The 57,267-nt window shown below is 40.6% G+C and carries 56 protein-coding genes (2 of these 56 running past the window's edge); 31 read left to right on the plus strand and 25 right to left on the minus strand.

Going from position 1 to position 57,267, the window contains the following annotated elements:
* The 5 genes from pyrF to ACPUEN_RS16470 all read left to right on the plus strand — a co-directional run.
* Positions 1–198 carry the end of an orotidine-5'-phosphate decarboxylase gene (gene pyrF, locus ACPUEN_RS16450; RefSeq protein WP_425636990.1) on the plus strand. Its footprint begins 618 nt before the window's first position, so the window shows 198 of its 816 coding nt (coding positions 619–816); the start codon falls outside the window, past its left edge; its stop codon occupies positions 196–198.
* A gap of 99 nt (positions 199–297) precedes the next feature.
* Complete coding sequence (locus ACPUEN_RS16455) at positions 298–1,593, plus strand: DUF2851 family protein (RefSeq protein WP_425636991.1); 1,296 nt, start codon at positions 298–300, stop codon at positions 1,591–1,593.
* 55 nt (positions 1,594–1,648) lie between these two features.
* On the plus strand, positions 1,649–2,284 hold the full coding sequence (locus tag ACPUEN_RS16460; protein ID WP_425636992.1) for an acetyltransferase: 636 nt from the start codon (positions 1,649–1,651) through the stop codon (positions 2,282–2,284).
* A 91-nt stretch (positions 2,285–2,375) separates the two neighbouring features.
* Complete coding sequence (locus ACPUEN_RS16465; protein ID WP_425636994.1) at positions 2,376–3,344, plus strand: rhodanese-related sulfurtransferase; 969 nt, start codon at positions 2,376–2,378, stop codon at positions 3,342–3,344.
* Positions 3,345–3,352: 8 nt separating this feature from the next.
* On the plus strand, positions 3,353–4,210 hold the full coding sequence (locus ACPUEN_RS16470) for a nucleoside phosphorylase (protein WP_425636995.1): 858 nt from the start codon (positions 3,353–3,355) through the stop codon (positions 4,208–4,210).
* Between the two features lie 12 nt (positions 4,211–4,222).
* On the opposite strand, the gene ACPUEN_RS16475 is transcribed toward ACPUEN_RS16470, so the two are convergent.
* From ACPUEN_RS16475 to ACPUEN_RS16485, 3 genes are all read right to left on the minus strand, one after another.
* Entirely contained in the window at positions 4,223–4,498 is a 276-nt protein-coding gene (locus tag ACPUEN_RS16475; RefSeq protein WP_425636996.1) for a hypothetical protein, read from the minus strand.
* A gap of 111 nt (positions 4,499–4,609) precedes the next feature.
* Positions 4,610–5,245 carry a response regulator gene (locus ACPUEN_RS16480; RefSeq protein WP_425636997.1) on the minus strand — a complete coding sequence of 212 codons (636 nt, stop codon included), beginning with the start codon at positions 5,243–5,245 and terminating at the stop codon, positions 4,610–4,612.
* Positions 5,238–7,229 carry a tetratricopeptide repeat-containing sensor histidine kinase gene (locus ACPUEN_RS16485; RefSeq protein ID WP_425636998.1) on the minus strand — a complete coding sequence of 664 codons (1,992 nt, stop codon included), beginning with the start codon at positions 7,227–7,229 and terminating at the stop codon, positions 5,238–5,240. The genes ACPUEN_RS16480 and ACPUEN_RS16485 overlap by 8 nt, the downstream gene beginning before the upstream one ends.
* A gap of 252 nt (positions 7,230–7,481) precedes the next feature.
* Here ACPUEN_RS16485 and ACPUEN_RS16490 point away from each other — a divergent pair, with 252 nt between their 5' ends.
* From ACPUEN_RS16490 to ACPUEN_RS16500, 3 genes are all read left to right on the plus strand, one after another.
* Positions 7,482–9,923 (plus strand): TonB-dependent receptor domain-containing protein, encoded by a 2,442-nt coding sequence (locus ACPUEN_RS16490; protein WP_425636999.1) that lies wholly within the window; start codon positions 7,482–7,484, stop codon positions 9,921–9,923.
* A 28-nt stretch (positions 9,924–9,951) separates the two neighbouring features.
* Positions 9,952–10,671 (plus strand): DNA alkylation repair protein, encoded by a 720-nt coding sequence (locus tag ACPUEN_RS16495; RefSeq protein WP_425637000.1) that lies wholly within the window; start codon positions 9,952–9,954, stop codon positions 10,669–10,671.
* Positions 10,672–10,776: 105 nt separating this feature from the next.
* Entirely contained in the window at positions 10,777–11,379 is a 603-nt protein-coding gene (locus ACPUEN_RS16500; protein WP_425637001.1) for a nitroreductase family protein, read from the plus strand.
* Positions 11,380–11,446: 67 nt separating this feature from the next.
* Here the strand turns inward: ACPUEN_RS16500 and ACPUEN_RS16505 are convergent, their stop codons facing one another.
* Positions 11,447–11,977, minus strand: a complete 531-nt coding sequence (locus ACPUEN_RS16505; protein WP_425637002.1) for a DinB family protein — start codon at positions 11,975–11,977, stop codon at positions 11,447–11,449.
* A 75-nt stretch (positions 11,978–12,052) separates the two neighbouring features.
* On the opposite strand from ACPUEN_RS16505, the gene ACPUEN_RS16510 reads away from it, so the two are divergent.
* Positions 12,053–12,628 (plus strand): gliding motility lipoprotein GldD, encoded by a 576-nt coding sequence (locus ACPUEN_RS16510; protein ID WP_425637003.1) that lies wholly within the window; start codon positions 12,053–12,055, stop codon positions 12,626–12,628.
* Here ACPUEN_RS16510 and ACPUEN_RS16515 read toward each other — a convergent pair.
* The gene (locus ACPUEN_RS16515; protein ID WP_425637004.1) at positions 12,625–14,400 is read right to left on the minus strand and encodes a sodium:solute symporter family protein; all 1,776 of its coding nucleotides are present in this window, start codon (positions 14,398–14,400) and stop codon (positions 12,625–12,627) included. The two genes, ACPUEN_RS16510 and ACPUEN_RS16515, sit on opposite strands and share 4 nt — an antisense overlap.
* 288 nt (positions 14,401–14,688) lie before the next feature.
* Between ACPUEN_RS16515 and ACPUEN_RS16520 the strand changes: the two genes are divergently transcribed.
* Together ACPUEN_RS16520 and recG are read left to right on the plus strand one after the other, a co-directional pair.
* Positions 14,689–15,753 carry a phosphotransferase enzyme family protein gene (locus ACPUEN_RS16520; protein ID WP_425637005.1) on the plus strand — a complete coding sequence of 355 codons (1,065 nt, stop codon included), beginning with the start codon at positions 14,689–14,691 and terminating at the stop codon, positions 15,751–15,753.
* A gap of 85 nt (positions 15,754–15,838) precedes the next feature.
* Positions 15,839–17,932: an ATP-dependent DNA helicase RecG gene (gene recG / locus ACPUEN_RS16525; protein ID WP_425637006.1), complete on the plus strand. Its 2,094-nt coding sequence runs from the start codon at positions 15,839–15,841 to the stop codon at positions 17,930–17,932.
* A 4-nt stretch (positions 17,933–17,936) separates the two neighbouring features.
* On the opposite strand, the gene ACPUEN_RS16530 is transcribed toward recG, so the two are convergent.
* The 7 genes from ACPUEN_RS16530 to pdhA form a co-directional block, all read right to left on the minus strand.
* Positions 17,937–18,323: a hypothetical protein gene (locus ACPUEN_RS16530; RefSeq protein WP_425637007.1), complete on the minus strand. Its 387-nt coding sequence runs from the start codon at positions 18,321–18,323 to the stop codon at positions 17,937–17,939.
* A gap of 6 nt (positions 18,324–18,329) precedes the next feature.
* Positions 18,330–18,650 (minus strand): type II toxin-antitoxin system HicA family toxin, encoded by a 321-nt coding sequence (locus tag ACPUEN_RS16535; RefSeq protein ID WP_425637009.1) that lies wholly within the window; start codon positions 18,648–18,650, stop codon positions 18,330–18,332.
* On the minus strand, positions 18,556–18,885 hold the full coding sequence (locus ACPUEN_RS16540) for a DUF6787 family protein (RefSeq protein WP_425637010.1): 330 nt from the start codon (positions 18,883–18,885) through the stop codon (positions 18,556–18,558). Before ACPUEN_RS16540 ends, ACPUEN_RS16535 begins: the two co-directional genes overlap by 95 nt.
* A 61-nt stretch (positions 18,886–18,946) precedes the next feature.
* Positions 18,947–20,266 (minus strand): aspartate kinase, encoded by a 1,320-nt coding sequence (locus ACPUEN_RS16545; RefSeq protein WP_425637011.1) that lies wholly within the window; start codon positions 20,264–20,266, stop codon positions 18,947–18,949.
* A gap of 28 nt (positions 20,267–20,294) precedes the next feature.
* On the minus strand, positions 20,295–20,771 hold the full coding sequence (ribH, locus tag ACPUEN_RS16550; protein ID WP_425637012.1) for a 6,7-dimethyl-8-ribityllumazine synthase: 477 nt from the start codon (positions 20,769–20,771) through the stop codon (positions 20,295–20,297).
* Positions 20,772–20,855: 84 nt separating this feature from the next.
* Complete coding sequence (locus tag ACPUEN_RS16555; protein ID WP_425637013.1) at positions 20,856–21,569, minus strand: tetratricopeptide repeat protein; 714 nt, start codon at positions 21,567–21,569, stop codon at positions 20,856–20,858.
* Between the two features lie 114 nt (positions 21,570–21,683).
* Positions 21,684–22,703 carry a pyruvate dehydrogenase (acetyl-transferring) E1 component subunit alpha gene (pdhA, locus tag ACPUEN_RS16560; protein WP_425637014.1) on the minus strand — a complete coding sequence of 340 codons (1,020 nt, stop codon included), beginning with the start codon at positions 22,701–22,703 and terminating at the stop codon, positions 21,684–21,686.
* A 92-nt stretch (positions 22,704–22,795) separates the two neighbouring features.
* On the opposite strand from pdhA, the gene recF reads away from it, so the two are divergent.
* Complete coding sequence (gene recF, locus ACPUEN_RS16565) at positions 22,796–23,905, plus strand: DNA replication/repair protein RecF (protein WP_425637015.1); 1,110 nt, start codon at positions 22,796–22,798, stop codon at positions 23,903–23,905.
* A 25-nt stretch (positions 23,906–23,930) separates the two neighbouring features.
* Here the strand turns inward: recF and ACPUEN_RS16570 are convergent, their stop codons facing one another.
* Positions 23,931–24,836, minus strand: a complete 906-nt coding sequence (locus ACPUEN_RS16570; protein ID WP_425637016.1) for a sugar phosphate nucleotidyltransferase — start codon at positions 24,834–24,836, stop codon at positions 23,931–23,933.
* Between the two features lie 277 nt (positions 24,837–25,113).
* Between ACPUEN_RS16570 and ACPUEN_RS16575 the strand changes: the two genes are divergently transcribed.
* The 7 genes from ACPUEN_RS16575 to ACPUEN_RS16605 all read left to right on the plus strand — a co-directional run bounded on the left by ACPUEN_RS16575 (position 25,114) and on the right by ACPUEN_RS16605 (position 31,592).
* On the plus strand, positions 25,114–25,452 hold the full coding sequence (locus ACPUEN_RS16575) for a P-II family nitrogen regulator (protein ID WP_111318903.1): 339 nt from the start codon (positions 25,114–25,116) through the stop codon (positions 25,450–25,452).
* 35 nt (positions 25,453–25,487) lie between these two features.
* A complete protein-coding gene (locus ACPUEN_RS16580) occupies positions 25,488–26,717 on the plus strand; it encodes an ammonium transporter (RefSeq protein WP_425637017.1) in 1,230 nt (409 codons plus the stop codon).
* A gap of 365 nt (positions 26,718–27,082) precedes the next feature.
* Complete coding sequence (locus tag ACPUEN_RS16585) at positions 27,083–28,531, plus strand: BatD family protein (protein WP_425637018.1); 1,449 nt, start codon at positions 27,083–27,085, stop codon at positions 28,529–28,531.
* A complete protein-coding gene (aroC, locus tag ACPUEN_RS16590) occupies positions 28,531–29,616 on the plus strand; it encodes a chorismate synthase (protein WP_425637019.1) in 1,086 nt (361 codons plus the stop codon). The genes ACPUEN_RS16585 and aroC overlap by 1 nt, the downstream gene beginning before the upstream one ends.
* A 10-nt stretch (positions 29,617–29,626) precedes the next feature.
* Positions 29,627–30,955 carry a dicarboxylate/amino acid:cation symporter gene (locus ACPUEN_RS16595; RefSeq protein ID WP_425637020.1) on the plus strand — a complete coding sequence of 443 codons (1,329 nt, stop codon included), beginning with the start codon at positions 29,627–29,629 and terminating at the stop codon, positions 30,953–30,955.
* 24 nt (positions 30,956–30,979) lie between these two features.
* Positions 30,980–31,444 carry a hypothetical protein gene (locus tag ACPUEN_RS16600; RefSeq protein WP_425637021.1) on the plus strand — a complete coding sequence of 155 codons (465 nt, stop codon included), beginning with the start codon at positions 30,980–30,982 and terminating at the stop codon, positions 31,442–31,444.
* Positions 31,434–31,592 (plus strand): hypothetical protein, encoded by a 159-nt coding sequence (locus ACPUEN_RS16605; protein WP_425637023.1) that lies wholly within the window; start codon positions 31,434–31,436, stop codon positions 31,590–31,592. Before ACPUEN_RS16600 ends, ACPUEN_RS16605 begins: the two co-directional genes overlap by 11 nt.
* Before the next feature lie 65 nt (positions 31,593–31,657).
* Here the strand turns inward: ACPUEN_RS16605 and fumC are convergent, their stop codons facing one another.
* The 4 genes from fumC to mazG all read right to left on the minus strand — a co-directional run bounded on the left by fumC (position 31,658) and on the right by mazG (position 34,900).
* Positions 31,658–33,058, minus strand: a complete 1,401-nt coding sequence (gene fumC / locus ACPUEN_RS16610) for a class II fumarate hydratase (protein ID WP_425637024.1) — start codon at positions 33,056–33,058, stop codon at positions 31,658–31,660.
* 75 nt (positions 33,059–33,133) lie between these two features.
* Positions 33,134–33,619: a hypothetical protein gene (locus ACPUEN_RS16615; RefSeq protein WP_425637025.1), complete on the minus strand. Its 486-nt coding sequence runs from the start codon at positions 33,617–33,619 to the stop codon at positions 33,134–33,136.
* Between the two features lie 6 nt (positions 33,620–33,625).
* Positions 33,626–34,006 carry a Rid family detoxifying hydrolase gene (locus tag ACPUEN_RS16620; RefSeq protein ID WP_425637027.1) on the minus strand — a complete coding sequence of 127 codons (381 nt, stop codon included), beginning with the start codon at positions 34,004–34,006 and terminating at the stop codon, positions 33,626–33,628.
* Positions 34,007–34,090: 84 nt separating this feature from the next.
* The gene (mazG, locus tag ACPUEN_RS16625) at positions 34,091–34,900 is read right to left on the minus strand and encodes a nucleoside triphosphate pyrophosphohydrolase (protein WP_425637029.1); all 810 of its coding nucleotides are present in this window, start codon (positions 34,898–34,900) and stop codon (positions 34,091–34,093) included.
* Between the two features lie 72 nt (positions 34,901–34,972).
* Here mazG and ACPUEN_RS16630 point away from each other — a divergent pair, with 72 nt between their 5' ends.
* From ACPUEN_RS16630 to ACPUEN_RS16640, 3 genes are read left to right on the plus strand one after another with little or no spacing between them, the layout of a single operon-like run.
* A complete protein-coding gene (locus ACPUEN_RS16630) occupies positions 34,973–35,203 on the plus strand; it encodes a hypothetical protein (protein ID WP_111609983.1) in 231 nt (76 codons plus the stop codon).
* Positions 35,204–35,261: 58 nt separating this feature from the next.
* On the plus strand, positions 35,262–36,656 hold the full coding sequence (gene glmM, locus ACPUEN_RS16635) for a phosphoglucosamine mutase (protein ID WP_425637030.1): 1,395 nt from the start codon (positions 35,262–35,264) through the stop codon (positions 36,654–36,656).
* 42 nt (positions 36,657–36,698) lie between these two features.
* Entirely contained in the window at positions 36,699–37,841 is a 1,143-nt protein-coding gene (locus ACPUEN_RS16640; protein WP_425637031.1) for a cysteine desulfurase family protein, read from the plus strand.
* 71 nt (positions 37,842–37,912) lie between these two features.
* Here the strand turns inward: ACPUEN_RS16640 and ACPUEN_RS16645 are convergent, their stop codons facing one another.
* A complete protein-coding gene (locus ACPUEN_RS16645) occupies positions 37,913–38,656 on the minus strand; it encodes a hypothetical protein (protein ID WP_111609986.1) in 744 nt (247 codons plus the stop codon).
* Between the two features lie 109 nt (positions 38,657–38,765).
* Here ACPUEN_RS16645 and ACPUEN_RS16650 point away from each other — a divergent pair, with 109 nt between their 5' ends.
* Positions 38,766–39,098, plus strand: coding sequence for a Rieske (2Fe-2S) protein (locus ACPUEN_RS16650; protein WP_425637032.1), 333 nt, complete (start codon positions 38,766–38,768; stop codon positions 39,096–39,098).
* A gap of 108 nt (positions 39,099–39,206) precedes the next feature.
* Entirely contained in the window at positions 39,207–41,324 is a 2,118-nt protein-coding gene (locus ACPUEN_RS16655; protein ID WP_425637034.1) for a PQQ-binding-like beta-propeller repeat protein, read from the plus strand.
* Positions 41,325–41,333: 9 nt separating this feature from the next.
* Here the strand turns inward: ACPUEN_RS16655 and ACPUEN_RS16660 are convergent, their stop codons facing one another.
* Entirely contained in the window at positions 41,334–41,744 is a 411-nt protein-coding gene (locus tag ACPUEN_RS16660; protein ID WP_425637035.1) for a DoxX family protein, read from the minus strand.
* Between the two features lie 548 nt (positions 41,745–42,292).
* Between ACPUEN_RS16660 and argB the strand changes: the two genes are divergently transcribed.
* Genes argB through argJ form a run of 4 tightly spaced genes read left to right on the plus strand, consistent with a single transcriptional unit; the run spans position 42,293 to position 46,571 of the window.
* On the plus strand, positions 42,293–43,105 hold the full coding sequence (gene argB, locus ACPUEN_RS16665; RefSeq protein WP_425637036.1) for an acetylglutamate kinase: 813 nt from the start codon (positions 42,293–42,295) through the stop codon (positions 43,103–43,105).
* Between the two features lie 6 nt (positions 43,106–43,111).
* Complete coding sequence (locus tag ACPUEN_RS16670) at positions 43,112–44,305, plus strand: aspartate aminotransferase family protein (protein WP_425637037.1); 1,194 nt, start codon at positions 43,112–43,114, stop codon at positions 44,303–44,305.
* Position 44,306: 1 nt separating this feature from the next.
* On the plus strand, positions 44,307–45,350 hold the full coding sequence (gene argC, locus ACPUEN_RS16675; RefSeq protein ID WP_425637038.1) for an N-acetyl-gamma-glutamyl-phosphate reductase: 1,044 nt from the start codon (positions 44,307–44,309) through the stop codon (positions 45,348–45,350).
* A gap of 9 nt (positions 45,351–45,359) precedes the next feature.
* Positions 45,360–46,571, plus strand: a complete 1,212-nt coding sequence (gene argJ / locus ACPUEN_RS16680; protein ID WP_425637039.1) for a bifunctional glutamate N-acetyltransferase/amino-acid acetyltransferase ArgJ — start codon at positions 45,360–45,362, stop codon at positions 46,569–46,571.
* 65 nt (positions 46,572–46,636) lie between these two features.
* Here argJ and ACPUEN_RS16685 read toward each other — a convergent pair whose 3' ends face one another.
* The 5 genes from ACPUEN_RS16685 to ACPUEN_RS16705 all read right to left on the minus strand — a co-directional run bounded on the left by ACPUEN_RS16685 (position 46,637) and on the right by ACPUEN_RS16705 (position 52,269).
* Positions 46,637–47,245 (minus strand): Uma2 family endonuclease, encoded by a 609-nt coding sequence (locus tag ACPUEN_RS16685; protein ID WP_425637041.1) that lies wholly within the window; start codon positions 47,243–47,245, stop codon positions 46,637–46,639.
* A gap of 77 nt (positions 47,246–47,322) precedes the next feature.
* Positions 47,323–48,570, minus strand: coding sequence for an NAD(P)/FAD-dependent oxidoreductase (locus ACPUEN_RS16690; protein ID WP_425637042.1), 1,248 nt, complete (start codon positions 48,568–48,570; stop codon positions 47,323–47,325).
* An 85-nt stretch (positions 48,571–48,655) separates the two neighbouring features.
* Entirely contained in the window at positions 48,656–49,660 is a 1,005-nt protein-coding gene (locus ACPUEN_RS16695) for a 4-hydroxyproline epimerase (RefSeq protein ID WP_425637043.1), read from the minus strand.
* Positions 49,661–49,800: 140 nt separating this feature from the next.
* Positions 49,801–51,273 carry an aldehyde dehydrogenase (NADP(+)) gene (locus ACPUEN_RS16700; protein WP_425640206.1) on the minus strand — a complete coding sequence of 491 codons (1,473 nt, stop codon included), beginning with the start codon at positions 51,271–51,273 and terminating at the stop codon, positions 49,801–49,803.
* 105 nt (positions 51,274–51,378) lie between these two features.
* On the minus strand, positions 51,379–52,269 hold the full coding sequence (locus tag ACPUEN_RS16705) for a dihydrodipicolinate synthase family protein (RefSeq protein WP_425637044.1): 891 nt from the start codon (positions 52,267–52,269) through the stop codon (positions 51,379–51,381).
* A 130-nt stretch (positions 52,270–52,399) separates the two neighbouring features.
* Here ACPUEN_RS16705 and ACPUEN_RS16710 point away from each other — a divergent pair, with 130 nt between their 5' ends.
* The 3 genes from ACPUEN_RS16710 to ACPUEN_RS16720 all read left to right on the plus strand — a co-directional run bounded on the left by ACPUEN_RS16710 (position 52,400) and on the right by ACPUEN_RS16720 (position 54,231).
* Positions 52,400–53,266 carry an AraC family transcriptional regulator gene (locus ACPUEN_RS16710; RefSeq protein ID WP_425637045.1) on the plus strand — a complete coding sequence of 289 codons (867 nt, stop codon included), beginning with the start codon at positions 52,400–52,402 and terminating at the stop codon, positions 53,264–53,266.
* A 208-nt stretch (positions 53,267–53,474) separates the two neighbouring features.
* Positions 53,475–54,008, plus strand: a complete 534-nt coding sequence (locus ACPUEN_RS16715) for a hypothetical protein (RefSeq protein ID WP_425637047.1) — start codon at positions 53,475–53,477, stop codon at positions 54,006–54,008.
* A gap of 13 nt (positions 54,009–54,021) precedes the next feature.
* Positions 54,022–54,231 carry a hypothetical protein gene (locus ACPUEN_RS16720; RefSeq protein WP_425637048.1) on the plus strand — a complete coding sequence of 70 codons (210 nt, stop codon included), beginning with the start codon at positions 54,022–54,024 and terminating at the stop codon, positions 54,229–54,231.
* 42 nt (positions 54,232–54,273) lie between these two features.
* Here ACPUEN_RS16720 and ACPUEN_RS16725 read toward each other — a convergent pair whose 3' ends face one another.
* Positions 54,274–57,267: the 3' portion of a M1 family aminopeptidase gene (locus ACPUEN_RS16725; protein ID WP_425637050.1), read on the minus strand. It continues 651 nt past the right edge of the window; only the last 2,994 of its 3,645 coding nucleotides appear in the window; the start codon falls outside the window, past its right edge; its stop codon occupies positions 54,274–54,276.

The raw sequence follows: 57,267 nt of genomic DNA on the forward strand, positions 1-57,267 counted from the left end.
GTTCCCGGAGTTGGTGCGCAAGGTGGAAGCCTGGCAGAAGTAGCGAAGTATGGTATGAATTCCAGCTGTGGGCTTTTGGTGAATTCCAGCCGTGGGATCATTTATGCATCAGGAGAGAAAGACTTTGCAAAAGCAGCGGGGCAGGAAGCGAAGAAGTTACAGGAGGAAATGGCGGGTTTGCTTGAGAAATACCTTTGAATCTGAATTAAGTTGCTAGTGTTTTGAAAGTCAGGGTTTCCTGACTTTTTTGTTTTTTAGTTTTTGGTTAAATTCACTTGGTTTTTAATTGATACTTTTATGACTTTCAAAGAAGATTTTTTACAACTAGTCTGGAAATACCAGTATTTCGAAAAGGCAAAACTTCATACCAGCTCCGGGGAAGAGTTAAAGATTATTCAAGTGGGATTTCATAATCAAAGCGAAGGGCCGGACTTTCGCGATTCCGTGGTTGTAATAGATGGCGTGATCCTTCATGGACATGTGGAGGTTCATCGGCTCGCGAGTGAGTGGAAACAACATGCTCATGGTGGAAATCCGGCCTACAATTCGGTGGTGCTTCATGTAGTTTGGGAGGATGATATAGAAGTACACCGGAATGACGGAACTCCAATGCCCACGCTGGAATTGAAAGGGTTGATTTTTTTGGATGTCTGGAGGAATTATGAGCAAATGCTTGATTATAAAGCTGACTTGCCCTGTGCGCATGGATTGAAGGAAGTTCCGGAGATTGTACGTTTTTCCGCCTTGGAGAAAGCGCTGGTAGAACGGCTTCAGGAAAAGTCTTCCCTCATTTTGGACATTCTCAAATCCACCACCGACGACTGGGAGGAATCTGCCTATCGCTGGCTTTTCACCTGCTTTGGTTTCAAGACAAACAGTCAAGCAATGGGAGAATTGTCCGCTTTAATTCCTTACAAGCTTCTACAGAAACACAGAGATCAACTGCCGGTTTTGGAAGCCATACTATTTGGCCAAGCGGGATTGCTGCCTTTGGAATCTGATGAGCCATATGTGCAGTTTTTGATCAGTGAGTATGATTTTTTTAGGAAAAAATATAGCTGGGATTCTCCGATGAAGCGTCAACACTGGACTTTTATGGGGGTGAGGCCAGGTAATTTCCCGACGGTTCGTATCTCCCAGCTTGCGGCTATTCTATCCAACGCGCCCAATTTACTTCAATCAGTGATGCAGGATTCCCGGGACTTTGCCTCATTCAAAAAGTTACTGAAAGTGAAGCCTAGTGACTACTGGCAATACCATTATAGTTTTGGAAAGACATCTGAAAAAAGGACCAATTTAGGTGTTTCCAACTCTGCTTTGGAGCTTTTGGTGATCAATTATGTGACTCCACTTTGGTTTGCCTATGGACGATATTTTGAGGAGTCGGATTGGCAGGAGCGCTGTTTTGATTTGCTTCAGGAGGTTTCCGCTGAGAATAATCACATCATCCGTCGTTTTCAAACCCACGGTTGGTCCGCTGGAAATGGATTTGACTCACAAGGTATGATCGGGCTTTTTAAAAATTATTGCCAACCGAAGAAATGCCTGCAGTGTAAAATTGCACAAGCGCTTATCAAATCAGAATCCAAATGATTTTTGGGTAAGCCAGTGAATTCCTGTATTTTTGCAGCCTGAATTGCAGAAAACTATGGAAAAACCAGTTATAATTTTTGGTGCTAAAGGCATCGCTCATTCCGCACTTGAGATTTTCAACAGCAACAATGTGGTTGTTTTTGGATTCTTAGATGAGGATGAAAAAATTCACGGGACAGAGATCAATACGGTTTCAGTACTTGGAAATCCTGAGGATGACGGTTTCTTGAAGTTAATCGGTCAGAAGACAGAGGCATTTGTAGCCGAAGAGAATCCAAAATATCGTAAGTTCTTAGTAGAATTGTTGAATGATCGCCGCAAAGTTCAGCCTGTGAACGCGATCCACCAGCGTTCTTACATTTCTACAGATGCCATCATTGGTCATGGTAATTTTATCAATGCCAATGTGAATATCGGTGCAGGCGCGGAGATAGGTAGTCATTGTATTATCAATTCAGCGGCTATTATCGAGCATAAAGCTACTTTGGGTGACTTTGTGCAAGTTGGTGCTGGATCAGTTATCAATTCCGATGTGACCATCGAAGAAGGAGCTTTTATTGGCTCTGGAGCTACGATTGTGTCGGGAGTTACAATTGGTAAAAATGCCCGAGTAGGTGCTGGATCTGTGGTAATCGCAACAGTGGGTGCAAACGAAACCGTATTTGGCAATCCTGCTGCAAAAGTTAAATGAATTTGAGATTTTTAATTTCAAATTTGAAATCGTAAATCAAAATTCCGAAATCATAAATCCTAAAACACCCTGCCGCAACAGGGCTCAAGTTATGGAAAACAACAACTATCAAATCCTCCTTTATTACTGCTACGCCAAGATTGAGAATCCTGAAAAATACCGTGAGCAGCATCACCTTTTTTGTGTTGAAAACAATATCCGCGGACGTATCATCATCTCTGATGAAGGGTTAAACGGTACCGTTTCGGGCTTGGTGGAAGATTGTGAGAAATACATGGAATACATCCATGCAGACCTACGTTTTGCGAAGACCGAGTTCAAAATCGATTCTCACGACAAACACGCATTTACCAAAATCCATGTGCGTTACAAGCCGGAGATTGTCCACAGTGCATTGAGACATCTTGATCCGAATGTGCGAACGGGCAAGCATCTAGACCCGGAGCAATTCAAGAAATTGAAGGATCAGGAAGATGTGGTGATTTTGGATGTGCGTTCGAATTACGAGCATGAACTTGGACGTTTTAAAAATGCTTTAACACTCGATATTGATAATTTCCGAGATTTTCCTGAGAAGGTAAAAGAGTTGGAGCATCTGAAAAACAAGAAAGTATTGACCTATTGCACCGGTGGTATCAAGTGTGAAAAAGCATCTGCTTTCCTTTTGGAGCAAGGTTTTGAAGACGTGTACCAGCTTCACGGTGGTATCATCAAATACGGAATGGAAGCCGGAGGAGAAGACTTTGAAGGGAAATGTTACGTGTTTGACAATCGAATCGCGGTTGATGTGAATACCGTGAATCCAAAGATTGTTTCTACCTGCCATGTGTGTGGTACTGCTTCAGATCGTATGGTCAACTGTGCAAATCAGACTTGTAATGCTCATGTCCCGATGTGTGAAAACTGCGGTTGGGAAATGGAAGGTGCATGCTCTACAGACTGCAAGGAAAATCCAGAGAAGCGACCTTATGATGGAACAGGATATTACCAGAAAAACACAAATGGTTATAATCCTTACAAAGGACTTGTCCGTAAAGGCAAAGAAAAATCAAATGCTTAACTTGTAGCGTGAGCAGACAAATTCCAGAATCAGAATTGATATTAAATGCTGATGGAAGCATTTATCATTTGCATTTGAAGCCAGAGAATCTGGCTTCTCTTGTTTTCACTGTTGGTGACCCCGACCGTGTTGGCTTGGTTTCCAAATACTTTGATCAGATTGATTTCAAAGGCAGTAAGCGTGAGTTTGTGACGCATACCGGTAGACTGAATGGCAAAAGAGTCACGGTGATGAGCACTGGTATGGGCACTGATAATGTCGAGATTCTGATGACTGAGCTGGATTCCTTAGTCAATGTGGATCTCAAAACACATATTGTAAAACCAACAGAGACGAGTCTCGAAATTATCCGCTTAGGTACTTCAGGAAGTATGCAGGCAGAATTGCCAGTAGGAAGTCTGCTGGCATCTGAGATTGCTATAGGAGTAGATACGTTGATGCAGTTCTATCCAAAACTTGAAGGAAATCAGGACTGGGCAATATTGGTTAAAGACACGCTGGATCTTACTTTTTTACCTTATCAAGCAGGAGCTTCGACTGAGCTTTTGCAAAAATTACCATCTGACTTTCACCGTGGTGTCACGCTTACTGCTCCTGGTTTTTATGCTCCTCAGGGCAGAGAAATTAGGCTTAAGCCAAAGATGGATAATATGATCGAGCGACTGGCAGATCTGAAAGTGGATGGTCTTAAGATGACAAATTTCGAAATGGAGACTGCTGGCTATTACGCGATGGGTCAGCTGCTCAATCACCGAATGCTAAGTTTAAATGCTATTGTCGCGAATCGGCCCACTGGTGAGTTTGATAAAGAAGCTGAAAAAACCGTAGATCGTATGATCCGCGCAGCTCTAAAAGTTTATTGTTGAAAAAATCACCCTTTACGCTTGGATTTGATTGGTGAAAATGGGCTTGTCTATTTTAAAGTCCTCCCATTCATGATAATCAATATCCTGAATTATTTTGTTCATAAACTCGGCACATTCCTGCTTGCACAAGTAGATGCCAAAAAGCGACTCATTTTTATTCACAAGAAAAGTTCTACTGCTATCAAAAATACGCACCAAGTTTTTCCAAGAACCTAAGACAAGCAACTCATCTCGATTTTTTATGGTTTGGATTACCTTAAAATCCCCCAGAACACTTGATATTTTCATCTCTAAAAAAATTCTTTGTGGATAAATATTTAATCAAACTTAACCAATAAAACAGCGTAGCTCAATACGTGGTAATACGTATTTTTATATTTGAATAATGATAAAAAGTTGTTAATCAATAATTTCACGATTCTTTTGTGCCCATATCAGCAAAGAATTGTGTTTTTTTTCTAGCTGTAGCTTAGCTATCATATTGCTCCTGTGCTTTTCAACTGTACGTTCTGAAATGAAAAGTTTGTCTGCAATATCCTTGGTAGAAATCCCCTCGGCAATCAATCTTAGAATTTTCACTTCAGATGGCGTAAGCGGATTTTCACCGGAGGCGAACTTGTTTTCTTTTATCCCTTCGAAAATTTTCTCGCTAAAAAAATGTCCTCCTTCCAAAACTATAGAAACAGCCTTGGAAAGATCTTCCAAGGCAAATTCTTTCAAAATATACGCTGAAAGGTTTAACTCCTTCGCCTGATTATAAAGATATAATTCCTTATGAAGGGTCAGTAAGATGACTTTCGTATTAATCCCCAACGATTTGCAATCTGAAGCTATTTCAAGCCCCGTTTTATAGGGCATTTCCATGTCAATAATAGCAAGTTGAGGCTTCATTTTGATAATTAGGTCAAAGGCTGCTTGTCCATCTTTTGCTATTCCAACAACATCCAATCCAAACTCATTTAGAAATTCTTGCAATCCTTTCAATAAGATTGGATGATCATCTGCTATAACTACGGTAGGTTTTTGATCAGACATAAACTATAAAACTTAAACTTGTTCCGACTCCCTTTTCACTGTTGATTTTCATACTTCCATTCAGAGAGGCAATACGTTCTTTGAGGGTTTTTAGACCAAGGCTTTGAAAATCATTTAGTTTCTCGGAAAAATCAAACCCTTTTCCATTGTCTTCTATTTTCAACTCTACTCTATTTTCAACTTTATTAAATAGAACGCGCAATGCACTGGCTTGAGAGTGCTTCAGAACATTATTGATCGATTCCTGCAAGATCCGATAGAGTTGAAGTTCCTCCTCTTTTTTCAGAACACCCTTTAGTTCCTCTATCTCCGAAGAAACAAAAATATCGGTTTCATTATCGATCTGATCAAGCAAATGTTCAGCTGCCTTGCTTAATCCAAGTTTTTCCAATTGCATAGGGTGCAGTGACCTTGCTATTGATCTTAATTCGCTGATCGCCGTATCAAGCAACTCACCTGTTGTATTGTCTTTGGAAAGGGCAACTTTGTTTTTTATTAAAAGTAGGCTTTGACCTAAGCCATCGTGCAGATCCTTTGATATACGTACCCGTTCGGCTTCTTGATTCTTTAGTAGCTCCTGAGAAAATCTTGACTGCATTTCTTTCTTTTTCTTCTCGTGCTGCAAATTCTTCCAGAGAAAAAAGACCACCCCTACTATAATCAGGAAAAAGATGATAATACTAATCAGCCTTAGTCTTGCCTGGTTTTGCCTACTGATAGATTCTATTTCTTGCGTTTTCGTTAGAATTTCTTTTTCCTTTCTCTCCGTCTCATAAAGCGTTTGGAAATAGGAAAAAGTAGTGGCTTGATTGGAAGCGAAAATTGAGTCGGTGTAATGCGTTAATTTTTGCCTGATTTCAAAGGCTTTCTCTGACTGCCCCAATTTATTGTAAGTATCACCTAAAAGCTTGTAAGCTTTGATCAGATGATCCATATTTTTTGATTGTCTGGCTGCATCTAAAGAGATATTGGCTAGCTGATTTGCGGTTAGATAATTGCCTTGAGAATATTCTAGCAGAGCTTTTGCGTTGAGGTAAACAGGGTTGGTAGTGGCTATTTCAGGTACTTGAGGAACCATATCTTGCGCTTGGGAAAAATATTCTTTTTGCTTTTCCAAATTTCCCTGTTCTCCATAAAAATTGCTGAGCGAAAGTTTGATCATACTTTCAGTGTAGAAATCCTGTGGATCAAACGGTGTCAATGAATCTGCCTTGAGGAGATAGGTTTCTTGATCTTTTAATTTTCCCTGTTTTCCATAGTCTTCGGCTTGATTGTATAACTGGATCGCAACATCAAAAATGCTTTCTTCTTCCTGGTACGTTGAGATCAATGCAGTTCTGATTTTTTCAGCCTCATTATAAATCGAAAATTTGCTAAAAAGAATAGCCATTCCTCCATTTACATAGTTTACATATTCCTTATCTCCTAGCTTGGAATAGATATCTCTCGCCTGTTGATAATCTTGCATACTACCGAGTAGCTCTCCCTTGTAATCCCTCGCTTGTCCTCTGAAAAAATATGAATCTGCGATAAAAATGGAGTCTTCATCAGTAAATCTATCTATGGCATATCCATATTCCAAAATGGCAGAATCGAATTGCTCGTACCCAAAATATTCACCCGCTAATTTTAGGTGAAGGTTGCCTTTGTCATTGGATTTGCTGAGCTCCTCTTCATGAGAGATTGCATTTTTAAGAAGTTGCCTTATTAGCTCAGGGTTTTGAATGGAGGGTGAGGGATGATGCACCATCTTAAGCACATAATCTGCCATCAGATCATACTCACCTTGTTTTTCACTTTGAATGATTAGCTCCTTTAAATAGACTCCCGCAATAGAGTCACTAGGTTCTGCATCTTCAAAAAGAGTGGCTAATTGTTGGAGATCATTTCTCTGGATTGTGTCCTGCGTAGCTTGGGCGATGGAGCGAATGCTGCCAAGTGTACCTGCTAGCATACAGCCCATTAAGAAAATCAATCTAATCATTTTTAAAGATAGGTAAATGAATTACTAGCAGCATATTTATAATAGTATAGAATCAGATTTTTCCAAAATGGGCAAACATTAACAACCGTTTGAACTAATAATTTTCATGCTATACTGACATTTTTCCATAGAACATGTTTTGACTTAAAAGTAAAACCTTACTCCTACGCTAGGGTTTAAAATAGTGTAGTAAGTTTTAAAAATCCAAGACAGTTTTCCCGAGGTTACTTAATCTCTTTTCGATCTATTCTTATGAATAAATATTCTTCATTATCATTTCTTTTGTTGTTCATGATCTCTTCTTTAGATGCAATTTCTCAAGAAATCCGTATCAAGGGAAAAGTAATGGATGGAAAACGGGAAGCAGGACTTGAGTTTGCAAATATTGCTTTGCTATCTCCCACAGATTCTGCTCTTGTTACGGGTGGGATGAGTGATTTAGACGGTAGTTTTGAGTTTTCTGCCTCTGAAGGGAATTATATCCTGAGAGTAGGATTCATTGGCTACTTAGAGTTTTATGAAAAAATCAGCTTGGGCGAAAATAAGAATTCGGTCAACCTAGGGACGATTACACTTGAGGAGGATGCCCAAAATCTCGATGAAGTATTGGTAGAAGGAGTTACTTCTATGTTTGAATCTGACATAGATAAGCGAACCTATAATGTGGAAAACAGCATTGTAGCCGAAGGCCAGACTGCCTCTCAATTGCTGAGCACATTGCCTTCAATTCAGGTGGATGATGAAGGTGGAATCACTATGCGAGGTAGCGGGAATATTCTGATTTACATTAATGGGCGTCCGTCTAATCTTTCTGGAGACGATGCTGAGAGTATTTTGTCTCAATTTCCAGCAAATAGTATTAAATCTGTAGAATTGATCACAAATCCTTCATCTCGCTATGACGCAACAGGTGTTGGCGGAATTATCAATATCGTATTGAAGAAAAATGAGAAGACAGGTTTTAATGGGCAGTTAAATGCATCTATAGGAACGCGAGAGAAATATCAAGCTGCCGTCAACCTGAATTATGGTACAGAGAAAGCAAATTTCTATGCTTCCTATAACTGGCAAGATCGACGTCAGATAGAAACAGGCGAAGGCTCCCGAACAAATTACCTAGAAGGCTTCTCTCCAAGTCTGGAGCAAGATCAAGATGGGTATGAGCTAGAAAAGACGCATTTGATCCGTGCTGGAGTGGATTACAATATTTCTGAAAGAGGCCTGCTAGGCGTTTATTTCCAAGGAAATTTCGATGATGAAGTCGAGTATTCAAATGTAACCCAACTCAATATTAGTCAGACTGGCTCAATAGATTCGAGCTTTGTTCGGCAAAATAATGAGTGGAGTTCTAGTGGAAATTATGAAGGTGGGATCAATTATACTTTAAATTTTGATAGCCTGGGCCAAAAGCTCTTTACCTCGTTTTCTTACTCCTATGACACCCGCTCACAGACTGATTATTCTAATCAGGAGTATTTCGATGCTGACGGCAATTCTGATCCAGTCAAAAGACTTATTCAGACCAACGATAGGCCTAGAACAAGCAATCTCTATGTAGCGCAGTTGGATTACGAAAAGCCTTTTCAAAATGGAGCTTCCATAGAAACCGGTCTAAAAGCGACACTGGGCAATTGGCAATGGAGTCAGGAATTCGCCCAAGGCGATCAGTTTACAGATTTTGAACCCGTTGTGGTGGATACCTTGTCTGATACCTTTGATTTTGACGAACATGTTTATGCCGGGTATTTCACCTACAGAAATTCCAAGGGCAAATTTGGGTATCAGCTAGGTCTGAGAGGAGAATACACCGAGACTCAAGGCGAAACGGTCAGAAATAATGAAAGCATACCAAACAACTATTTCAATGTGTTTCCGAGTGCATTTTTAAGCTACACAATAGCTCCTGAAAATGAACTGACCCTAAATTACACGCGCAGAATTTCCAGACCGAGTATTTGGGATTTGGCGCCTATTTATAGAGTACGAGATCAGTACAATTTTAGTATTGGCAATCCTTATTTGCAGCCAGAATTCACCGATAGTTATGAAGTGGGTTATATGAAAGGTTGGGAAAAATACCTCCTAAATGCCACAGTTTATCATCGCTTCAGCACAGATGTTGAGACTAGGATTACGATACTGACCGATGATAATGTGGCGATACAGAGCCGCGAAAATGCAGACACCAGGTCTAGTACAGGTTTCGAATTGATCAATCAAATCCAAGTATCCAATAATCTAGACGCTACCCTGACAGGTAATTTGTTTTATTCTCGAATCAATGCGGAGAATATCGAGGAAAGTTTCAGCAATGAGAATTTCAGCTGGACTTTGAACCTGCTTGCTAACTGGTTGATTCCAAATTGGTTTAACGTTCAGTTTCAAGGGAATTACCGTGGTCCGATTGTGCTACCTCAAGGTCAAATCGAACCTCAATACAGCCTGAATGTCGGTTTGAGAAAAGACATCTTTAATGGGAAAGCTACAATTTCTGCTAACGTGAGTGATATTTTCAACACTCGGAATTTCAGAATCACTACCAATAATCCAAGGTTTGATGAGAAGCGTGTTTTCCAAAGAGAAACGCGGGTAGGAACTCTTGCTTTCACTTATAGATTCGGAGGATTTAAGGAGAAGGCTGGAGAAAATCAAAGTCGAAGAGAGGGCGGGGATTTCGGAGGAGATGATTTTTAGAAGAGGCTAAGGTTTTCTATTTTTATCCATGAGCCTATTGACCGAGCAAATCAAAGCATCACTTGCCGACAAGTCTATTCCCGAAAAAGCTGCCTTTTTCCCAAAGTTTTTCAAGTCAGGACCAGGAGAATACGGTGAAGGAGATCGGTTTTTGGGAGTGAAAGTACCCGAGCAACGTAAAATAGCAAAGTCGGTTTTCAAAGAAATCAGTTTGTCTGAGATTTCTGTCCTACTTCATGACGAATATCATGAGGTAAGGTTGACTGCTGTATATATTTTGGTCTATTGGTATCAAAAGTTAAAAACCGCATCAGAGCAAAAGCAGCTAGTCGATTTTTATTTGTCCCATCTCAATTTTATCAATAATTGGGATCTTGTGGATAGTTCATGTCATCATATATTGGGTCATTATTTTATAGATAAGGATAAGTCACTTTTTTATGAATTGGCGGAGAAAGACCATCTCTGGAGTCAACGGGTTGCTATGATTTCTACTTATCACTGGATCAAAAGAGGTTTTTTTGAAGATGCGTTAGCATTAGCCGAAAAACTGCTTTTTCACGAGCATGATTTGATTCATAAAGCTGTGGGGTGGATGCTTCGGGAGATCGGTAATAAGGATTTTGAGGTAGAAATGGGCTTTTTAAGAAAACACTATCAGACTATGCCAAGGACGGCATTGAGGTATGCCATTGAGAAGTTTGATCCAGACCTCAGGAAAAAGCTTTTAGCTGGAGAATTGGATTGAAAATTTCTGGGTAGAAATTAAAATCTAAATCAGTAATTGAGGAAACTTTTGTCCATCAATAATCCTTAATCACATTTAACACAAGAATTAACTATCACCAATCTTATGCAAAAGCCCGATTTCAATATCGAAGAAGTAAACAAAATCATACGTGGACGTAGATCCATGTTTGCTGCACAATTCAAAGAAAATGATCCAATCGATGATTCTATCATTGAAGAAATGCTTGAGAATGCTCGTTGGGCACCGACTCATAAATTGACTCAACCATGGAGGTTTATTGTGTACACAGGTGAAGGCTTAAAGAAGTTTGCCGATTATCAGGCTGACATGTATAAGCTGCGTGCTGAGAAGAATGGAACGCCATTTTTGGAAGCTACTTATGAGAAGTTTAAGCAGCAACCGTTGAAAGCATCCCATATGATCGCAATAATATTGAAAAGATCAGCAGGAATTCCTTTGATGGAAGAGATCGCAGCAGTTTCAATGGCTGTTCAGAATATGTACTTGACAGCTTCAGCACATGGATTGGCAGCTTATTGGGGAACTGGTGGGCCTACTTTCTGGCAAGAAGCCAGAGAAGACTTTGGCCTTGAAGGAGAAGATGCCTTGATGGGATTTTTCTACGTGGCAAAGCCAGCATCAGATACTTGGCCTGAAGGCAAAAGGGAGAGTATGGATGAAAAAGTGGCTTGGATAAGAGAATAGTAAATCCAGCATAAAAAAACGGCGATGAATAATTTCATCGCCGTTTTTTTATGCTTTATGGTATTAATTAGAAACCAACAAATGCTGGTGGTTCTGCTCCTTGTACTCTCAAATAAGCGATTGCAGATCCTCTGTGGTGCGTAGAGTGATCCATTAGCAAAGCCATTACTTGGCGTCTTGTCACAGTATTACCAAAAACATCCATTGATTCGGCAGCGTCTGCGTCAGATAATGCCTTCATTGTTGCAGCTCCGTAGTCATAGCATTTTGCTACGTAAGCAGCTAAATCTGCCTTCGATGCCGTAGCAAGATCGATAGTAAACCCTGGATCGCCACCTTTCAAGAATCCCTGTGAGATACCTACGATAGCATTTCCTATGTGATGGATTTGCTCTTTGAAAGACATAGCAGCAGGATCAGTTTTGTAATCCATGCCAGAGTCAGGCATTTTGTTCAGCACATCAATTGTGAATTGCTTACTATTTTGCCATTTGCTCATAAACTCGTCCATTGTCGTTTGCGCTGTGGCTGCTGAGGCAACCATCATAAAAATGGCAAGTAACAAACTGCCAGAGAAGGTTTTTATTGATTTTTCCATTTGAATAGAGATTGGTTGTTTGGTTAAATTTCATTTATTCCCCAGCCAAATCAAACACTTTATCTAATTTTAAGCATGAGGAAATATTTAAGTCTGGTTTTAATATTAGTAGGGGCAGTTGCTTGTGAACAAACTTATCTACCCAAACCACCCGGCTACAATCGTATTGACTTGCCTGACCATTCCTTTGAAAGGCTAACTACTGGGTATCCATATCAAATTGATTATTCCAGTTATTCGAGGGTCGAAGCTGATACCTTCAATTTGGATGAGGAAGATTGGGTCAATTTAAATTATGAGGAGTTTGGGGCAAAGGTGCACCTGACTTATAAGCGAATTGACGGAGACCGGGTCAATTTTCGGCAACTATCCAGTGATGCCTTTCGATTGACAGCTCAACATCAAGTGAAAGCTTATGGGATAGAAGAGGCTGTGCTCTTAACACCAGAAGGATACACAGGAGTGGTGGCTGAGCTTACGGGTGAAGTACCTACGCAATTTCAGTTTTTTGTGACTGATTCTACTGATAATTTTTTGAGAGGAGCTCTGTATTTCAACACCGCCATGAAAAATGATTCCCTCGCTCCAGTAATTGAATTCATCAAGGAGGACATGGCCCACTTGATGAATTCAGTAAAATTTGTTGATTAACTCAGTTTTTTCCAAGATCTGATGATGATGATTCCTCCTGTAATAGCGATGGCACCTGCGATAAACCCTCCGAGCAAATTGCCATAAATAAAGAATCCTGTGGAGAAAAGGGCTGCGTAAACCATCACCGATCCTATCATCATTAATCCGATTTCTTTAGGAAGTTGACCGATGACTTGTTTTTCAGCTGGGTATCGATCTAAAACCTTTTTCCAACCAAAAGCAGCTGGAGTTACTTTTCTATAGAATGAAAGCAGTACTTCATCCTTCTCTGGGGCTGTAACGAACGTCACGATCAACCAACCAATGGTGGTAATACTAACACTATAAATCAGCTTCAGGTATGCTTGATTTTCTGGGATCATGATCCAGTTTACTTTAGGATTGATCACCTCAAAGAAAATTGCAACCACAAATGAAATGGCCATAGCTGAGATTTCAGTGTATGCGTTGATTCTCCACCAGAACCATCTGAGGATAAAGATTAAGCCTGTTCCAGCTCCAATCTGAAGCAAAATATTGAATGCATCCAATGCGCTTGAAAGAGCCAATGCTAAGGTGGCAGAAAGGATCATCAACACCACAGTAGATATTCTACCTACAGCTACCAATTCCTTGTCAGAAGCTTCTGGCTTCAAAAATCTTAAGTAGAAATCATTTACTATGTAAGATGATCCCCAGTTCAAATGCGTCGATAGTGTAGACATTACCGCAGCGATCAGAGATGCAAGTACAATACCGATCAAACCGGTAGGCAAGTAGGTAAGCATGGCAGAATAGGCCAAATCGTCACCTAATTTATCTGCAGGGATATTTGGGAAAGCTGTTTGTAAATCCGAGATATTTGGGAATATAATCAAGGATGCTAGTGCAATCAGAATCCACGGCCATGGTCGCATGGCGTAGTGGGCGATATTGAAAAACAACGTAGCGCCTATTGCATTTTTTTCATCTTTGGCAGAAAGCATACGCTGAGCGATGTATCCTCCTCCTCCAGGCTCAGCACCGGGATACCATGTTGCCCACCACTGGATAGCGATTGGCATCAAGAAAAGTGGAATGTATGCATTTGGATTGGAGAAATCTGGAAGGAAATCAAGTTTCCCAGCCACATTTTCGTGAGTCAAAAGATTATTCAAACTGCCAATCTCAGGAAGGTCAAGAATGAAATATGCCGCTCCAAACGACCCGATCATGGCAATGAAGAACTGAAAAAAGTCGGTTAGCAGAACGCCTTTTAATCCTCCTAGCGAACTATAAACAACAGTTACGATAGATGCAATCAATAAGGTTTGAATAGGGGTAAGTCCCAACATTACGCCACCGATTTTGATTGCAGCTAAAGAGACTGTAGCCATAATAACTACATTAAAGAAAACTCCCAGGTAAATCGCACGGAATGCTCTTAAGAATGCTGCACCCTTTCCAGAATATCTCAATTCATAGAATTCTAAGTCAGTGGTAACTTCAGATCGTCTCCAGAGTTTTGCATAGACAAATACGGTCAACATACCGGTCAGCAAGAATGCCCACCAAGCCCAGTTGCCGGCAACTCCGTTTTTTCTTACTATATCGGTTACCAAGTTTGGGGTATCCGCCGAGAAAGTGGTTGCTACCATAGAAACTCCCAATAACCACCACGGCATATTTCTACCAGATAGAAAAAATTCTTTGGCAGAGGAACCAGCCTGTTTCGATGTGTAAAGCCCTATAAGTAGAGAAATGACAAAGAAAGCAGCTATGATCGACCAGTCTATGGCGGTTACATTCATGATATGTGGGATTAGGGAGTTCTTTAAATTTTTTCGAAAATAACTTTCTACTTAAATGATAAATTTCACTAATGTATTTATTTTCTATCAAACAGGAAAAGACTTTGTCGAAGATTGCGCAGAATTTTGGCAAGTCAGCTTTTTTGCGAAATATAATCTGCTTTTTATTTTTAAAAATATAATTCCACCTGAATTACATGAGATCGCATAGGGATTCAATTCATACTTTGCTTAGATTTTTCTTCTTGAGGTAATTCAGAATTGACCACGATCCTATAGCTTTGGACCATGAATAAGGAAGATATCGCCGCCATTCTGGCTAATTATACATTTGATTCATTCGAAAAATTTGAATTTCAGGCTTTCGGAGCAGGATTGATCCATGGTACCTATTTGATAGAGACTGAAGCTTCTAAATTTATTTTGCAGGAGTTCAATAATGACGTTTTCCAATTTCCTGATCGAATTTCGCACAATCAGCGGTTGGTGAAATCTCAAGGAAACGTCACATTTCTCCCTTTTCAGCTTCCGTTACCTATATTGAATTCAAATAATGGATTGATTACTACTGTAGGCAGCCGGCTTTTTCGATTATTTGAATTTGTCTCGGGTCAGACAATCCAAGAAATCACAGCTCTGGATCAAGCATATTTGGCGGCAAAAGCTTACGGAGTCTTTGCTGCATGGGGAAAGGATGTAGATACAGATCAATTACTGGAATCTATTCCAAATTTCCATCGCTTGGATTTGCGCTTTGCAAAGCTTAAGGAAGTTGCTGCTGAGAAGGGATCTGTTTCACAAGTAGATCAGGAGGTATTAAATTTCTACTTGGGACAAAAGGATCTTATTGATGCGTATCAGAAATTACAAAGCACCCTTCCAGAACGTCTTACGCATAACGACACTAAGATCAATAATCTGATTTTTTCTCATGACTTTCAAAAAGTGGAGGCTTTGGTCGATCTGGATACCCTGATGAGCGGATTCTTGATGTATGACTTTGGCGATTTGGTTCGTACAGTAGCCTGCTCTGTATCAGAGACTAGTCAGAGTTGGGATGAGATTAAACTTGAAATCCCTGTTTTTGAGCAGTTATTGAAAGGTTATTGGGGAGGAGTGAAATCACTTGCTACCAAAGATGAAACTAAATCCTTTCTTTTGGCTGGTGAGGTAATGACCTGCATTATGGGGCTTCGTTTTTTCACAGATCACCTGCAAGGCAATGTGTATTACAAAGTAGATTATCCTCTGCAGAACTTGGATCGTGCAAAAAACCAAATGATTTTGCTGAAAAGTATTCAAACTAGTAAGCCTGAATTAGAGAAAATCTGGAAATCAGTTACTCAGTCGTAAAATTGATTTCAGACAATTCCAGTCATTTTTATTGGCAATTGGACTGAGTGGGTTTAATTTGTCCTAACCCAAAAATCAATTTTCCTTGTCCGGTTTTTTTAACACCAAGATAGAATTTCTCAAAGGAGTAGGTCCACAGCGTGCCGCTCTGATCAACAAGGAGTTGAATATTTTCACCTTCGGGGAATTGTTGCAGCATTACCCGTTTCGATACGAGGATAGAACGAAGTTTTTTAAGATCCGAGAACTTCATTCCGAGATGGAATCTGTGCAGGTTATTGCAAAAATCCGAAAGGTAGAGCTCGTAGGAATGGGCAATAAAAAGCGACTCGTAGCACATGTGGCAGATGAAACTGGGGAGATGGAAATGACTTGGTTCAAAGGAATCGCCTGGGTTCAAAAGAATATTGCTCCGGGCGCTGCCTATGTTTTCCTTGGAAAGCCGGCACAATTCGGCAGAAAGTGGAGTATTGCACACCCAGAGATGGAGCCGCTTACTTCGGCAAATGAGAAAAGAAATAATTTTCAGCCGGTTTATTCTACCACAGAAAAGCTGAGAGCCAGATTTATGGATTCCAAAGGGATTTCCAAAATCATGGAGCAGTTGGTACAGGTTTGCTTTCCTCATATTCAGGAGACGATCTCTGAGGAGATTTTGCAGCAATATCAGCTCATTGGGAAAAAAGAGGCTATTCGGCAGATTCATTTTCCTACTGAGCCAAACCTGCTACAACGAGCTAGAAAGCGATTAAAATTCGAGGAGTTTTTCTATTTGCAACTCCGTCTCCTGATGTTAAAATTGACTCGAACTGAAAAATTCCGAGGGCAGATTTTGAACAATACGGAGCTACTCACCGAGTTTTACACCAATCATATTCCTTTCGAACTGACCAATGCACAGAAGCGGGTAATCCGAGAAGCTTATGGTGACCTCAAGTCTGGGAAACAGATGAACCGGCTGATTCAAGGAGATGTGGGCAGTGGAAAGACGATGGTTGCATTTATTTGTGCATTAATTGCAATCAGTTCTGGAGCGCAGGCCTGCCTGATGGCTCCGACGGAGATATTGGCGACGCAGCATTATGCCGGGTTGAAGGAGTTCGCGGATATGATGGGGTTGAAAATTGCTTTGCTCACTGGGTCCACAAAGAAGTCTGCACGAAAAGTCATTCACGAAGAATTGCTTTCCGGCGAACTTAAAATTCTGATCGGAACCCATGCACTTTTAGAAGATGTGGTGCAGTTCCAGAACTTGGCATTAGCGATCGTGGATGAGCAACACCGTTTTGGCGTAGCCCAGCGGGCGAAACTTTGGGCTAAGAATGAAGAGTTCATCCCTCATGTGCTAGTCATGACTGCTACTCCTATTCCTAGGACGCTTGCGATGACACTTTATGGAGATCTGGATGTGTCGGTGATTGATGAGATGCCTGCGGGGAGAAAGCCTATTCAGACCGTACATAGATATGATAAGGATCGCTTGAAGGTTTTTGGTTTTATAAATCAGGAAATCAAAAAGGGACGACAGGTTTATATCGTTTATCCACTGATCGAAGAGTCTGAAAAAATGGATTTGAAGAATGTCATGGATGGCTTCGAAAGCATCTCCCGAGCTTTTCCCAACTATCCGATCAGCATCGTGAATGGCTCGATGAAAGCAGATGTCAAGGAATACGAGATGCAACGCTTCGTGAAAGGCGAAACGAAAATCATGGTGGCTACAACAGTAATTGAGGTGGGAGTAAATGTGCCCAATGCTTCGGTGATGATTATTGAGAATGCTGAGCGATTTGGGCTGTCTCAGTTACATCAGCTGAGAGGAAGAGTGGGAAGAGGTGCTGAGCAGAGTTATTGTATCCTGATGAGCAAGTATGAGCTATCGAAGGATTCTAGGGTGCGATTGGATACTATGGTTCGTACAAACGATGGTTTCGAGATTGCTGATGTGGATTTGCGTTTGCGTGGTCCTGGAGATTTGATGGGAACCCAGCAGAGCGGGATTACAGATTTGCTGATTGCAGACTTGAGTAAAGATGCGCCGATTTTGACGTTGGCAAGAGATGCTGCCCAACAACTTTTAGTAAACGATCCAGAATTGGTTCAGCCAGAAAATGTGCCAATTCTCCGACAGATTAAGCAGCAAAAGAAAACTGCGGTGAACTGGAGTAGGATTTCTTGATTAGCTAGCTTACTAATACTTGCGCTTGTCGTAATTCCTCTGCTAAGGAGTGGAGAGTAGCTTCAATTTTAGAAGCTTGCTCTGCGGAAGGGTTTTTCACGCCAGAAGCATATTGTCTAAGTAAGCTAGGGTTCATATTAGCATGAATAGCCACTTTGCTAATGTTTAAAAAGTCAAATTGTTGAAATAAAGAATAAACATCATAGAAATATTCCATCTCTACTTGTTCTCTTTTTAAGCCTTCAAAGTCATCTAATAAAGTAAAAAATTTATTCTGAAGGTCGGTTAAATTAGAAGCAGTTTCTGTGATTAAATTGTCTTTATAACTCACTCTCCCCCAAAGTATCCCCTCTGATTTTTCAATTATCAATTCAATTTTTATCTTTTTCACAATTTTTTATTTTAATGCAGCTTGTTTTAAAATTGAGTTCAAAGTTCCGATCGGTATTTCTCCTCCATGAATAGGAACGGTGACCTTTCCCTTTTTTGAGGAATGCTCAAGTTGTAAATGACTTCCTTTTTGAGTCTTTTCAAACCACCCATCATTTTTCAAAAGCTTTAATAGCTCCCTAACTTTCATGATAGAAAGTAGCAAAAATGTTACCAGAAAAACAAAAAATGCTTTATTTATTTTTCTTCGAAAATAATCCTCGAATCCTTCTAAAAATCTGTTTCTCCTTTTCCCAGAAGAATTTAAACTGCCCGAAAATAAAGCCATAAATAAGTAGGAAGATTTGATAAAGCGGCAGAACCAAAAGTAAATAAAGTACAGTGTTGACTAAGCCACCTTTCTCTACACCGAAAAAGTCAAGAATTGGATTCTTGATAAAAAGTATGGTAAAGCCGGTGCAGGCAAAAACCACCAGAACTAAAACGACCTGAAGCAGGCTGTCCAATTTCCACTTGGTTTGTAGGCGCTGAAGAAAGCCTGGTTTATCGTTTTCCACTGACATCCCCCAAAAGTAATAAGAATGAGTCTAAATAAAATAGCCGGCGCTAGGCCGGCTATGTATTTTACCAAGCAAAGAGGTCTTGATTTAGACTTTGCAATGCTTCCTTTTTGAATTTGGAATCTACCAAAACGGAAACGTTATGGCGACTACCCCCAAAGGAAACCATCCGAACAGGATATTCTATCAGTGAATCAATCACAGATTGAATAGCTCCTTTACTTTCAGAAACCATATTCCCAACGATACAGATGATTGTCTGATCTCGATCCACTTCTACGCTACAGAAAGTTCCTAGCTCTTCTAAAATATGCTCTAAATGACTTAAGTCATCAATGGTCACCGATACTGCCACTTCCGAAGTGGTAATCATATCTATAGGAGTTTTATACTTCTCGAAAATCTCAAACACCTTTCTCAGGAAGCCATAAGCCAAAAGCATACGACTGGATTTGATTTTTATGGCAGTAATCCCGTCTTTGGCAGCGATTGCTTTTACACCAACCGAATCCACTTCAGCTTTGATCAGCGTTCCGTGAGCTTCAGGTTGCATGGTGTTAAGCAATTTCACTGGTACGTTAAATTGCTGTGCTGGCCAAATAGACGCAGGGTGGAGGATTTTCGCTCCGAAGTAAGCAAGCTCTGCCGCTTCGTCAAAAGACATCTCGGCGATTGGACGTGTTTTATCCACGATACGAGGATCATTATTATGCATGCCGTCGATATCTGTCCAGATCTCGCAGGCAGTGGCTTGGATAGCGGCAGCTACCAAAGAAGCAGTGTAATCTGATCCGCCACGCTTCAGATTATCCACTTCATTCAGGTGATTCTTACAAATAAATCCCTGTGTGATGAAAATCGTGTCATCTGGATGCTGAGTAAGAATTGCTTTAAGTCTGTCGGAGATTTTCTGCAATTCAGGTTCTGCATTCTCATCAATACTCATGAAGTCCAAAGCCGATAAGAACACAGCAGGAATTTCCAGTTCTTCCAAAAGTGTATGGAACAGTTTGGTAGAAAGTAATTCACCTTGTGCTAGAATATCACGGTTGATAGCTTCATTGAAAGAGATTTTCAACAGAATATTCAAAAACTCAAAGTGCTCCTTGATAATTTCCTGAGCTTTTTCTTGTGCAGCTTCAGTCTTTACCAATTTTGGGTAAAAGTCAGTGTAATGGGCATGCAGCTCATCGATTCTTGACTTTGCCAGCACTTTATCTGCAGCTGCAAGCGCTTCTCCGATGCTTACCAAAGAATTGGTCGTGCCGGAAAGGGCGGAAAGAACTACGATTTTTGATTCATCACCACGTGTGATCAGGTCTTTTACCTGGTGCATGCGTTCTGGACGGCCCACAGAAGTGCCTCCAAATTTCATGATTTTCATATGCTTAAAAGGTTAATAGGTTTTTGTCTTAGAATCCAAGCATTTTCACAGCAGTAATAGCTGCTTCGTCGCCTTTGTTGCCATGCTTTCCGCCAGCACGATCCATGGCCTGTTGCTGAGTATTTGGCGTCAATACTCCAAATATCACTGGCTTATTGTATTTCAATCCCACATTTGTGATCCCATGTGCAACCGCATCACAGATGAAATCAAAGTGCTTGGTCTCTCCTTGGATCACACAACCTAAACAGATCACAGCATCGATGCTTTCTTCTTGGGCCAGCCATTGCGCAGCAAGCGTTAGTTCGAATGAACCTGGAACATTTTTCCGAATGATGTTTTCTTTCTTCGCTCCATTTTCCAAAAGTGTTTGGTAAGCACCTGAATAGAGTGCTTCTGTCACATCTTCATTCCATTCGGAGACGATGATTCCAAAAGTTTTATTACTAATATCTTGTACGTTTTTCGAAGAATGAGCGCTTAGGTTTTTAAGAGAAGTTGCCATTGATAGATTCTTTATAAAGTGTTATAAACAAAAAAAAAGTAAGACCGCAGGGCCTTACTCTTCTAGTATGCTATAGGAAAAGCATTACTTAGAGGCAAGACCTTCTAAGCGAGCTTTATGTTTTCGTGCTGCAGAAAATTCGAATGATTCGAAATACTTTTCTTCGATCTCAGTGTAAGCTGCAATTGCTTCTGAAATATTACCTGCCTCTTCTTGAGCAATAGCAAGTTTGGTCAAATACTTTGGGGTGAAAAACTTGTTTTCATCGTAGTCAGCAGCTTTCTTATAATTAGAAATAGCTGCATCCGTGTTGCCAAGCTCCATGTTTGCATCTCCGATTAGGGAATAAGCTTTTGCCTGTACCAAGAAATCATCAGCGGAGAATTGCTCCAATTCAGTGATTGCTTCCTCGTATTTTCTCTCAGAAAGATAGATAGATCCAATGTAGAAATGCGCAAGATTTGCCGCGTCAGTTCTTGGGTATTCTTCTACGATGTTAAGAAGGCCATCATTGATACCGTCGCCATTCAAGGCAAGTTGAACACTGTCTTGCTCGTAGAAATATACCGCTTGGAACATTTCCTTCTGTGCTTCCTCATTTTGGTTTTGATTATTGATCTGGAAAAATAGAATTCCTCCGATCAAAATCACCGCTGCGATTAATACGCCAGCTAGTACCTTACTATTCTGCTTTAAAAAAGCCTCACCTTTACCTAATCTCGATGCAATCTCAGAAGGATCTTCCAAAAGATCATTGTGCTGCTCAGGTTGTACTCTTTTAGTTTGTTTCGTTGCCATGCTACTCAAATTTCAGCCGCAAATATACGGTTTTTATATTTTCTACAAAGCCCAATAAAAAAGCCATGAAGGCTTTCTGTCTTCATGGCTTTTAAGACGTTACGTTTTTTAAATTTATTCCATTACAAATGGATAGTCTTCCTGGATGTAAACATCCTTGAAAGCATCCTGTCCGTCAGGCCAAGGGGATTCTTCAGCGAATTTCACCGCATCTGTTACCTTTTGTTTTACGCCTTTTACGATTTCTTCTATCTCCTCTTCGGTAAGAATATTATTTTCTTTGATCGTAGCAAGCACCTGCTCCATAGGATCACGTTGCTTGTATTCTTCTACTTCCTCTTTCGTTCTGTATTTCTGTGGATCGGACATGGAGTGTCCTTTGTATCGGTAAGTTCTCATCTCCAGCAAAGTTGGGCCATCGCCTCTTCTCGCTCTATCAGCAGCTTCAGCTACTGCTTCGTGAACGGCTTCAACGTTCATTCCGTCCACTGCAAAAGAAGGCATATCATAAGATTCTCCCAAAGTAGAAAGGTCTTCTACATTCGAAGATCTTTTTACGGCAGTACCCATTGCATAGCCATTATTTTCAATGACGAAAATCACAGGAGTCTTGTAAAGCATGGCCAAGTTTAGCGCTTCGTGAAAAGCTCCCTGACGGACAGCACCATCACCCATGTAGCAAATTGCCAGGTTTTTGGTGCCTTTGTATTTTTCTGCGAAGCCCATTCCAAGACCCATAGGAATTTGTGCTCCTACGATTCCGTGACCTCCCATGAAGTTTTTCTCCTTATCAAAAATGTGCATAGAACCACCTTTTCCTTTGGTAGTACCAGTCGCTTTGCCAAAAAGTTCTGCCATCACAGCTCCTGGATCAGTACCCAACCCAAGTGGGTGAGCATGACAGCGATATGCTGTAATCCACTTGTCGTCTTTGGTCAATGCTGAAATAGCACCAGAAGCACAGGCTTCCTGACCAATATATAAATGACAGAATCCTCTGATTTTTTGCTGACCGTAAAGTTGCCCCGCTTTCTCCTCAAACCTCCTCATTAAGAGCATGCTCTCGTACCAAAAGGTGTAAGTTTCCTTCGAATATTTTACTTTGGACTTCGTTGCTGCAGTTTTCTTTGCCATATCGTAATGATGAAAATATGCTAATTTTAGGTTCCAAATATAATCAACCCGCCCTAAATAACAGGCTCCCTTCGAAATAATTACCCAATCTCATGCACCTGAAGTCTCTCGAACTCTTACAATTCAAAAATCATGAGAAGACTCGACTCCAATTTTCCACCGAAATCAACTGCTTTGTAGGATTAAATGGCAGTGGGAAAACCAATGTGCTGGATGGGATTCACTACCTGTCTTTGACCAAAAGCGCTGTACAATCCAGCGATAGTCTTAACGTGCAGCACGAGAAAGATTTCTTTGCGATCAAAGGGCAATTTGAACTGGCGGAAGAAAAGCAGTTGGAGGTGAGATGTACGGTAGAACTGGGAAAAAAGAAGCAGATCTATCAAAATGGAAAGGCGCTGTCGAAAACTTCCGAGCATGTAGGACTGATTCCCTTGGTTTTAATTGCCCCTGATGACACCGAGCTGATCAAAGGAGGGAGCGATGGTCGTAGAAAGTTTTTTGATGGACTGATTTCTCAGCTTGATCATGCGTACCTCGACCAATTGATTCGATACCATCACTTTTTAAAACAACGGAATGCTTTGCTGAAGAAGTTTGCCGAAACTGGAAGGCGGGATTTGACACTTTTGGATAATTACGATTCGGAGTTAATCGAACTTAGTATCGTCCTAGCAGCAAGAAGAAATGAGCTTCTGACAGAAATGGCTCCCTTATTACAAAGTCACTACTCGGAGATCTCTCAGGGTCAAGAGCTAGTCAGTGTGATTTATGAAACCGAAGCTTTACGAGCTGATTTTGAAGAGTATTTCAAAAGCCTTCGGAGAAAGGATATGATCACCAAAAATAGTAATGCGGGAATTCACAAAGATGATTTCGGCTTTATGATAGGTGAGCATCCTATTCGGAAGATTGGAAGCCAAGGACAGCAGAAGTCATACATTATAGCGCTTAAGCTAGCCCAATTCCAGATTTTCGAAAAAGAGAAAGGCGAAAAACCTATTCTATTGCTGGACGATATTTTTGATAAGCTAGATGATCTGCGGATTGCCCAAATGATGCAGCTTATTTCGCAACATACCTTTGGACAGATATTTTTGACCGATGCGCGGCCGGAAAGATCTAAGAAGATACTTTCAAAGTTGGATTCTGAGGTTTCTTTCTTTTCGTTAAAAGAAGGAGTTATTAATATCGAGACATAAAAAATGGAGCCGAAGCTCCTTTATATTATTTCCATAGATCAGCCGGATATTCTCCGGCATCATGTAATTTTTTCAGTGAATCTATCACCACAGGTTTATCTTCTGTGTAGGTGACCCCAAACCAAGTCTTACCACCTTCCAAAATATCAAAGGCTGCTTCATCAGCTTTGATCAGGTTGTTGGCTACCGTTGGGATGTAGAATTCTGATTTAAGGTTTTCAAGATTAGCTGGAAGGAATTCATTCCACATCTTCTCGATGTCAGCAAAAACATCTTGATGAAAACCCCAGAAATTCATACTTACTGGCGTTCCTTCAGCAATTTCTAAAATATCGTTCTCACCTTTGCTGAGGATTTTCCCGTTTTCCCGTGCAATGGAAGTTCTTTCTACCATTCCGATCAGATGACCTTTTTCATTGGTCTCGCAGACTCCCCGACTTACTGTGCCATTTTCAGAAAGCACATTTTGTACTGCATAGCCAACCATCGCGTGGAGATTTGATTTTACTTCAGAAGTGAGGAATTTGCCGATAGCTTCAAAAGCTTCTCTTCCGTAGAAATCATCTGCATTGATGACAGCGAAAGGCTCTTTTATAACGTCTTTCGCACAAAGCATGGCATGAGCCGTTCCAAAGGGCTTCTTACGATCGGCTTGCTTCAATTCTGCAGGTACAAAGCTATCAAGCGACTGAATCACAAAGTCAACTTCAATCTTGCCTTCAAGTTTTGGGAGGAATTTTTCTTTGGCGACTTCGAGGATTTCTTCGCGGACGATAAATACAACTTTGCCAAAACCGGCTCTAAGTGCATCAAAAATAGAATACTCAAGGATAGTCTCTCCGTTAGGGCCAAATCCATCGATTTGTTTATTTCCGCCATAGCGGCTCCCCATTCCTGCAGCAAGTAATAAAAGTGTTGGTTTCTGGTTCATAGTAGGTTTTGTAAATCGAAGGCAAAAATAAGTTTTTCTATTAGGAGGGCAAGAGAACTTTGCTCTTTCACCAAATACAATTGGTTTTAATTTAAACGTGAATTTGAGGTTTCAATGATTTTTATTTCAGATATAGGGTTTCCTAATCTCTTTAATTTGATAATAAGTGGTGCGAATTTTAATAATTGGGTAAAAATTTACCCGAAATATGAATTAATTTAATTTTCTGTTTAGTTTTATGCCATTAATTCAAAAAACCATTAGACCCATTGAAAAAATGAAAAAAATTGAAGCGATTATCAGGACTTCCCGCTTTGACCAGATCCACACCTGTGTGGCTGCTCTTGGGGTGAAGTTTCTCACCTTTTATGAGGTAAAAGGGATGGGCTTGGAGCATGCCAGGCTTGAAATGTATCGAGGTGTTCCTTATGAGCCTGCTTACATTCCTAGAACTAAAATTGAGATCGTCACTGTAGAAGAATTGGTGGAGCCTGTAATTAACTGTATCCTAACAGAAGGTAAAACAGGTCAGGTAGGAGATGGGAAAATCTTCGTCTATGATGTGCTAGATGCTTATCGTATCAGAAACAGCGATACCGGCGAGCAGGCACTTTAATTTTACTCATTTATCTACCGAACCTATTTTATCACATGCAAGAATTATTTACCGTAAATAACTTATGGATGATGATCGCCACTACCATGGTATTCATCATGCACTTGGGCTTTGCCAGCTTGGAAGCTGGGCTCACACGCTCAAAAAATACCGTTAACATCCTATTCAAGAATACCATAATCCCTGCGATTGGGCTTTTGACTTACGCCTTTGTTGGCTTTAATCTCATGTACCCTGGAGCAGAATATGCAGGCTCATTCTTTGGGTTTGCGGGTTTTGGACTTAGCCTTCCTGATGGGTGGGATACCAGTGAATACAATGCTGGCTATACCTTCTTTACAGATTTTATTTTCCAGGCGATGTTTGCAGCAACGGCGGCTACTATCGTATCTGGTGCAGTGGCAGAGCGAGTTAAGCTTGGCCCGTTTATCTTTTTCTCCTTCCTATATGTTGGGATTTGTTACCCTATCGTAGGTATGTGGAAATGGGGTGGAGGCTTCCTTAATACGCTGGAAACACCATTTTATGACTTCGCAGGATCCACCATTGTACACTCTGTAGGTGGTTGGGGAGCGCTAATCGGTGCAGCACTTTTAGGTCCAAGAATTGGCAAATATACTTCAAGAGGTATGACTGCGATTCCTGGTCATAATATCCCATTAGCTACACTAGGCGTGTTCTTGTTGTGGTTTGGATGGTTTGGATTCAACGGCGGATCTGTGCTTAGTGCCGATCCTGGTTTAGTGTCTAAAGTATTTGTTACTACCTCCATGGCTGCAGCAGCAGGAGCTTTCGGAGCATTGATCGTTTCCTATTTAATGTTCAAAACCTACGATATCACGATGGTATTGAATGGTATTTTGGCAGGATTGGTGGGAATCACCGCTGGAGCTGACCAAATGGGTGTGAACTCTTCCATCATTATTGGTTTGATTGGCGGTGGTTTGATCGTGCTAGCAGTTGTTTTCTTTGATAAAATCAAAGTGGATGATCCAGTTGGAGCTATTTCAGTTCACCTTGTTGGTGGTATCTGGGGTACTTTGGCAGTAGGTATCTTCGGAGATTTGGCTGGTGTTAGCCAGTTTGTTTCTCAGTTGATTGGAGTCGTAGCAGTAGGAGTGTTCTGCGTAATTTTTGCTGGCGTGATATTCTTTGTCTTGAAAAAGACAATTGGAATCAGAGTGGATGAAGCAGAAGAAACTGAAGGTTTGGATATCAACGAGCACAGCATGCGTGCTTACCCTGATTTTGCAACAAAAGATTAAAAAAATACCAACTACCATAAATGAAAAAGCCCCTTCCAGATTTTGGTTGGGGCTTTTAAGTTATAATGCGGGTTCGAAATATCTATTCAAGATTACCTGGTGTATTTTGCCAAACATCAGATAACACCAGTCTTTGAATTCCTGAATATCTGACGGAGAGATTAACCTTAGTCCTTTTCTCAGCTCACGTTCAAATAAATATTTTGAAAAGCTGACCTTTTGTAAGATAGTCTTTACATATTCGATCATAGTCTTCTAAAGAGTTTAGGTTTTTAACTGATTTTAAGTTTCAATACGAAGGCATTTCTATAGATGTTGCGTTATTTTAGAAATCAAAGAGTAGAATATTCCCTATTTTCGCAATCATGATTAAAACGCTTGCCCGAATCATTTTCGTATGTTGCCTTTTTCTGTTTACAGGAACGGCTATGGCTCAGGATGTTCAAATAGAGCTTGGGCCTGATGAGATCGGTTTGAATGAAACATTCACCATTAAAGTAACCCTCAGCAACGAAAAAATCAAATCCTACGATCAGTTTCCTGAGATACCCAGTTTCCAAAAACAAGGAATTTCTCAGTCCTCCTCGATGAACCTCATCAACGGTCAGATGAGCAGCTCTAATAGCATCATACAGTATTATAAGCCGAGCAGGAAAGGAGATTTTACTTTACCGTCTTTTGAGCTTTCCATTAATGGGCAAGCTTATCCCTCAGCGGGAAAAAGAATAACAGTAGTTGACCCAGTGAGTACTAGTAGTGGACGAAATCAAGCTTCAGATCCCTTTGCTGATTTTTTTGGGAGATCTGCAGTAGAAGATCCTGAATATGTGGAGGTAGAAGATGACGCATTCTTCTCTGTCACTGTAGATAAAGAGGAAGTCTATCAAGGAGAAGGGGTAAATATTAGTTTGGCCTTTTATATGTCTGAGGCAAATCAAGCCGCATTTAGTTTTCATGAAGCCGGTAGACAGCTGGATGATATTTTGAAGAAAATAAAACCTACAAATGCATGGGAGGAGAATTTCAACATTAGCAATATCGATAGAGAGCAGGTTACCATCAATGGAAAAAGGTGGACAAAGTTTAAGGTTTATGAGGCGACGTTTTTCCCATTTTCTGAAGGGGAGCTAGTCATCCCGAGAATTCCTTGGGAAATGATCAAATATAAAATCGCCAAGAATCCTACCTTCTTTGGAGCAAATAGACAGGAGGATTTTAAGACTTTTTACTCAAACCCAAAGACTATAAAAGTGAAACCTCTTCCTCCTCATCCACTTAAAAATGAGGTGAGCGTGGGGCAATTTCAGCTCAGGGAAAATATTAAAAATATAGAAGTAGAGACTGGTCAGGGATTTGACTATAATTTCGGCATCAGTGGAGTCGGAAATATCAATGCGATCTCAGCTCCTAAAAGGATTCCAATGGCTAATCTGAATACCTATGATCCTAATGTCCGCCAACAGATAAATAGAGGGTACGGCCGGGTTTCAGGGATCAAAGAATTCAATTATTACATCACGATCAACGAGGCAGGGGAGATAGATCTTTCGAAGAATTTCGAATGGGTTTATTTTGATCCAGAGCGTGCTGTTTATGATACCTTAAGGCCTGAGGCTAAAATTACAGTAGTGGGAGAAAGTAAAGCAAATCAGGCGATTTCCAGCCAAAGATTAGGAGGGCTTTACGACCGAATTTCTACTGAAGACAACAGGTTTTTAAACGAGAAATATAAATACTATTTTACAATCGCAATCAACGTTTTGCTGCTGATCTCAGTAGCTTTATTGGCTGTATTGATAATTAGAAAGAGATAATGGGCAATTCATTTGGAAAGCTATTCAAGATCACCACATTTGGTGAATCACATGGGCTAGCTTTAGGGGTAATCATTGAAGGATGCCCTGCAGGACTAAAAATAGACGAGGCAAAGCTTATTGCAGAGATGCAACGCAGGAAGCCGGGACAGTCCAAAATCACCACTCAGCGTAAGGAAGAAGACGAGTTTGAGATTAAATCAGGAGTATTTGAAGGAGTAACTACTGGTACTCCGATCGGAATTGTGATCAATAACTCAGACCAAAAAAGTAAAGACTATTCCCATATTTCGGATAAATTTCGTCCATCACATGCTGATTTCACCTATTTCGAGAAATACGGATTACGTGATTTTCGTGGAGGAGGGAGAAGTTCTGCAAGAGAAACTGCGGCAAGAGTTGTTGCTGGGGCTTTGGCAAAGCAACTTTTGAATACCAAAGGGATCAGTGTGCAAGCATTTGTATCGCAGGTTGGTGAATTGAAACTGGACAAAAGTTATACTGAATTAGATCTCAGCAAAGCTGAAGAAAATATCCTGAGATGCCCTGATCCAGAAAAGGCAGAGGAAATGATTGAGTTGATTGATTCTGTTCGAAAGGATCGTGATACCATTGGGGGAGTAGTGACTTGCGTGATCAAGAATACGCCTGCTGGAATCGGAGAGCCGGTATTTGATCGATTGCATGCCGAGTTAGGTAAAGCAATGCTAAGTATCAATGCGGTGAAAGGCTTTGAATATGGAAGCGGTTTTGAAGGTGTGAAAATGAGAGGCTCCAAGCACAATGATACTTTTGTCCAAGAAGGAGATAAAGTACGTACGCTGACTAACCATTCTGGAGGAATTCAAGGTGGAATATCCAACGGGGAAGATATTTATTTCAATGTGGCTTTCAAGCCGGTAGCTACTATCATGATGGATCAGGATTCGGTAAATGAAGCTGGTGAACATATAGTAGTGTCTGGGAAAGGACGTCATGACCCATGCGTGGTACCTAGAGCCGTACCGATTGTGGAAGCAATGGCCGCTTTGGTCATAGCTGATTATATTTTGTTGTCAAAAAGTAATAAACTGCAAGACTTCTAAACCCATCTATATGCTTAAAAAGATACCCTTACATACCCAAATTATCATCGGACTTGTTCTGGGGTTGATTTTCGGTTTAGTGGTCATTAAGACTTCAATCCCCAATTCGTTTACTATAGATTACATTAAGCCATTTGGGACGATTTTTATCAATGCCCTTAAAATGATTGCCGTGCCTTTGGTATTGGCATCTTTGATTGTTGGGGTTTCAAATTTGGGAGACATTTCCAAATTGAGCAGGATTGGAGGAAAAACGATTGGTACTTATTTAGTTACCACTGTTTTGGCAGTTTCGATAGGATTGTTGCTTGTAAATGTATTCAAACCAGGAAAAAGCTTGCCTCCAGAAACTAGGGAGAATTTGATGAGTTTGTATGAAGGCGATGCGGGTTCGAGACTGGGTCAGGCTGAGGAATTGCAAAAACAAAGCCCTTTACAGCCTTTAGTGGATATTGTACCTGACAATGTGTTTAGAGCTACCACAGATAATGCTGCCATGCTACAGGTGGTATTCTTCGCGATTCTAATTGGTATCGCACTATTACAGGTCCAAAAGAGTAAGGCTGCGCCTGTGGTTGCGTTTTTTGATGGCCTTAATGATGTCATAATTCAGATAGTAAATTACATCATGATGATAGCTCCTATCGGGGTTTTTGCGCTGATGGCATCATTGATTGTGGAGATTGCAGGTGAAAATCCAGATTCTGCCGTTGAGCTTTTGATGGCTTTATTAAAATATAGCCTAGTTGTTTTGGGAGGTTTGTTTACCATGATTTTGATCGTGTATCCGGCGATTTTGATGGCTTTTACCAAGGTGAAATACAAGGATTTTTTCAAAGCTATAAGACCAGCTCAATTGCTGGCGTTCTCCACTAGTTCCAGTTCAGCTACGCTTCCTGTGACGATGAAGCAAGTGGAGGAAGAATTGGGAGTTTCTGAGGAGATTTCCAGTTTTGTTTTGCCTTTGGGAGCTACAGTGAATATGGATGGAACCAGCCTATACCAAGGAGTGGCAGCGGTGTTTATCGCTCAGGCACTGGGCATGGACTTGAGCTTGACGCAGCAATTAATGATAGTTTTGACAGCTACCTTAGCTTCTATTGGCTCTGCCGGAGTTCCTGGGGCAGGATTGATTATGTTGATTATTGTATTGGAATCGATTGGGGTTCCTGCTGCGGGGATCGCATTGATTATCGCTCCGGATCGTATTTTGGATATGTTCCGAACGGTGGTGAATGTCACTGGAGATGCCACAGTTTGTACAATTGTAGCAAGTACAGAGGGTGAATTGCCAGATGGATTGATCAGAAAGTCAAATCCATTGACACCGAATGAGTAAGTAGATCTAAATTGAGGATGAAATATGCATAAACAACGTATTTACATTGACACCTCAATAGTAGGCGGTTACTTTGATGAAGAATTTAAAGATGTCACCCGATCCTTTTTCAGAATGTTTGAAGAGGGAGAAGTTAGATTTGTTATCTCGGATCTAGTATTGCTTGAATTATTAAATGCTCCTGATAGAGTAAAGCATTTACTTTATTCTTTTGGTAAGGACGTTTTTGAGAAAGTTGAATTAACACGGGAGGCGGTTGATTTGGCAGATGCTTACATAAGCGAAAGAGTAGTTGGAAAAACGAGTCTTGAGGACTGTAGGCATATTGCTCTTGCAACTATTTACAAAGTTGATGTGTTGGCAAGTTGGAACTTTAAACATATTGTTAATCTTCAACGGATAAATGGTTATAACTCAGTAAATCTTAAATTGGGTTATCCCGTTATTGAAATTAGAAGTCCCAAAGATTTGATTAGCTATGAAAACTAATAAGGAAAAAAAATTCGATGCAGTTAAAATGATGCGTCAAGCAAGAGAGAAAATATCTGAGGAAACCTTAAATATGAATTTTGAACAGTTAAAAGAATATATAGCTCAGAAACTTTCAAAGGACACTATTGAGATACCGACAAAGTAACACCATATGAAAATGGTCCCGACATCACTGAAGGGACCATTTTTATTTTTAAAGCTAATTGATTTTTATTTTAAACTTCCCGTCATCTCTTCTGGTTTTACCCATTCAGTGAATTGCTCAGAAGTCAATAAATTAAGTGCAATCGCTGCTTCTCTTAAGCTTGTACCTTCTTTATGTGCTTTCTTGGCGATAGCTGCTGCATTTTCATATCCGATGTGCGGATTCAATGCTGTTACCAGCATCAATGAATTCTCCAAATGTCTCTGGATCATTGGGGTATTTGGCTCAATGCCTACTGCACAGTTATCATTGAAAGAAATGCATGCATCGCCGATCAATCGTGCAGACTGAAGGAAATTCGCCGCGATTAAAGGTTTGAACACATTCAGTTCAAAGTGTCCTGTAGACCCTCCGATGGAAATAGCCACATCATTGCCCATCACTTGCGCTGCGACCATGGTGATAGCCTCAACTTGAGTTGGATTGACTTTGCCTGGCATAATAGAAGATCCTGGCTCATTTTCAGGGATCAAAATCTCACCTATTCCTGATCTTGGACCAGAAGAAAGCATTCTCACGTCATTTGCAATTTTCATCAGAGAAACTGCCAATTGCTTCAGTGCACCGTGAGATTCTACCATGGCATCGTGAGCAGCAAGTGCTTCAAATTTATTTTCTGCTGTCACGAATGGCTGTCCAGAAAGCTCAGCGATTTTCTTTGCTACTAATTCAGAATATCCTTTTGGAGTGTTTAGTCCAGTTCCTACTGCAGTTCCTCCCAATGCTAATTCTGAAAGGTGTGATAAGGTGTTTCTCAAGGCTTTTAATCCATGATTCAACTGGGCTACATATCCACTAAACTCCTGACCAAGCGTAAGAGGAGTAGCATCCATGAAGTGTGTACGGCCGATCTTCACCACATCTTTGAAAGCTTCAGCTTTTTCTGCAAGCGTATCTCTCAATTTCTCTACTCCTGGAATCGTAGTTTCCATCACCATTTTGTATGCAGCAATGTGCATAGCAGTCGGGTAGGTGTCGTTGGAAGATTGAGATTTGTTTACATCATCATTTGGATGGATTTTCTTTTTGGTATCTTCCAAAGAACCTCCTAGAAGTACGTGCGCTCTGTAGGCAATTACCTCATTTGAGTTCATGTTTGATTGCGTGCCTGAGCCAGTTTGCCATACGACCAGCGGGAACTGATCGTCATGCTTTCCTTCCAGAATTTCATCACATACTTTACCGATGATATCAGCTTTGTCCTGATCCAAAACGCCAAGTTCCGCATTTGTTTGCGCAGCTGCTTTTTTTAAAATCGCAAAGGCGTGGGTGATCTCAAGAGGCATGCGGTTTTTTTCGCCGCCGATTTTGAAGTTGTTAATAGATCTTTGGGTCTGCGCGCCCCAGTATTTGTCAGCAGGTACCTCTACAGGTCCCATGGTGTCTTTTTCTATGCGGATGCTCATATTGTATGTTTTATTAATTCTTTTTTGCGGCTCTAAATTACGCCCAAAAGCCATTTATCCCTAAAAATAGAAGGGTTAATCCTTCATTTGGAAGTTGATCAGCTGGTGAAAAACTTTCCGTGAAGCCTTCACTTGTCTATTGAAGAAATACATTGCAATGATGTAATTCACCAAGCTGAGGATAAAACAAAGGGTGGCATACGTATAATTTGGTATGATAAAAGAGTAAAATGCGGTGAAACCGAGTAAAATGATTGACCAAAAACCTAAGAAAAATAGTGCTCCCGGAAATAATCTGAAATTTATAAAGAGAATACAGCCCCGTGGAGTTGTTTCGATCTTGCCCAAAATTAGCGGGAGAAATGTATCAGCTCTATCGACGACTTTTGATATTCTAAAACCTTTCTGACCCACAATGCCATTGAAGAGAATATCTCCCTTGGCTCTAGTTCTTTGATCTAAGTAATTGACTTCCTTGGTCACACGATTCAAATGACTTAGCACCTCTTCTTTAGAAAGAGCGCTGACTAAGGTTTCGCTATCGTATGGGAGCAGGTTCAAAAATGGCTATTTAAAGGCTATACAGGAGATTTCCACATTGACATTTTTAGGAAGTTTACTCACTTCTACAGTTTCTCGTGCAGGTGGGTTCGATTTGAAGTACTGTCCATAGGCTTCATTGATTGTGCCAAACTCATCCATGTTTTTTATGAAAATACTGCATTTGACGATGTCGGCGAAGGTGTAATCTGCTGCACGAAGCACTGCTTCAAGGTTTTTCATCACAGCGTGAGTCTCTTCCGTGATGTTCTCATTGATAAGTTCTCCAGTCTCGGCATCCAAAGCAATTTGACCTGATACATAAAGTATATTTCCTGCCAAAACAGCTTGAGAATAGGGCCCAATTGGTGCTGGAGCCTCATTGGTGTAGATGATATTATTTGCCATATTTTTTTAAGTATCAAGTATCAAATTTTAAGTATCTAGTCTGAAGTACGCGTACTAAGTTTAACGAATTTCAGATTTTTGATTTCAGCCATTAGACTTTGATTTCGCTTCATTCCAATAAACATCCATCTCTGCCAAAGTCATCTCGCTTAACATTTTACCAGATTCTTTTGCGGCAGCTTCTAAATATTGAAACCGCTTAATGAATTTTTTGTTGGTTCGTTCCAAAGCTTCCTCAGGATTGATGTCTATAAATCTGGCATAATTAATCAAGGAAAATAACAAGTCGCCAAATTCTCCACTGGCTTTATCGGGATCGATTTCCTTTTCTTCTGCTACATTGAATTCTTCTTTGAATTCCTGCATTTCCTCCTCCACTTTCTCCCAAACTTGGCTTTTTTCTTCCCAATCAAAACCAACTCCACGGGCTTTTTCCTGAATCCTCATCGCTTTGATCAGTGCAGGAAGTGATTTTGGAACTCCTCCAAGAACAGATTTATTTCCTTTTTCGGTCAGCTTTATTTTCTCCCAGTTTTGCTTCACAGCTTCTTCATCCTCTGCTTGGGTGTCACCATAAATATGAGGATGACGACGGATTAGCTTTTCGCAAAGCGCATCAATCATCGTAGTCATATCGAAATTGCCTTCTTCCGATCCTATTCGTGCATAAAAGACGATGTGAAGGAGAATGTCTCCCAATTCTTTTTTGATTTCATCCGCATCTCCTTCGAGAATTGCATCCGAAAGCTCAAAAGTTTCCTCGATCGTCAAATGTCTGAGGCTTTCTGTCGTTTGTTTTTTATCCCAAGGGCATTGTTCCCTGAGTTCATCCATGATGGTAAGTAGTCTGTCAAAAGCTGCCAATTTCTCGGCTCGGGTACTCAAATTTGTCATGGGTGAGGAAACTATGCTAGGTTTGTGGACGTTTTCGAAGTAAAGCCTTAAATTTGCGCAAATTTATCCGTTATGACAACCGTATTTCTTACCCTTGGTTTCGTTGCTTTATTCTTCATTATGATGTCTGTAAGGCTAATATTCCTCAAAAACGGCGAATTCAAGGGCACTTGTGCCTCTCAAAGTCCCTTTCTCAATAAGGAAGGAGCGACCTGTGGATTCTGTGGAAAGACTATGGATGGTGATACCAGCTGTGGAAACCCCGATAATGAAGTGGATAAGGTCATGGCCAAATTCAAATAGAGATAATCCTGTCTACTGACGGGATTTATTAGTTTTTAATCAAATCAAATTACCATACGTGTCACTAATTAAATCAATCTCTGGCATCAGAGGTACCATCGGAGGAAAGGCCGGCGATGGACTTACTCCCATAGATATAGTCAAATTTGCTTCTGCATATGGAGCTTGGGTACTCGAGAAAACAAATAATCCTAAGGTAATTATCGGTAGAGATGCACGTCTTTCCGGTGAGATGGTATCTGGATTAGTTTCTGCTACGCTCCAAGGAATGGGGATCAATGTGATCGATCTTGGTTTAAGTACCACTCCTACGGTAGAATTTGCTGTTCCTTTGGAAAAAGCCGGTGGAGGAATTATCCTGACTGCAAGCCATAATCCAGTGCAGTGGAATGCCTTGAAACTACTGAATGACAAAGGAGAGTTCATTTCAGACGCTGAAGGAAAGGACATTCTGGACAAAGCTGATAGAGAAGACTTTGCTTTCGCAGAAGTAAAAAAACTCGGTAGCTATTCTCAAATCAATGATTACATCGAGCGCCATATTCAGCATGTATTAGACCTTGAGCTAGTAGATGTTGAAGCCATTAAAGCTAGAAATTTCAAAATAGTAGTGGATGCTGTGAATTCCACCGGAGGAATCGCTGTGCCAATGTTGCTAAGAGCCCTTGGTGTCACAGAAATAGAAGAAATGTACTGTACTCCTGATGGTCATTTTCCTCATAATCCGGAGCCACTTCCAGAGAATCTAAGAGATATTTCGAGCAAATTAGAGCGCGGAAGCTATGATTTGGGCATCGTTGTAGATCCTGATGTAGATCGTTTGGCATTCATCAATGAAGACGGATCTGCTTTCGGCGAAGAGTATACGCTTGTTGCAGTAGCGGATTATGTACTTTCTAAGACTCCAGGAAATACTGTTTCGAACCTTAGCTCTACCCGAGCACTTCGCGATGTGACAGAAAAAAGAGGCGGAACTTACAATGCTTCAGCAGTTGGAGAAGTGAATGTAGTCAATCAAATGAAAGCTGTAAATGCAATCATTGGAGGTGAAGGTAATGGTGGTATCATCTATCCAACTTCTCATTATGGTCGTGATGCATTGGTGGGAATCGGGTTGTTTTTAACTCACTTAGCTAATTTTGGAAAGACCATTTCCAGACTCAGAGCTACTTATCCGAACTATCACATTTCAAAAAATAAAATCGAACTCACTCCTGAGATTGATGTCGATAAAATTTTGCTTGAGATCAAAAAGAAATATAAAAACCACCCAATCAACGATATAGACGGCGTTAAAATCGAATTTGAAAAGGAATGGGTACATTTGCGGAAGTCAAATACGGAGCCGATCATTCGGATTTACTCAGAGTCTGAATCAGAAGCAACCGCTGAGCATTTGGCCAAAAAGCTTATTGCTGATATCAAGGAAGTAGTGAATGCTTCAATGATTTGAGCTTAGCTCAACAGAAAGAATATACAACCCAACACGAGTACGATGAAAGTTTACTTAGACAATGCAGCTACCACTGCCATGGACGATCGAGTGATCGAAGCCATGATTCCTTTTATGAGAAATCATTACGGCAATCCTTCTTCCGTCCATAGTTTTGGAAGAGAAGTTAGGACTGCTATTGAGAGATCAAGGAAGAAGGTTGCAGAATTGTTAAATGTAACTCCTGCCGAAATTTTCTTTACCTCTGGTGGAACTGAAGCTGATAATACTGCGATTGTTTGTGGGATCGAAAGTCATGGAATTACTCATGCGATTACTTCCCCACTTGAGCATCATGCAGTCTTGCATACGTTGGAAATGTGTGAGAAAAAAGGACATATCAAACTGAGCAAACTGGATGTAAACGAGAAGGGGGAATTGGATATGAATCAGCTGGAGGACTTGCTGAAGGCCAACCCAAAAAGTTTGGTTTCTCTGATGCATGCAAATAATGAGATCGGGAATCTTAATGATTTGAACCGCATTGGATCACTTGCGAAAGAGCATGGTGCGTTTTTCCATTCTGACACCGTGCAGACCATGGGACACTATGTACATGATCTAAAATCTCTTCCTGTGGATTCCATCGTAGCTGGAGGTCATAAATTTCATGGCCCAAAAGGTTCCGGGTTTCTTTATGTGAAAAAGGATAAGAAAATCCATCCTTTGATCCACGGTGGAGCTCAAGAACGGAATATGCGTGGTGGAACTGAAAATGTGATAGGGATTATTGGAATCGCAAAAGCCTTGGAAATCGCCTATGAGGACATGGCTGAGCATCAAGTTCATATAGAAGCTATCAAAAAACATTTCATCCAAAGTCTTACTCAGGAGATTCCAGGAGTAGAGTTCAATGGACTGTCTGGAGATTTGGATAAGAGTTTGTACACTGTATTAAGCGTAAGCTTACCTCCGTCTGAAGCCAACAGCGGCATGTTGCTATTCAATCTTGATCTGGAAGGAGTTTCTGCTTCTGGTGGGTCCGCCTGCAGTTCAGGGGCTACAGTTGGCTCGCATGTATTGAGAGCAATCAATCACACGCCAGAGCGAGATGCAGTTAGATTCTCCTTCAGCCGATTTAATACAATAGAGGAAGTAGATTATACAGTCGGAAAGTTGAAAGAACTATACGCTGTAGAAGCATAAAAAATAGAAAAGGAGCTCATAAGGCTCCTTTTTTTATTATTTCAGCTTTCAGCTTTTAGAATTTAAAATTATTACTTCCCCTGATATCCAATCGCATATGGAGTCCAAATCTCATAAATTGGATTGCCCGTTGAGCTTAGTCCACTGTGATGCCATTCACCATCAATTACTTCGTAGTTGAAATCTAAGTTAGCACCTACTCGAGAATCATCTCTGGAAAAGAATGTTATGCTTTCCACATATTTTCCGTCTTTGGCAGTGTAAGTTCCTCCGCCTGTGCCTGAAAATTCCTTTGTTTCGGAATTGAACGCAATCCATTGAAAACGACCTCCGCTCAGGATTTTAACCGTTCTTCTTGCCCCCGGAGTTGATCTGGAGATTTCCTCGCCACGTTTTCTTCCCGTGATCACCCAGTTTCCCGTTAGATCGTCTTCTGCATCTGACACTTTTTCCCAGATTTCTACGAGCATTTTCCCATTGATCTCTGAGGAGATGACCATCTTTTCATTTACCCAGTCCAGCTTGTATTTATTTGTCTTTCCGACCTGAAATGGATCTAATGTGAAGAAATCTAAAGTCTCCATATATTTCCCGTCCTCATAAGAAAATGGTCCCCCTCCTGCGCTGATAAAGTGATTATCAGCAACCTGTTTTGCTCCATATGCAAAATAATCATCTTGATAAATCTTGATATATTCTATATCGGTTACTTCTTGACCATCCTGATGGGTAAGTTTCCAAGCCCCCTCAAGGCTTTGTGCCTCGGCCAAATTGAAGAATAATAAGGCGGTAATAAAAAGTATAGTTGCTTTCATGGTTTTAACGGTTTTTATTCACCTATTAAATTCAACAAGATTCATCAGAAAACCAATGGTTTATTTATGTTAAGGTTTGATTTCCTTTTGAGTAGATAAATCCCGTCTTATGAAAACATTCCTTTTGGGTAGTACAAAACGCCAAGTTTTGGAAATGATTCCTGAGTGTCGAATTCATAAAATTAACCTTGGTGATCAGGTCATCGCGTTGGTGCGATCCCAAGAAAATTTCCACGCATTTCAAGCTGATTGTCCGCATCGAGGAACTTCATTATTAGAGGGTTCTTTATCAAGTGAACATGAGGTGATTTGTCCATTACACCGGTATAGATTTAATCTAATGACAGGTGAAGTAAAAGTTGGTTCTTGTGGGAATTTGGAGATTTACCCAACAGAATTAACGCAAGAAGGATTGAAAGTTTTCATCTCAAATGATGAGTAATGAAAACCAGTATTCAAATTTTAAATTTGAAGATTTGATTTGGCTTTCTACAATTGATAATTTTCCATACGTTAAGATTTAATTTAACAACCCAACTCAACCTAATTCATGAAACCATTCTATAAGGTAGCCTTTGGATTTTTGATACTATTATCCGCATGCCAATCCAATAATACAGAAGTGGATTACACCGATTGGTCACACTACGGAGGTCCAGCTGATGGCTCCCGATTTTCGTCTTTGATACAAATCACTAAAGAAAATGTTTCCCAACTTCAGGTTGCTTGGACGTACAATACAGGTGATGCAACAGAACGCTCCCAGATTCAATGCCAGCCGATTGTAGTAAATGGACTTCTTTACGGCTCTACTCCCACCTTAAATGTGTTTGCTGTAAATGCTGAAACTGGAACTGAAGTATGGAGATTTGATCCATTTCAAATTCTTGGAGGAGAAAATTCTTGGGCAGGGACTAATCGTGGAGTGAGTTATTGGGAAGATGGAGATGACAAACGCATTCTTTTTGGGGCTGGAAATTGGCTGATGGCAGTGGATGCGGAGACTGGAGAACCCATTCCAAGTTTTGGAGACCAAGGCAAGGTTGATTTGAGAAAAGGTTTAGACACAGAGCGGGAGGATTTTCTGATAGTGGCAAATGCTCCAGGAGTAGTCTATGGAGATTTATTGATTATTGGAATGCGACTTTCCGAGGGTTTGGATGCCGCGCCAGGACATATTCGGGCCTATAATATTCGCACAGGCAAGCGAGAATGGATTTTCCATACCATTCCGCAGGAAGGAGAATTTGGTTACGATACTTGGGATTCAAAAAGTATAAAGCAGATCGGTGGAGCAAATAATTGGGCCGGGATGACGGTGGATCAGGAGCGGGGAATTGTTTTTGTGCCAACAGGTTCTGCGACTTACGATTTTTGGGGAGGTTACCGCAAAGGAGATAATTTATTTGCGAATTCCCTGATTGCGCTGAATGCGAAAACTGGGGAAAGGATCTGGCACTTTCAAGCTGTACATCATGACGTGTGGGACCGGGATTTTCCTGCTAATCCTAACTTAATTAGAATTCTAAAAGACGGAACGTGGGTTGATGCAGTCGCTCAAATCTCTAAGCAAGGTATGACTTATGTCTTTGATCGGGAGACTGGCGAGCCGATTTGGCCAATTCCTGAAACTGCCACCATCCAATCTGTCATGCCTGGCGAATTTACCTCTCCAACTCAACCGATTCCTTCTTTTCCCGAGCCTTTTATGAATATGGTTTTTGATGAATCTAGTATACTCAACCTGAAACCTGAATGGGAAGCTGATATTAGAAATCAACTAGAAGGAGCGATTTATGGAGACACTTGGGCTCCTCCGCATCCAGAAAAACCGATGGTTCTTTTCCCAGGAATGGATGGTGGTGGAGAATGGGGTGGAGCATCTTTTGATCCTACAACTCAGACTTTATATGTGAACGCCAATCAAATTCCTTGGGTAATCGGGATGACTCCAAATGCTGATTTTGAGAACATAGGGAAATCTGTTTACACTAATTTTTGTGGAAATTGCCATGGACTGGATAGAAAGGGAAACCCGCCGGCAATCCCGAGTTTACTGGAGTTAAAGGAAAAATATACCTATGATTCATTGGCACTTTTGCTTCAAAAAGGAAGGGGAGCGATGCCATCTTTTGCACATATTTCTGATGAAAACCGCAAAGTGCTTTTGCAATATCTCTTGGACAAAGCTCCTGCAGAAGGTGACAAGCAAGAAATGGAAGGCGTGCAATCACAGCTTTTTCCTCGCTACTATATGGACGGCTATAAAAAGCTGGTAACCAAAGAGGGACTCTATGGGTCCAACCCGCCTTGGGGCCTTTTGACCGCCATTGATATGAATACTGGGAAGAAAAAGTGGCAAGTTCCGCTGGGAGAAATTGACTCTCTGAGTGCTCAGGGTTTTGCTCCTACAGGTACCGAAAACTATGGAGGTCCAGTGGTGACTGCAGGCGGAGTGTTATTTATCGCAGCGACAAAGGATGAGAAAATTCGTGCTTTAGATAAGGAGACCGGTAAAATTCTTTGGGAAGCCAAGCTTCCAGCTTCGGGACATGCTACACCAGCAGTATACGAAATGAACGGAAAGCAATTTCTAGTAATCGCCTGTGGCGGAGGAAAAGGCACTAAAAGCGGAGATGCTTACGTGGCTTTTACTTTGCCTCAATGATTTGAAAAGCTAGCCTCCATAGTACATGGATTTGCGATCACTCAGTCCATCAAGAGAATACTTACCAGCTCCGAAAATAAGTATACAGAAGAAGACTGTAAAATATAAAAGAGGGAGCTCTTTTCTCCCAAATGGATCCGATGCATGCGCTACAAATGCTGCAGTCAGCATAGTAATTATAAGTGGGATTGTGGCGAGACGGGTTTTAAATCCTATGACAACTAATATGCCACATATGAATTCGGCAAAAACAGCAAGTGTTAAGGAAACCACCGGGCCTATGCCTAGAAAATCCATGAATTTAATAGGGTCGTCTCCAATTAACCGCATTAATTTCGGATAGCCGTGAGTTAAAATCATTCCTCCAGCGCCTAATCGTAGTACTAGTAGTCCAATATCTTCTAAAACTGTTTTCTTCATTTTTCCGGGGTGAATGTTAATGATAACAATATAAATAATGGATTGACTTCAATTTTCAAAGTATTTCTACATGACTAGTGACATGCTAGTATGATCTGTGGACGTAGACCATCTATTTGAAATAAGGATTTAATGATAGCCATTTGGTTGGAAGGAATTGGTCTATTTTTCCTCCAGTCATCATCGTATGTAGTATTGAGTAATTTATCGGGTAATAAACATTCACACTTAAATTTTAGCGCATTTTAGGGAAATAATTCCGCTTTCGACTGACAGCATGTCACCCTGTCAAGCCAAATGATCAATGGTAATTTGACTTTTAAGAGTTTTAAGTTTCACTATTCCAATAACATGGGGGTATTCCACAAAATAACCTCTTTCGGAACGAAGGTTGTTTTAAAACTGTTAGGTTAAATTAGTAAAACCAGTAATTATCAAGTTTTCATCTCTAATAAGAAGTAATTCAGTTCTGATTTTTTCTCATTTCTGCCAGTCCATAAGGGAGAGCCGGGTTAGGAAAAAATCAATTTATTATAAAAAAAGTAGAAATGTCTAAGCAAAGAATTCTCATCAAATATGGTGGGAATGCGATGATCAATCCCCAGTTGCAACAGGAAATAGCAGCACAGATTTTTAAACTTCAGGACGCGGGATTTGAAGTAGTGATGGTGCACGGCGGTGGGCCATTTATCAATAAAGCACTTGAAAAAGCTGCCATCAAAACTCAGTTTGTGGATGGTCTCAGAGTGACAGAAGCAGTTGCTTTCGCAGAAATTCAAAAAGCACTGATAGGTGAAGTCAATGCCGACTTGATCTCTTTACTAAATCAAAACAACCTAAAAGCCGTCGGTCTTTCAGGTAAAGATGCCAGAATGGTGCGGGCAAAAAAGTACCAGCATAAATCTTCCGATGGAAGTCTGGTCGATCTTGGTTTGGTAGGTGAAATTACTGATATCGATAGTACGCTGATCAACAACCTTTGCCAAGCAGGATATATTCCTGTGGTTGCCTGTGTCGCTGACGGAGCAGACGGGATTTCTTACAATATCAATGCGGATACTTTTGCAGGTAAACTTGCAGCGGCTGTGAAAGCCGATCAACTTATTGTACTCACGGATGTAGATGGACTTTTTCTAAACTATCCAGATCCAGATTCTATCATTCACGAACTTGATGAAAAAGCTGTACAAAAACATATGGGTTCAACCATCCAAGGTGGTATGATACCCAAAATTCAATCCTGCATGCTGGCATTAAAAGAAGGAGTGCAAAAAGCAATTATTTTAAATGGTACCAAGCCCGAGCAGATTGCCGGATACGTAATCAATCATGAGAAAATTGGAACCACCTTAACTCTATAAAAGATTATGAACAATCAAGAATTATACACCAAAGACAAAGAGTATTACTTACCAACCTTCAATCGCTTTCCTTTAGCTTTTATCAAAGGAAAAGGAAGTAGATTATGGGATGCAAATGGAAAAGAATACATTGATTTACTAGCTGGTATTGCTGTAAATAATGTGGGCCATTGTCATCCTACGGTTGTGAAAGCAATTCAGGATCAGGCGGCTAACTTGATGCATATTTCTAATTTTTTCGTGAGTCCTCAGCAAGTTGCTTTGAGTGAATTGCTAGTTAAAATCTCTGGCTTGGATCGAGTTTTCCTGACAAATAGTGGAGCAGAATCCGTAGAAGGAGCCATTAAAATTGCTAGAAGGTATGCACATAAGCAATCTAAAGGTGGAAAAATCATTTCCATGCAAAATTCGTTTCATGGCAGAACTTTAGCGACCATCGCGACTGGTCAGGAGAAATATCAGCAAGGATTTGGCCCTATTCCAACAGGATTTGCTCAAGTTCCTTTCAATGATCTCAAGGCAGTTGAAGCTGCAATAGACATAGAGACTGCAGCAGTGATTGTAGAGCCGATTCAGGGTGAAGGGGGAGTTGTTCCTGCGGAAAAGGCATACTTGGAAGGTTTGAGAAAGCTATGTGATGAACAAGGAATCCTTTTGATTTTTGATGAGATCCAATGTGGGATAGGAAGAACCGGAAATTGGTTTGCAAAGGACTATTTCGGAGTTCAGCCGGATATAATGACTTTAGCCAAGGGGCTAGGAGGAGGAGCGCCGATAGGTGCGATTCTTTGCAATGAAAAAGTAGCCAGTGCGATTGAATTTGGGGATCATGGCACCACTTTCGGTGGGAATCCGCTTGTAGCAGCTTCAGCGATTGCGACTATAGAAGTCATCAATGAGGAGCAACTTTGCAAAAGAGCAACCGAAACCAGTGAATGGTTGAGAGGAAAGCTAGCTGAATTGATCGAGAAGCATGAGGAACTTGAGTCTGTGAGAGGAGTAGGGTTGATGCTTGGAGTGAAAATGAAATCAGAGGCTAAGCCCTACGTGCTACGATTACTAGAAGAGGGAATTGTGGCAAATGCTACGGCTGGAAATATTCTAAGACTTGTTCCTGCCCTGAATATCAGCAGAGACGAGCTAAATATTTTTCTAGAAAAATTTGACGAAATCCTTACCGAAACCACTGTTGTAGCCTAAGATGAGCAATCAAAAATTAAAAGTAGCCATAGTTGGAGCCTCTGGATTTACGGGGTCTGAGTTGGCAAGACTTCTTTTGAATCACGAGGAAGTTTCAATTGAAATGATCACTTCAGAATCGCATGAGGGCAAGCCATTTTCAGACTTACACCCTCAGTTTGTCGATAGATTAGACATTCCTTTGGTTAGTGCTGAAGAGGTAAGTAAGAGAAAACTGGATGTAATATTCCTAGCTCTACCTCATGGCGTTTCCATGGATTTTGTTGCCAAATGGAAGGATTCAGGTGCGAAAATCATAGACCTCTCAGGAGATTTTAGACTTTCCACCAAGGAAGTTTATGAAGAATGGTATAATAAAAAGCATAGCTATCCTGAAGGATTTGCATCGGCTGTTTATGGTTTGCCAGAGCTTTTTGCAGATAAAATAAAGTCAGCAAATTTGGTTGCAAATCCAGGCTGTTATCCTACGGCATCTATTTTAAGCATGGCTCCACTTTTTGCGAAGCAACTGGTAGAGGAAAAATCTCTGATCATTGATGCGAAGTCAGGCTTGACAGGAGCAGGAATTAAAGCTAATGCGACTACGCATTTTTCTAATGTGAATGAAAATTTCAAAGCCTATGGAATCGCAGGTCACAGACATACGATTGAGATAGAGGAGCAGCTTGGAGGTTTATCAGGTAATCAGACTGCAGTTCAATTTACTCCGCATCTACTTCCTGTAGATCGAGGAATTTTGGTGACTGCTTACGCCAAAATCAAAGGCGAAATGAGTCAAGAAAAGCTCACGTCGATCTACCATGATTTTTACAAGGAAAAACCATTTGTCAGATTGAGAAATCAGGCGCCGGGAATTAAAGACGTCCGAGGAAGTCATTTCTGCGATGTGTTTCCAGTGTGGGATGCAAGGACGGAGCGCGTTATCGTGATCTCAGCAATTGATAATTTGCTCAAGGGCGCAGCTAGTCAGGCGGTACACAATATGAATTTGATGTTTGGCTTGACAGAGTCCGAAGGATTGAACCAAGTGCCATTAAAACCTTAATAAGAAAAGATGATTAAAAATATTACGAACGTACGTGGCATCAAATGCTGGGGCGCTCACACTGGAGTGAAATCGATGAAACGCGATTTGGCTATTATTTATTCAGAAGTTCCAGCTGCTGCTGCAGGCACATTAACGCAGAATAAAGTTCGCGCTGAGCCTATAAAAATCACTGAGAAACACCTGGAAAATAATCGAGCTCAGGTGATTATTTGTAATGCAGGAAATGCAAATGCTTGTACAGGTGATCAGGGGAGAGAAGGAGCTGAGGCGATGGTCCGTACGACCGCAGAAGCTTTGGGAATTCCAGAGGATGATGTGATTGTAGCTTCTACTGGCATTATCGGTGTGGAATTTCCAACCGAAGATGTAGTGGAAGGACTAAAAGTCAATATCCCGAAACTAAGCGGTGAAATTAAGGCAGGTTCATTTGTGGCAAATGCTATCTTGACCACAGATACTTTTGCTAAGGAAGGATTTATTGAATTCGAATATGAAGGAGTGAAAATCAATATGGGCGGAGTAGCTAAAGGGTCTGGAATGATTCATCCCAATATGGCTACCATGCTGGCATTCATAGTGACTGATTTTAACATTGACGAGAAGCTACTTCAAGAAGCTGTTTCTTATTGTGTAGATCGTTCATTTAATATGATCACCGTAGATGGAGATACTTCTACGAATGATATGGTCGCTGTCATGGCTAATGGTTTGGCCGGCAATAGAAAAGTGAAAAGTAAGGATGATCCAGGATATGAGATTTTCTTGGAGAAACTACTGGAAATCCTGACACATTTAGCAAAACTAATCGTCTCAGATGGAGAAGGTGCCTCCAAGTTTATAGAATATAAAGTAACCAAGGCGAGAACTGAAGCGATTGCTAGGACGCTCATTCGCGCGATCTCTGACTCTACTCTGGTGAAAACTGCTATGTTTGGTCGTGATCCAAACTGGGGGAGAATTGTCGCTGCTGCTGGTAATGCTGGGGTTGCCTTTAATTATAAAAAAGTAAACCTCTTTATCGGAGATCAAAATCATCTAGTTCAGGTCTTAGATAAGGGCAATCCAGTAGATTTTGAAAAGTCCTATATGAAAAAACTTCTTAGAGAATCTCATATTCGAGTTCATCTGGAACTCAATTCTGGAGAAGAAGAAGGTATAGGTTGGGGATCAGATTTGACCACAGATTATGTGATGTTCAATTCTGTTTATACGACTTGATAGATATTTTGCTTAACAGTCAATAGTTATCCTGCTTCTCTTGAAGCAGGATTTTTTATGTATTTCTAATCTATTTTTTCAAAAAACTCTTCGAGATCTAATTTAAAGCCAGAAATACATTCAGATTTGACGATGTCTCCGCGTGTAAAAAGTCTAGATGCAACATATTTCCCATCAGTAAGAGAGTTGATCATTAAAGTTTCTTCATAGGGAGAAATAATCCAATATTCGCTGACTCCAGATTCCTCGTAAACTTCGTATTTGTTTTGCAACTCCTTTTTATTGTTTCCTGGAGAAAGCACTTCTACGATTAAATCTGGGGCTCCGACACATCCTGCTTCATCCAATTTGGAACGGTCACAAACCACACAGACATCTGGCTGGACTACTGTGAATATGTCTTCATTTTTTCTGGACTTTACGGGTAGGCGCACGTCAAAAGGAGCGATAAATACTTCGCAGGGTTTCTTTTCGAGGAATTGTAAAAATGTTGAACCTAAACGTAGCACTATCTGCTGATGCTTTATTCTCGGCGCTGCAGCAGCAGACCGAAAAACTTTTCCTTTGATGAGCTCGACCATTTCGTCGATCTCCCAAGTCAGATAGTCCGCATAAGAATATACTCCATATTCCGTAAATGGCTCTTTTACAAGATCTTTCTCATCTGATTCCATAAGAACAATTTAATGAAATGGCTTGAATAAATAGTAATCATAAAAAGTCCTTCGAAGTTCTAAAATCCTCAAAGGACTCACATGTATCTATCTACCTCAAAACCTTTCAATTCTAACGTTGTGTCTTTTTGCTGATGCAATTCTGCGAGGATTTTTCCAGAAGCTGGTGCCAAACTCACCCCCATCATGGAGTGCCCAGAATTTACCATGACATTGGAGTAGCCAGGAGCAAAACCTATGTACGGAAGCCCATCTGGGGAACATGGCCTCAGACCTTTCCAAATCTTGTTTTCTTCAGGAAATTTTGCTTCGAATTCTGGATAATACCGATTGATGGATTCAAAGATTCCTTTGACACGGCTGAGATTTACTTTTTGATTGGTACCAGCGATTTCCATTGTTCCTCCAAAGCGAATTTGATCACCATAGGGACTCACGGCAACTTTCATCTCGGTTAAAATGGATGATTGCATGATTTCAGGTTTGTTTTCCTGTAGAAAAGAATAGCCCTTTCCACCCATCATCGGAAGGTTGAAACCTAATAAAGCTGCCAATTCTCCAGACCAAGAACCACTCGCAAGAATTACTTTTCCGGCATCGATTTTACCTTGGTCTGTAATGACTGCATTGACAGCATTTCCATTTTTTTCAAAACCAGTTACCTGCGTATTTGGAAGGAATTTTACTCCTTTTTCCTGTAAATAACTTTTTAGAAATCCATACAATTTCGCTGGATCCAAATGTGCATCGCCAGGAAATCTCACTGCCCCACGTGCTTTTACTTCTAGATTTGGCTCGAAAGTCCGGATTTCTTCTGGAGTTAAAATATCTGCCTGCAAGCCGTTTGCATTGGCAAGATGAGCGAATTCAATTTCCTCTTTCTCAACTGCTTCTGTCTGATAGATCATCATCAAACCTTTCTCCTGCAAACCAATCTGAGAGTTTGGATGCTCGTCCCGAAATTCCTGATAAAGCGCCTTACTGAGCAAACTTAGGTTTTTCAGTACAGGAACAGATCGCTCTACATGGGCAGGACTCGCAGCTTTGTAAAATTGGTAGCACCATTTCAAAAGTTTGGCGTCTAGTCGAGGATGAATGTAGAATGGGCTTTTGGAAGAAAACATCCAAGAAATCCCTTTACTGATCATCCCCGGAGCTGCTAATGGAATGATGTGGCTTGGAACGATCATACCGGCATTCCCCGTGGAGCAGTTAATATTCATATCTCCCTGGTCAATTACTTGTACTTCTACTCCTTCTTTCTGAAGAAAATACGCTGTAAAAAGGCCGATTACTCCGCCGCCGATGATGATTGTTGGTTTCATGAATAAGTGTCAAGTAGTTAGTATCAAGTACTAAGACGATGCTTTGCCGCGCGTCTTGATACTTATGTCTTGTGTCTAGCGTCTATTAAATCACTTGAAATCCATGCACATATGGGTCGTCATCGTCGAGCATGATGGTATTATATCCATAAACTTTTGCCCAGCCCTCTATACTTGGGATGATCGCTGGCTTACCAGCTATTTCAGTTTCTTCTTCGATTCTCCCGATAAACTTGGAGCCGATGAAGCTTTCGTGTATGAAGTCTTCTCCAGGTTTCAAAAGCCCTTTGGCATACCATTGTGCTAAGCGAGCAGAAGTTCCCGTACCACATGGAGAGCGGTCAATTGCCTTATCACCATAGAACACCGCATTCCTAGCTGTGCTCGTAGGTTCTAGAGTTTTCCCTGTCCAAAGCACATGAGATAGACCTTTGATCGCTGGATGCTCTGGATGGACAAACTCGTATTTCTCATTCATTTTTTTGCGAAGGGAACGAGCCATGGAAATTAGTTGCTCAGCTTTGAAATGCTCCAAGCCAGGGAAATTTTCCTGAGGATCTATGATGCAATAGAAATTGCCGCCATAGGAAACATCCACAGTCAATTTCCCTAGCTCATCCGAGTCTATCTCCAATCCTTCAGCTGCTAGAAAGCTTTTGACATTAGTCAGTTTGACTGATTTCACCTTTTGGCCTTCTTGTTTGTATTCAACGAGTACCAATCCAGCAGGAGTCTCTAATCTAAGCTTGCCGGGAGTTTTAGGATAAATCAAACCTTCCTCAATCGCAATGGTCACTGTTCCAATCGTACCATGACCACACATTGCAAGGCAGCCGCTGGTTTCGATAAAGAGAACTGCTACGTCATTCTCAGGATTGTGTGGAGGAAATAACATGGAGCCCGACATCATGTCGTGACCTCTAGGCTCGAACATCAATCCAGTTCTAATCCAGTCTAAATTGTCTAGAAAATATTGACGTTTTTCCAGCATATTTTCCCCTTTCAAAAAAGGAACTCCGCCAGAAACTACCCGCACCGGATTACCACAAGTGTGTGCATCGATGCAGGAGAATGTGTGTCTTGTTGACATTTAGAAATTCAAAATTGAAATATTTGAAGATTGGATAATTGAGCTACTGTTTTAAGTTGGAAGGTCGTTTACATGAGACGATATACATCGTAAAATGAGGGTTGAAGCTCCTCAAAATCTCGTAAATCGCATTTCGTATATCAGATTTTATCTGCCGTAAACTTCCCATTTACTTGCCTTGTAATTCCCAAAGGATTGTCATTTTTCAATGCATCCGGAAGTAGATCAGCTGGCATATCCTGGAAGGCGATTGGTCTAGCGAATCGTTTAATTGCATGCGCCCCAACTGAGGTGGTATTTGCACTTGTAGTCGATGGGAAAGGTCCGCCATGTTGCATAGCATAACCAACTTCTACTCCTGTAGGAACACCGGTGAATAGCAGTCGACCACATTTTTCTTCCAATAAATTGATCAGTTCTGTATTGGCTTTTAGTTCAGACGAATCTGCCCAAAGCGTAATCGTAAGCTGTCCATGAAGTTTTTTGGCTACCTCTAGTAGTTGCGCTTCATTTTCATAAACTACCATTAAAGCAAAAGAACCAAATACCTCTTGCTGGAAAAGATCATCTGCAATCCAATCTGCAGCCTTGATTTCAGCCAAAGCTGGGCTCACATTGATCAAATGTTGGGCGTCTGGTACTTTTACCCAGTTTAGTTCTGAACGCATTTTAAGATTGTCAAGCGCGGAATAATAAGAACTCGCAATCCCTTCATGAAGCATCGGAGATCCAGCCGCTCCTTTCAAAGCTTCGGAAACAGCATTTTCAAATTTACTGGCCAATTCCTTTGGCACGAAGATTAACCCAGGATTGGTGCAAAATTGTCCTGCTCCTAAGGTCAGCGAGCTTATATAACTTTGTGCCATAGGGACGAGCTCATTGGATAAGCGCTGAGGAAAGGTGAAAACAGGATTTACAGAGCCCATTTCAGCATATACCGGAATTGGTTCGTCACGATCAGACGCGATGTTAAAAAGAGATTTTCCTGCTCCGTAAGATCCTGTAAATGCAACTGCTTTCGCCAGAGGATGCTTGACAAGATCTTGGCCCATTTTTACTCCACCTTCAACATGCGTAAATACGCCTTCAGGCAAACCAGATTTTGAGACAGCTTGAGAAATACAATCACCGACAAATTTTGACGTGTCAGGATGTGCCGGATGACCTTTGTAGATCACTGGACATCCTGCTGCTAAAGCTGAAATGGTATCACCTCCGGCAGTGGAAAAAGCTAATGGAAAATTACTCGCACCAAATACCACAACTGGTCCGATTGGGATCAGCATTCTTCGGATATCTGCCTTTGGTAAAGGAGTTCTTGATGGATCTGCAGGGTCTATGGTAGCCTCTACCCAAGAGCCCTCTCTGAGCTGATTGGCAAAAAGCTTAATTTGACCTGTTGTACGACCTAGTTCTCCATTGATTCTGCCTTCTGGAAGATTTGATTCTTTTACTGCCATCATTACAATGGCACTTCTGTTCTCTTCAAGAATCTCTGCGATTTTTTCCAGAAAGTCTGCCTTCCTGTTTCCTGAGAGATTTTTGTAAGATAAAAAGGCCTCTTGTGCGGCTGAGAAAATAAGATCGAGGTTCATAGGTTTGTTAAGTTTGATTGTTAAAAGATTAAAATAAGATAGACAGGTTGAGTTATAAAAATGACCAAAGAATCAAATGATTGTAAGATGGCATTTAGAACTCAACTCTCTAAACACTATAATCTACAATTTAGGTCTTTTAGCCAAGCCATCGGTAATGATTTTCTCAACTCTTGCTCTTTCTTCTCCGATCAAAGTCAATCTTGGTGCTCGCACGTGCTCAGAGCCTATGCCACAATGTTGCTCTGCAAGCTTGATGTATTGTACCAGTTTAGGGTGAATGTCTAGTTCCAAAAGCGGTAAGAACCAACGGTAAATATCTCTTGCTTCTTCATTTTTACCCTCGTTGATTAGGTTAAAAATGGTAACCGTTTCCTTGGGAAATGCACAAACCAACCCAGCAACCCAGCCATCTGCTCCCATTACCAACTCCTCCATCGCTAGGGTATCTACTCCGCAAAGCAATTTGAAACGATCGCCAAAGTGGTTACGCATACGAGTCACATTAGAAATGTCACGGGTTGATTCTTTGATTGCCTCTATATTCTTACAGTCTGCCAGTTCCGCAAACATATCAATGGTTACCAGTGTTTTATAATCAACAGGATTGTTATAAATCATTATCGGAAGGTCGGTAGAATCCGCTACGGTTTTGAAGTACGTAACTACTTCACGGGCATCAGCAGCATATCTCATCGGAGGCAGTATCATCAAACCGGCTGCTCCAAGTTCTTTCGCTTTTGCCGCCCAGAAAAGCGCCTCTTGAGTTGCTCCTTCTGCGATATTTAAAATCACCGGAACTTTGCCGTCAAGATAATTGACTGTTTCGCGGGTTAGGGTGATTTTTTCTTCCTGAGTCAGTACAGAACTTTCGCCAAGTGTTCCACCGAGAATAATACCGTGAACTCCGGATTCTAGTTGGAAATCAATGTTTTTGAAAAATAGATCCATGTCCAAACTTCCGTCAGCATGAAATTTAGTCGTTACAGCGGGGAATACACCTTTCCAGTTCATAGCTTTTTTCTTTCAAAATTAGAGCATGAATAAAAACTATGAAAGTGGTTTTTTAGTAAATAATGATTCTATTTTGATCAAATTTCAAATAATTCTGAGTTAATTTACTAATTCAAGCCTATTATGACAGATGAGTAAAGTAATTTCCTTTCAGATTCCTAAGTCTGAAAATTCATTTATTCAATACCAGGAAGATCGTGGAAGTCACTTTTACGATAGCCTGCACCAGCATCCCCAAGCTCAATTGACACTAATTGTAGAAGGTCGAGGTCAGCTTTTGGTTGGAGATTATGTTGGAAGATTTCAGCCAGGTGATGTGTATTTGCTGGCAGAAAGTATCCCACATGTTTTTCGGAGTGACTCGGATTATTATGAGGATAATGGTAATCTCAAAATCAGAGGGAACACGTTGTTTTTTGATTTTAAAGCGATGAGTAAGGCTTTCTCGGAGGTAGATGACTTTCATGACCTAGTGCATCTCAATGAAAAAATAGCTGGATGTTTTAAAATTACTGGGGAAACGAAGGATGAGATATCGAAGCTTCTAGCTCGATTTGGAGAGTTTTCGGGATTGACGAGACTAGGTCATTGTATTCATATACTATCATTATTGGACTTTACCTCCAAGGACATGATGCCCTTGAATCAGATCCCAATATTGAAAACAATGACTGAGCGAGATGGTCGTAGAATGGATCAGGTGATGCGTTTCATTCTTGACAATAGTAAAAGACAGATAAGTTTGGAAGAAGTGGCCGAGCAGGCATATATGAGTAAGGAGGCATTTTGTAGGTTTTTCAAACTTAGGACCAGAAGAACTTTTACTCAATATGTTCAACAGCTCAGAGTTACTGAAGCCAAGAAATTACTATTAGAAACCGACTTGAGTATTTCTCAAGTTTCCTATCAAGTGGGTTTTCAGACTTTATCTCATTTCAATAAGACTTTCAAAAATCTCACCGAAATGACTCCTAAAGATTGGAGAAAACTAGAATAAAAAGAGTTCTTCAAAAGGCTCTATTGAGAAGAATTTTCCCCATAACAGGGTAGTCTGAAGGTTTTTTTGTTGGCCATATTCTTTTATGATTGGTTTGTTAAAACCTGTTAAAGAGCCTTTTGAAGGCTTTTGGAGTGTTTTTTAATAGGTTTATTTTTTAGTGGCATTTGGTTTGGAAAAACGAAAGAAAAACAAACCAACACCAGCAATGAAAAAATTAGCATTATCGTTGACACTTATGATGGCAATTGTTGCCAGTTACGCACAAACTACCAGGGAAATCGAAGATATTAATGAAGATAACTCCTGGTTAAAACTAGGGCTTAATCTAGGAGTTCCTGTAGCTGATCTGGGTGATTATTCCTCTTTTGCATTAGGACTTGATGTAGCCGCTCAATTTATGAGAACTGATAATTATGGACTAGGAGTAGTTTCCGGCTACACTAAATATTTCGCAAAATCAGACGTGGCGGGGGCTCAAGACTTCGGAGCGATTCCTTTGGGATTGATGTTTAGATATTATCCGCAACCTTCAGGATTCTTTGTAGGAACTGATTTGGGCTACACCTTTTTGACGGGCGATATTGCCAGTGATGGAGGATTTTATATTCGTCCGCAAGTGGGTTACCACAATTACGATTGGAATTTTTTCGCTTTTTATAATCAAGTCTTCACTTCAGCACCTTCAGTTGATATTCAGACTATTGGAGTAGCTGCGACTTATAATATTAGATTCAAATAAAAATAAAATGACTATGAAAAATCAACTTAAAAAGTATTCGCAATCAGTGTTTTTATTTCTAATGACTATGTTTTTTACCGTTTCAGCTTTTGCTCAGGATGGCGGACTTAACATTGACGTCAATATCGGTAAAAAGGAATGGTACCAACAGCCTTGGGCTTGGGTAGTAGGAGGAGCTATTTTCATTTTGATTTTGGTAGCATTACTCAGAAAAAAGAAATAAGTAAAAGGGTCGTTTCAATTTCGAAACGACCCTTTTCTTTTGTTATTCGACTTCTACATTGATGGTGTTATCATCAGGGATTCTATCTATCAACTTATTATATGGATCGATTCCAGCTTTTGCCGGCTCACCTTTCACTCTAATGGTAAGCGTAGTTTCTCCAGGCTTGAGTTTATATTTTTGGACGAAAAGAGGATTTACCCGATCTTTTCCATCCTCATCTGTATCATCAGCTGCAAAGATTCCTACATCAATGTAATCCCCTTCGTACTCAGCATCAGACTCTTGTCCACCTGAATCAGCATAAAGCTTTTGGGATTTTAATTTCAGCGTCACATCATATTCTCCTTCAGCAATTTTTGTGGCAGTTACTTCCTCTGCTTTGTTGTCATAGAGCGTGATTTTATTCCAAGTATCGTCTAAATAGTACATCAAACTATCAGGAGTTTTTGCCGCCAAATGTCTATAAAGATCTGAACTGCCAGGGAAAGGTGGAGCTTGCCGCTGACCAAACTCCTTATTGAAGTTGTACAATGCTGAGTCAATTGCTTCTTCTCCGATCAAATCCCGAAGACCGTACAGAATCAAACTTCCTTTATTGTACCACTGATAGGCGCGGTTGCAGTTGATAAAGACATTTTCCTTTTTGCTTTCATTTGATCTTCCTCTCAGATAGTCGTCCAGCTCATCCTTTAGGAATCGCTTCATATTTTCCTTTCCGTATTTACGCTCAGAAAGAATAAGAGCTGAAAATTCAGCTAATGCCTCTGAGGTTAGGTTTGCTCCTCGTGTATAATTAGGAGTTATCTGATGTCCCCACCATTGATGCGCCAGTTCGTGGGCAGTTACGTAATAGACATAATCAAAACTATTTGGATCAGAGAAATCTGCCACCCACCCAAAGCTTTCTGCAAATGGAACTGTATTTGGGAACGATTGAGCAAAACCGGCATAACGAGGGAATTCCAAAATTCGCATTTGTCTGAACTGGAAGTCACCATAAGTATCCGAGAAATAGGCCAGACCATCTTTGTAAGAACTCACAAAGCGATCAAGGTTATATTCATGACCTTTTTGATAATAAATTTCAATGTCAACTTCTTTTCCAGAGGATAAAGTTGCCTTATCACGTAGCACTTCATACTCAGCAGATAATACCGAGAAAAAAGACTGAATCGGGGTATCTTGAATGTAATGGAAGTAACGGCGATCGCCTTCTATCCATTCTTTTTGTAAGTAACCAGGCGCAATTGCAATTTGGCTTGGTATTGTACTTACAGTTGCCTCAAATTGAATCAAATCAGCCTCATCTGAGAATAAAAGGGTATTCCTACCAAAAGGATCATCATGTGGAGGTAGATCTTCAGGCTTTTCAGGTAGGTCATGTTCTCTTCTTTTCTCATCACTATTAAGTTCACCATCGGCCGAATATCCGATTTCAGGCATTCCTCCTGCGATAAAGCTACCGTTGTAAACCAATTCGCGCCCAAACCCTGAATTAGGGAATCCGTCGTTTATGACTTTACTTTTTATTACCAGGTCAAGTGTATCTCCTGGCATCATTGTGCTAGGCAAAGCCGTGATTTTATACCATTCTCGGTTTGGCTTTTTACCAAAAATCTGAAATTTAGCCGGTTCATAGACTAAAGGAAAGCGATAAGGCAAACTTTCTCCTTGATACAGAATCTCAAAATCCGTCAAGCCAGTACTATTGAAATGAACCGAGTCAATTGGTTCATTGGTCTTATTGACCATTTGCACTGCAGCCTCGAAATACGCATCACGTTCCATAGGATAGAGATCAGCTTTGAGGTTGACTTTGGTTATCTTAGGCTGGGGCATAAACTCATATTGCTTCAACTGCTTTTCATAAGCCACTTGTCGCAATTCGCCCTCATCACTTGTTTGGTAGCTATTTTTGTAAACTAGAGAATTGAAAATATAAGCTCCAGAAGCGATTCCGATGATCAGGAATAGGTATGCCGCAATGGAGGTTTTCTGAGTCAAACGACTCTTAGCAGTTTTCAAGGTATTTTTGAATGAAATCTCTGTTCCTCTACTATAGAAAATGCTGAAGAAAAGAATCAAGAACATGCCAATAGCAGTCCAATAGAGATTAAACCAAAATAGTGGCTCGCCGAAATGCCCAAGTCCATTCATATCACTCCATCTATAGCCTGGCTTATAAGAGAAAAAGAATAGGTTGAAATCATACCCTGCGAAGTCACGGAACACAATCATCACCAACCAGATCCCGATAGCTGCTGCATGACCGGCAAATTTATTGTTGACCACCAAGTGCACTGCAAACACGAGCATCACCATTTGTAGGTAATCTGGTAGGGAGATCAAGTAGCTATCAACGAGGTAAACTCCCAAATCATAATTAAAATATCCCTTCAGGGTCTGTACAGCCAATCCAACTATGATTGGAATTGTTGCCAGCAGTAAGCAGATAATTGCCATTCCCGCAAACTTTGACGCGATCACTGTACCGTCTTTTACTGGGAAGGTGTCATTAATAACAGAATATCCAGAGGACTTATCCCGATGCAAGCTTTCTCCGGTGAAAAAGACAATGATGATGAAGACAAAGAGGTTGTAATCAAAGGTTTTATACTCCATCAAGAAGGAAGTGGATGGGAAATTAGGGACACTATATAGTGTATTTCCTATCCAAAAATCCAGAACCAAAAATACCAAACCACCGAGTAAAATCGATTTGAAGTAAATGTCTTTGAAGATATTTTGAAACTCAATTTTTGAAAGTGTTTTAAAACTGGTCCATTGGTAGTTTCCTGCAAAGTTTGCTTTCGCCAGCACTTGTTGGAGTATAGGTGTTTTTGCTTCTTCTTTTTCTGCTTTTGACTTTTTCTGTACTGTTTGGAAGAAGTAGGTGAAACTAAATCTTGCATAAGCAGCTATGAAAAAGAAGATTCCTACGCTAATCCAAAGTAATCGGTTAATCAACAGATTGCCTACTACTGGCAGAATGAAGTTGTTTTGCTCAAATGGAGTTAGGTAACGCGTTTGGAA

The organism is Algoriphagus yeomjeoni (assembly GCF_049821175.1).
Lineage (GTDB): Bacteria > Bacteroidota > Bacteroidia > Cytophagales > Cyclobacteriaceae > Algoriphagus > Algoriphagus yeomjeoni_A.

Excerpts from the sequence above, each read along its gene's own strand:
- ACPUEN_RS16640 (WP_425637031.1), top strand. The coding sequence starts at position 36,699 with ATGAAAGTTTACTTAGACAATGCAGCTACCACTGCCATGGACGATCGA.
- argJ (WP_425637039.1), top strand. The coding sequence starts at position 45,360 with ATGATTAAAAATATTACGAACGTACGTGGCATCAAATGCTGGGGCGCT.
- ACPUEN_RS16505 (WP_425637002.1), bottom strand. The coding sequence starts at position 11,977 with ATGGAAAAATCAATAAAAACCTTCTCTGGCAGTTTGTTACTTGCCATT.
- ACPUEN_RS16605 (WP_425637023.1), top strand. The coding sequence starts at position 31,434 with ATGAAAACTAATAAGGAAAAAAAATTCGATGCAGTTAAAATGATGCGT.
- ACPUEN_RS16485 (WP_425636998.1), bottom strand. The coding sequence starts at position 7,229 with ATGATTAGATTGATTTTCTTAATGGGCTGTATGCTAGCAGGTACACTT.
- ACPUEN_RS16515 (WP_425637004.1), bottom strand. The coding sequence starts at position 14,400 with ATGAATGTAACCGCCATAGACTGGTCGATCATAGCTGCTTTCTTTGTC.
- ACPUEN_RS16480 (WP_425636997.1), bottom strand. The coding sequence starts at position 5,245 with ATGTCTGATCAAAAACCTACCGTAGTTATAGCAGATGATCATCCAATC.
- ACPUEN_RS16570 (WP_425637016.1), bottom strand. The coding sequence starts at position 24,836 with ATGAACCAGAAACCAACACTTTTATTACTTGCTGCAGGAATGGGGAGC.
- ACPUEN_RS16520 (WP_425637005.1), top strand. The coding sequence starts at position 14,689 with ATGAATAAGGAAGATATCGCCGCCATTCTGGCTAATTATACATTTGAT.
- ACPUEN_RS16545 (WP_425637011.1), bottom strand. The coding sequence starts at position 20,266 with ATGAAAATCATGAAATTTGGAGGCACTTCTGTGGGCCGTCCAGAACGC.
- mazG (WP_425637029.1), bottom strand. The coding sequence starts at position 34,900 with ATGACAAATTTGAGTACCCGAGCCGAGAAATTGGCAGCTTTTGACAGA.
- ACPUEN_RS16595 (WP_425637020.1), top strand. The coding sequence starts at position 29,627 with ATGCTTAAAAAGATACCCTTACATACCCAAATTATCATCGGACTTGTT.
- ACPUEN_RS16580 (WP_425637017.1), top strand. The coding sequence starts at position 25,488 with ATGCAAGAATTATTTACCGTAAATAACTTATGGATGATGATCGCCACT.
- ACPUEN_RS16715 (WP_425637047.1), top strand. The coding sequence starts at position 53,475 with ATGAAAAAATTAGCATTATCGTTGACACTTATGATGGCAATTGTTGCC.
- ACPUEN_RS16685 (WP_425637041.1), bottom strand. The coding sequence starts at position 47,245 with ATGGAATCAGATGAGAAAGATCTTGTAAAAGAGCCATTTACGGAATAT.
- ACPUEN_RS16510 (WP_425637003.1), top strand. The coding sequence starts at position 12,053 with ATGAGGAAATATTTAAGTCTGGTTTTAATATTAGTAGGGGCAGTTGCT.
- ACPUEN_RS16645 (WP_111609986.1), bottom strand. The coding sequence starts at position 38,656 with ATGAAAGCAACTATACTTTTTATTACCGCCTTATTATTCTTCAATTTG.
- argC (WP_425637038.1), top strand. The coding sequence starts at position 44,307 with ATGAGCAATCAAAAATTAAAAGTAGCCATAGTTGGAGCCTCTGGATTT.
- argB (WP_425637036.1), top strand. The coding sequence starts at position 42,293 with ATGTCTAAGCAAAGAATTCTCATCAAATATGGTGGGAATGCGATGATC.
- ACPUEN_RS16660 (WP_425637035.1), bottom strand. The coding sequence starts at position 41,744 with ATGAAGAAAACAGTTTTAGAAGATATTGGACTACTAGTACTACGATTA.
- ACPUEN_RS16540 (WP_425637010.1), bottom strand. The coding sequence starts at position 18,885 with ATGTCAGTGGAAAACGATAAACCAGGCTTTCTTCAGCGCCTACAAACC.
- ACPUEN_RS16465 (WP_425636994.1), top strand. The coding sequence starts at position 2,376 with ATGGAAAACAACAACTATCAAATCCTCCTTTATTACTGCTACGCCAAG.
- ribH (WP_425637012.1), bottom strand. The coding sequence starts at position 20,771 with ATGGCAACTTCTCTTAAAAACCTAAGCGCTCATTCTTCGAAAAACGTA.
- ACPUEN_RS16720 (WP_425637048.1), top strand. The coding sequence starts at position 54,022 with ATGAAAAATCAACTTAAAAAGTATTCGCAATCAGTGTTTTTATTTCTA.
- ACPUEN_RS16490 (WP_425636999.1), top strand. The coding sequence starts at position 7,482 with ATGAATAAATATTCTTCATTATCATTTCTTTTGTTGTTCATGATCTCT.
- ACPUEN_RS16600 (WP_425637021.1), top strand. The coding sequence starts at position 30,980 with ATGCATAAACAACGTATTTACATTGACACCTCAATAGTAGGCGGTTAC.
- aroC (WP_425637019.1), top strand. The coding sequence starts at position 28,531 with ATGGGCAATTCATTTGGAAAGCTATTCAAGATCACCACATTTGGTGAA.
- ACPUEN_RS16690 (WP_425637042.1), bottom strand. The coding sequence starts at position 48,570 with ATGAAACCAACAATCATCATCGGCGGCGGAGTAATCGGCCTTTTTACA.
- ACPUEN_RS16555 (WP_425637013.1), bottom strand. The coding sequence starts at position 21,569 with ATGGCAACGAAACAAACTAAAAGAGTACAACCTGAGCAGCACAATGAT.
- ACPUEN_RS16585 (WP_425637018.1), top strand. The coding sequence starts at position 27,083 with ATGATTAAAACGCTTGCCCGAATCATTTTCGTATGTTGCCTTTTTCTG.
- ACPUEN_RS16710 (WP_425637045.1), top strand. The coding sequence starts at position 52,400 with ATGAGTAAAGTAATTTCCTTTCAGATTCCTAAGTCTGAAAATTCATTT.
- ACPUEN_RS16670 (WP_425637037.1), top strand. The coding sequence starts at position 43,112 with ATGAACAATCAAGAATTATACACCAAAGACAAAGAGTATTACTTACCA.
- ACPUEN_RS16630 (WP_111609983.1), top strand. The coding sequence starts at position 34,973 with ATGACAACCGTATTTCTTACCCTTGGTTTCGTTGCTTTATTCTTCATT.
- ACPUEN_RS16455 (WP_425636991.1), top strand. The coding sequence starts at position 298 with ATGACTTTCAAAGAAGATTTTTTACAACTAGTCTGGAAATACCAGTAT.
- ACPUEN_RS16460 (WP_425636992.1), top strand. The coding sequence starts at position 1,649 with ATGGAAAAACCAGTTATAATTTTTGGTGCTAAAGGCATCGCTCATTCC.
- ACPUEN_RS16650 (WP_425637032.1), top strand. The coding sequence starts at position 38,766 with ATGAAAACATTCCTTTTGGGTAGTACAAAACGCCAAGTTTTGGAAATG.
- ACPUEN_RS16575 (WP_111318903.1), top strand. The coding sequence starts at position 25,114 with ATGAAAAAAATTGAAGCGATTATCAGGACTTCCCGCTTTGACCAGATC.
- ACPUEN_RS16535 (WP_425637009.1), bottom strand. The coding sequence starts at position 18,650 with ATGGCTTTATTTTCGGGCAGTTTAAATTCTTCTGGGAAAAGGAGAAAC.
- ACPUEN_RS16695 (WP_425637043.1), bottom strand. The coding sequence starts at position 49,660 with ATGTCAACAAGACACACATTCTCCTGCATCGATGCACACACTTGTGGT.
- recF (WP_425637015.1), top strand. The coding sequence starts at position 22,796 with ATGCACCTGAAGTCTCTCGAACTCTTACAATTCAAAAATCATGAGAAG.
- ACPUEN_RS16705 (WP_425637044.1), bottom strand. The coding sequence starts at position 52,269 with ATGAACTGGAAAGGTGTATTCCCCGCTGTAACGACTAAATTTCATGCT.
- ACPUEN_RS16500 (WP_425637001.1), top strand. The coding sequence starts at position 10,777 with ATGCAAAAGCCCGATTTCAATATCGAAGAAGTAAACAAAATCATACGT.
- fumC (WP_425637024.1), bottom strand. The coding sequence starts at position 33,058 with ATGAGCATCCGCATAGAAAAAGACACCATGGGACCTGTAGAGGTACCT.
- ACPUEN_RS16495 (WP_425637000.1), top strand. The coding sequence starts at position 9,952 with ATGAGCCTATTGACCGAGCAAATCAAAGCATCACTTGCCGACAAGTCT.
- ACPUEN_RS16475 (WP_425636996.1), bottom strand. The coding sequence starts at position 4,498 with ATGAAAATATCAAGTGTTCTGGGGGATTTTAAGGTAATCCAAACCATA.
- pdhA (WP_425637014.1), bottom strand. The coding sequence starts at position 22,703 with ATGGCAAAGAAAACTGCAGCAACGAAGTCCAAAGTAAAATATTCGAAG.
- ACPUEN_RS16655 (WP_425637034.1), top strand. The coding sequence starts at position 39,207 with ATGAAACCATTCTATAAGGTAGCCTTTGGATTTTTGATACTATTATCC.
- ACPUEN_RS16620 (WP_425637027.1), bottom strand. The coding sequence starts at position 34,006 with ATGGCAAATAATATCATCTACACCAATGAGGCTCCAGCACCAATTGGG.